The organism is Pseudomonas sp. Leaf129, from assembly GCF_001423465.1.
Taxonomy (GTDB): Bacteria; Pseudomonadota; Gammaproteobacteria; order Pseudomonadales; family Pseudomonadaceae; genus Aquipseudomonas; species Aquipseudomonas coleopterorum.
In genome coordinates, this window is sequence record NZ_LMOC01000008.1 from 456,372 (window position 1) to 514,042 (window position 57,671).

Genomic DNA, 57,671 nt, shown 5'->3' on the forward strand with positions numbered 1-57,671 from the left:
CATAGCCGGTGCGGTACATGTGCAACGCCGTGTCACGGTCGAAGCGTTGCATCAGGGTCGCAAAGCCGACCCGAAACTTGGGCGACACCACGCCGCCGTTCCGGCCGCTGGCCCCCCAGGCCAGGGTATTGGCTTCCAGAATCAACGGCTCGCGACCGCTCAGGGCAATGTGATGCGCCGCCGAGAGCCCGGTATAGCCGGCGCCGACGATCACCACGTCGCACTGCCGGTCGCCCTGCAGCGCTTGCAGTGCCGGCCCCGGTCGGGCGGTGGCCGCCCACAAACTCTTCACAGTCATAGCCGGTTTCCACGAGTGGCGGCGCTCCAGATGAGCGCCGCGGTTGTCATCCCAGTTCCTGCTCGACCGCGTCGGCCAGTTGCGCCAGCGAGGTGAAGTGGTAATGCGGCTTGGTGTGCTCGGATTCCAGGGTGCCGCCGCTGCCTTTCTGCGCGTGGCGCCGTTCGATCCAGCAGGTCTGGTAGCCCAGACGCATGGCCACGCCGATGTCGTGGTACTGGCTCTGGGCGACGTGGAGGATCTCTTCGAAGACGATGCCCTGAGTGGCCAGTACGCCACGGGTGTAGGCGAAGAACTGCGGATCGGGCTTCTCGAAGCGCACGTCGTCGACCGTCACCCGGACATCGAAGGGCTCGTCGAGGGTCTTGGCCATGTGGTTCAGGGCCCAGATCTGCGAATTAGTGGTGGCCACCAGCTTGAAGTGCTTGTGCAGACGCTTGAGCGCTTCGACCGAGTCCGGGAAGGCGGGGAAGTTTTCCACGGCCAGGGCCAGGCCGCGGGCATATTCGTCGTTGTCCGGCAGGCCGAGCTTGCCGGCGATCAGGTGGTAGCAGCGCTCCAGGTCGTCCGGCCACCAACCCGAATCAGGCATGGCACGGGCTTCGCGGTAGGCCTTGAGAATGTCGTCGTCGCTGCACGCCTTGCCCGCTTCACCGGCCACTTCGCGCACATGGTTGAGAATGCCGGCTTCGAAATCGATCAGGGTGCCGACAACATCGAACGTCAGGGCTTTGAACTGCTTGAATGACATAGGGCGCTCCGCAGGATGAACCAAGGGAAGATGCTGGGTGTGGTTCAATTATCAGCCGGGTGAATCGCCATATGTTCTGTTTTGTCCTTACCTGAGGGCATAACCTACCGTTTTTCCCGCGATCGCGGCATACCTGGGTTCAGGACGCCTCGGCGATCTTTCCGGCCAGGTCCAGCTGAGGATAAAGCAGGTCGATTCGCGCGATGTCAGCCTGCATCTCTTCGATGATCCACTGGCGCACGCTGTCGACGATCGGCCGGCTCGGACGGTTGGCCGGGGTCACCAGGCAGCAGCGCCGGGCACTGACGGTCACCGCATCGCCCACCGGCAGCAATTGCCCGTTGGCCAGGCAGTGCGACACCACGTTGAGCCAGCCCAGTGCCATGCCCTGACCCAGCAGGGCCGCCTGCACGACCACGGCATAATCGGAAAACACCAAGGCACTGTCGATGCGCCCGCCGTGGTCGAAAGGCGCGGCCCAGGCGCGGTCCTGGTTGTCCATGTGGATCAGCGCCGGGGCTGCGCTCTTGCCCTTGCCGCCCGGCACTGCAGAGCGGTACTGGGGGCTGCACACCGGCAGGGTGATTTCCGGCAGAACCAGGCTGTCTGCGGCTTTGACGCTACCAACGTCGAGGTAGCGCATGCCCAGGTCGACATCCATCAACGGCCCGCCGATGCGCCCGGACATCAGCTGGTAGCGCATGTCCACCGAAGGAAAACGCTCGCTGAAACGGCTCATGCGCGGCATCAGCCAGTGAGTGGTGAACGCGGTGGAAACGGACAGGGTAATGGTTTCCATACCCGTGGCGCGGGCGGAGATTTCGCTGATGGCCGATTCGATGGTGTCGAAGCCTTCCTGGACCCGGCGATAGAGAATGGTCCCGCTTTCAGTGAGCCGCGCGCCGCCACGAACACGCTCGAACAACTGCACCCCGAGATGATCTTCCAGCCGCGAAAGCATGCGGCTGACCGCAGGCTGGCTGACGCACAGCTCGTCGGCCGCCCGGGTAAAACTGCCGCAGCGCGCCGCCGCCTCGAAAACGAACAAGGAGCCGGAGCTGGGCAGTTTTCTGCGAAGATTGGACATGACCTGAGTTTATGCCTGGGAAAACTATTAGTAAATTGCCGTGACACTGAAACCCTTCCTATCCTGACCACCAGCCCGACGCGTCGGCAACACACGCGGTATGCCTGACACACCGCACAAACCCAACCACGTGCGCGGTCCCCATGTAGCAGCGGCGCAAGCCGCGTCGGCAGCACACGCGGTATGCCTGACACACCGCACAACCCCGGACGCGGCTCGCGCCGCTGCTACAGGGGTGGCGCAAGCCGCGTCGGCGACACACGTGGTGCGCCTGACACACCACACAACCCCAGACGCGTGCGCGGTCCCTGTAGCAGCGGCGCAAGCCGCGTCGGCGGCACACACGGTATGCCTGACACACCGTACAACCCCGGACGCGGCTCGCGCGGCTGCTACGGGTACGCAGGGGCATCGGCTTTTTTCATCACGGGTGGAGAGCGACTTTTGGACAACGCGTTGAAGTTCTATATAGACGGTCGCTGGGTCGAGCCCTCGGGCGCGCGGCGCCTGGCGGTGATCAACCCGGCCACCGAGCAGGCCTTTGCCGAAATCGCCTTGGGTGAGCAGGCTGATGTCGATGCAGCCGTTGCGGCGGCGCGGCGGGCCTTTGCCGAGTTTGCCTTTACCACTCCAGCCGAGCGCAAGGCGCTGCTCGAACGGATTCTCGAGTCCTTCATGGCCCGCTACGACGACATCGCCGCCGCCATCATGCAGGAAGTCGGCGCGCCGCAGGCCCTGGCCCATGACTGGCAGGCCGGCATCGGCAAGCGGCACCTTGAGCAGATGCTGCGCACTTTGGACAGCTTCGAGTTTCGCAAGAGCCGCGGCACCACGCTGATCAACCAGGAACCCGTGGGCGTGGTGGCCCTGATCACCCCCTGGAACTGGCCAATCAACCAGATCGCCTGCAAGGTGGCACCCGCCCTGGCCGCCGGCTGCACCCTGGTCCTCAAGCCCAGCGAAATCGCGCCGATCAACGCACTCATTTTCGCTGAAGTGATGCACGACGCCGGGGTGCCCGCGGGTGTGTTCAACCTGATCAATGGCGACGGCCCCACCGTGGGTGCCGCCATGGCGTGTCACCCTGATGTGGACATGGTCTCGTTCACCGGCTCGACCCGGGCCGGCGTGGAAGTGGCGCGCCTGGCCGCGCCGACGGTCAAGCGCGTGCATCAGGAACTGGGCGGCAAGTCAGCGAACATCCTGCTCGACGATGTGGACCTGCAGGCGGCCGTGACGGCGGGGGTCAACGGCTGTTTCGGCAACAGCGGCCAGTCCTGCAATGCACCGACACGCATGCTGGTGCCCGCTGCGCTGCACGATCAGGCCGTGGCCATCGCTCGCCAGGCGGCATCGACCCATCGAGTCGGCGCGCCCGACGATCCTTCGACAACCCTGGGCCCGGTCATCAGTGAGCGGCAATACCGGGCGATCCAGCGGATGATCGCCATCGGCATCGACGAAGGCGCGCAGTTGGTGTGTGGCGGCCTGGGCCGGCCAGCCGGTCTGGGCACTGGCTACTACGTGCAGCCGACGATCTTCGCCGGGGTTGATGCGCAGATGACCATTGCCCGCGAAGAGATCTTCGGCCCGGTGCTGGTGATCCAGCCGTATACCGATGAACAGGACGCGGTGCGCATGGCCAACGACAGCGTGTTCGGGTTGGCGGCGTACGTACAGTCAGCGAGCCTGGAGCGCGCTCGCCAGGTGGCCTTGCAGATGCGCGCCGGGAGTGTCTACATCAACTACCCCAGCTGGGACCCTGCGGCGCCGTTCGGGGGCTACAAGCAGTCCGGCAATGGCCGCGAATATGCCGAGTGGGGGCTGGAAGCGTTTCTGGAGGTGAAGGGTATCGTCGGCTGGGGGATCTGAAACACCGCGGCGTCCTTTTCGCGGCCACGGACCGCTCCTACGGTTCATTGCAAGCCAACTGTAGGAGCGGTCATCGGCCGCGAATCAGGCACCGCAAGCTATCTGAAGAAATGCAGCGTCACCCCGCCTTGATCAGATCGGCGATGCGCTCGGCGATCATGATGGTCGGCACGTTGGTGTTGGCGCACGGAATCGCCGGCATCAGCGACGCATCGCACACCCGCAATCCCGTCACGCCGATCACCCGCCCATCGTTCAAGGTCACGGCTTGGGGATCGTCCGCCCGGCCCATGCGGCAGGTGCCGGACGGGTGCCAGGTGCCACCCACGTTGGCTCGCACGAATTCGCTCAATGCTCGATCATCAGCCAACAGCTTGTCCAAGGTTACCCCTTGGGTCACCAGGCCACGCACCACCCATCCGCGCAAGGGGCCGGCAATGTCCAGCAGCAGGCTCAACACCCCGCGCTGCAAGGCATTGAAGCGCCCCGGCATGGCCACCTTGGCCACCCTTGGCGAATAGCTCGATGGAAACACCACGGAGCGCAAAGGGTCCAGGCCCGGTGCCGACAACGTCTCGGCGCCCATGCGCAGGGCCTGCTTCAAACGCTGCAGGTCGCGTGCTTCGGACAGCATCGAAAAACGAACATCCGGTTCCTGCAACGGATCCAGCGACGTCACCTGCACCCGCCCGCGCGAGTAGGATTTATTCACCCAGAAGAACATCGTGCCTAGGCGATAACCCACCGAATGCCAACCGGAACGCGAGAGGATCGCCCCGTGCATGTCACCCGGCACAGTGCCCGGCAGCCCGGATGAAAAACGCACTATCGCCTGTTCGTGATGTTCGTCGACGTGCGGCGTGCGTCCTTGTGTCGTCAACAGCGCCGACACGGCGATCGACGGATGCTCCATCAGATTGCCGCCCACGCCTGGCCGGTCGGCCACCAGCGGCACGCCAAGGTCCAGCAGTTGGTCCAGCGGTCCAACCCCGCTGCGGATCAACAGCGCCGGGCTGTGGATCGCCCCGGCACAGACGATCACCTCTGCAGCGTGCAGCTCTTCGACCGCGCCAGCCCGATCCAGCACGCGCGCGCCGACGGCCTGCGTGCCCCTGAACAACACACGGTCCACCACACACTCGGTACGCAGCGTCAGGTTGGGCCGCGCACGAACCTCGTCGGTGAGGTAGCACACCGACACCGGAATCCGTTCACCCTGCTCGCTCACCCCGATCGCGCCGACGTAGACGCCGTCCTGCCACTCTCCGTTCTGGTCCGCCCGAGTGGGCAAGCCACGGGACGCCAACACCCCCATGACCCCCTTGACGAAGGGCGACAGGAACGCCGGTGCCGTACGCTGGATGCGCACCGGCCCGGCATCACCGTGCAGGGGTCCGGTGAAATCACAGTCGCTTTCCAGTTTGCGAAAGTACGGCAGGCAGCTGTCCCAGCTCCAGCCCTCGGCGCCCAGCCGTCCCCACTCATCGTAGTCGTCCGGCGCACCGCGGTTGGTCATCAGCGCGTTGATCGCCGAGCCGCCTCCGAGCAGGCGCGCCTGCTCGTAGCGACGACTGCCCTGGGCGGCCATGCGCGCGGTCAGGCGCTGCCAGATGTTGCGTACATCCAGATAGGCACGACCGGGGTATCGGCTGGCAATGGCCGCAGGCATCTTGCCCGGTGCAATGTCACGCCCCGCTTCCACCAGGCACACGCGCTTGTTCGGGTCTTCGGACAGCCGCGCGGCCAGCACGCAGCCCGCGCTGCCACCGCCGAGAATCAGATAGTCGATCACGCTTGCGGCCGCCTTACTGGACGAATTTCAACCAACGGTCCTTGGCGGCAATGCCTTCGGCCGACGACCACCACTCTTCGGACATCAGCGCCTGCTTGGCGGCGTTTTCCGGCGAGCTGGGCAGCTCCTTGCCCCGTTCGGCACTGAGCTTGCCGGTGGCGAAGGCAGCCGGGTTGCCTGGTCCGTAGTCGATGTACTTGGGCAGGTCGGCCTGCAGCTCGGGCGACACAGCGGTGTCGACGAACTTGACCGCCTGGGCCAGGTTCGGCGCGTTCTTGAGAATGCACAGCTGGGTGTTCTGCAGGATGCCGTCGTTGTAGGTGAAGTCGACATCGGCGTTATCTTTCTTCACCGCACCCACGCGGCCGTTCCAGATCATCAGCATGTCCACTTCACCGTCATTGAGCAGTTGCGCCGACTGCCCGCCCGAACTCCACCACACAGCGATGTCCGGCTTGATCTGGGCCAGGCGCTTGTAGGCGCGGTCGACGTCCAGCGGGTAGAGCTTGTCGCGCGGCACACCGTCGGAGATCAGCGCCGCTTCCAGGGTGCCCATGGGGTCGTTGCGCAAGGCGCGGGTGCCGGGGAAGTCCTTGACGTTCCAGAAGTCGGCCCAGCTCTGCGGCACCTTCTTCAGGGTCTTGGTGTTGTAGCCCAGGACCGAGGAATAGAACTCATAGGCCACCGAATACGGCGTGCGATAGGCTTCGGGCATGCCCTTGACGTTGGGCATCCTGGCCAGGTCCAGCGGTTCGATCAGGCCTTCGCGGCCGCCGCGGAGGCAGTTCGAAGGTGGGGTGTCGATCACGTCCCACACCGGCTTGCCGGTTTCGCCCTGGGCCTTGACCATGGGCCAGGCGTCCGGAACGCTGTCCTGCTTGATGGTGATACCCAGCAGTTTGGCGGCCGGGTCGAGGATGGCCTTGGTTTGCGCTTCCTGGTAGACGCCACCTTGGGAGACGAAGGTAATCTGCTCGGCCTGAGCGGTCGTTGCGCACGCCATGGCCACGTACAACAGGGATAGAACAGCACCGAAAGACAAGGTTTTCATGGCAAATCATCCTGTGGGTAGATTAATTCGGCAGCGGCAAAAACCTCGACGGGTAACCCATGTTTGCACCGGTTCTGTATTTTTGTTCGACCGAGCGGGATCGCTGGAAGGTACAAGACGAAAACCCAGGACGACAATGCACCATTAGTCAGTATCACCATGATTTCAGGTTATGGAGTCCAACCCCAGCACACCCCCTGTAGCAGCGGCGCAAGCCGCGTCACCAACGCCGCAGTAAACCTGACCCACCGCATACAGGCCGGACGCGGCTCGCGCCGCTGCTACGGGACGCAGGTGCCAGTCAGCCGTGTTCCACCATGGCGAACGGCAATCGTTGGCCAAGCGCCTCGCGCAGGTAATGCACGAAGGCGACGATGCGCTGGGGCGTGTGACGCCGTTGCTGGTACACCGCGTACACGTCGGCCTGCGGCGCCTGATGGTCGGTCAGCAGCGCCTGCAACCGGCCACTCTCCAGATGCGCCTGCACATCCCAGCGCGAGCGCAGGATCACACCGTGACCGTCCAGCGCCCAGCCCAGCGCCACCTCGCCGTCATTGCTCGACAGCGTCCCAGTGACCTTGTGCGCATAGTCGCGGCCGTCCTTGTGAAAGCGCCAGATGGCGTAATCGCTGCCAAACTGGCGCAGCACGATGCAATTGTGCGCCGCCAGATCGGCCACCTGGGTCGGTGCAGGCATGTTCTCAAGGTATCCGGGCGCCGCGCACAGCACCCGCGGATTCTCCAGCAGACGGATGGCGATGAGCCGTGAATCGGGCGGCTCGCCCATGAACACACCCAGGTCGAACTGATCGTCGAGCAGACTCATCGGCTGGCTGCTCAGCTCCAGGGAAACCTCCAATTCAGGGTGCAGGCGCGCAAATGCCGAGACCACCCGGGCTAGGTGCCTGCGGCCAAAGCCCAGGGTGGCATTGATCCGCAACCGGCCATGCAGCGTCGGCTGACGCGTACCCAGCGCACTTTCCAGTTCATCGAGCTGGCGCAGAATCGGCCGCCCGCCCTCCAGGTACAGCTCGCCTTCGGGGGTCAGCGACAAGCGTCGCGTCGTGCGTTGCAGCAATTGCACGCCCAGGCGCTGTTCCAGCTGGCTCAGACGCTTGCTCACCGCCGGCAGTGAAAGACCCAAGTGGCGCGCGACGTCAGTCAGGCTGGCGCGAGTCGTCACCTGCTGGAAGAAGCTCAGGTCATCGATCATGCTCATGGATTGTTTACCTGAATCTAAGAATGGCTTAACCGGCAGGCCAATTATTAATCCTTGAACACTGATTACACTGAGTCCACAGGTTCATCAACCCATGCATCAATGACATGCATCAATGACTGGAGTGCAGCATGAGCAAGTCCACTTACAAGATCGCGGTGATTCCCGGTGACGGCATCGGCAAGGAAGTCATGCCCGAAGGGGTTCGCGTGCTCGACGCCGTGGCCGCCCGCCACGACCTGCACTTGCAGTGGGACTGGTTCGACTTCGCCAGTGCCGATTACTATCTGGCCCACGGCAAGATGATGCCCGATGACTGGTTCGAGACGCTCAAGGGCTACGACGCGATCTACTTCGGCGCCGTGGGCTGGCCCGATGTGGTGCCCGACCATGTTTCGCTGTGGGATTCGCTGCTGCAATTCCGCCGCGAGTTCGACCAGTACGTCAACCTGCGTCCCTGCCGCTTGATGCCTGGGGTCAAGGCACCACTGGCCAATCGCAAGCCAGGCGACATCGATTTCTGGGTGGTGCGCGAGAACACCGAAGGCGAGTACTCCAGCGTAGGCGGCAAGATGTTCCCCGGCACCGACCGCGAGATCGTTCTCCAGGAAACGGTGATGACCCGCGTTGGCGTGGATCGCATTCTCAAGTTCGCCTACGACCTGGCGCAAAGCCGACCCAAGAAACACCTGACCTCGGCGACCAAATCCAACGGCATTGCCATCACCATGCCGTACTGGGACGAACGCGTGGCCGAAATGGGCAAGCAGTACCCGGACGTCAACGTCGACAAGTACCACATCGATATTCTCACGGCCAACTTCGTGCTGCATCCGGACTGGTTCGATGTGGTGGTGGCCAGCAACCTGTTCGGTGACATCCTCTCCGACCTCGGTCCGGCCTGCACCGGCACCATCGGTATTGCGCCGTCGGCCAACATCAACCCGGAGCGCAACTTCCCCAGCCTGTTCGAACCGGTGCACGGCTCGGCGCCGGACATCGCCGGCAAGGGCGTGGCCAATCCGATCGGGCAGATCTGGTGCGGCGCCATGATGCTCGAACACCTCGGCCATCCGGAAGCAGGTGCGGCAGTTCTGGCGGCCATCGAAAAGGTCTTGGCCATGGGCCCGGAACAGGCGCCCCTTACCGCCGATATCGGCGGCACCGGTACCACCCGCGCGTTGGGCGAGGCCATCGCCGCCGCCTGCTGACGCCGCAGTACCTCTGACGCACCCCAGCGCCCCTGTGGGAGCGGGCTCTGCCCGCGAAACAAGCGCTGCGATACCTCTGACGCACCCCAGCACCCCTGTGGGAGCGGGCTCTGCCCGCGAAAAAAACACCGCAGTACCCCTGACACACCACAGCGCCCCTGTGGGAGCGGGCTCTGCCCGCGAAAAAGACACCGCAGTGTGTCAGGCTTACCGCAGTGAAGCCTTCGCGGGCAGAGCACGCTCCCACAAGGTGCCAATGCTCCAAAGGTTATCGGCAGCGCGCTGTGGGAAAGGCTATCACCGCTCCCCTGTGGGAGCGGGCTCTGCCCGCGAAACARGCACCGCAGTGTGTCGGGTGTACCGCRGTGAAGCCTTCGCGGGCAGAGCACGCTCCCACAAGGTGCCAATGCTTTAAAGCTTATCGGCAGCGCGCTGTGGGAAAGGCTATCACCGCTCCCACAGAGCCCCCCTCCAACAGAGTACTGCTCCCACACGGCACCGCTCTTACGGACGACTGTTCTGTTTGACCCGCTCGATTCGGGAGAATGTTGCGCCGCGATCTGGCATCGTCGGTGTAAACCCCGATGGTCCATGAGAGCCCGCCTTATGACGCTGCTGTTCAAAGTCCCCGACGAGCGTGCGTCGGCCTGGAAAGCCTTGTTCGCCGAGCACGCACCGGATATCCCCCTGCGCTTCTGGCCGGACATCGGCGACCCGGCGCAGGTGCGCTATTTCGCGGCCTGGCAACCGCCTGCGGACCTGTATGAGCGATTCCCTCAGCTGCAGGTGGTGTTCGCCACCTCGGCAGGGGTCGACCAGTTCGACCTTGCCCATGTGCCCGAATCGGTCAGCGTGGTGCGCATGCTCGACCCCGGCATCGCCCAAGGCATCATCGAGTACGTAGGCTTTGCCGTGCTAGGCCTGCATCGACAGATGCCAACCTACCTGCAGCAACAGCGCCAAGGCGTATGGAAGACCCATCCACTGCAGGCCGCCAGCAAGCGTCGGGTGGGTGTGATGGGCCTGGGCAACCTGGGCCAGGCGGCATTGAATGCGCTGCGTCCGTTCGGCTTCGCCTTGAGTGGCTGGTCACGCACACTCAAGACCCTGCCGGACGTGCGCTGCTACGGCGGCCGCGACCAGTTGCCGGAGTTCCTGGGCAACTGCGACATCCTGCTGTGCCTGTTGCCCCTGACCAGCGACACGGCCGGCATCCTCGATGCCCGGACCTTCGCCGCGCTGCCCGCGGGCGCGAGCCTGATCAACCTGGGCCGTGGTGGTCATCTGATGGAAGCCGACTTGTTGGCGGCGCTGGACTCGGGCCATCTGGCCCATGCAATCGTCGATGTGCTGCAAGAAGAGCCACCACCCAGCGATCACCCCTTCCTCGACCATCCGAAAATCTGGCTGACCCCGCACATCGGCGCCATGACCGATCCGCACTCGGCCTTCGAGGTGCTGCTGGAGAATATCCGCAGGCATCAACGAGGTGAGGTCATGGTCGGTCTGGTGGAACCGGGCGCCGGCTATTAGCGGCAAACCCGTGGCAGCCACATACCGGGCTGCCACAGGTCAAGCGCTTCAGTGCTTCTTCGGCGTGCTCGGATTGATCATCCGCGACAGGCCCAGATTCTTCAGGGCCAGCTGCAGCGAGCTGTGGATAACTTGCGGGTTGTCGATCTTGCTCAACTGGGCCAGCAGTTCCTTGGCCTTGCTCAGGTTGACCTGACGCAGCATCCACTTCACCTTCGGCAAGTTGGTGGCGTTCATCGACAAGCTGTCGAAACCCATCGCCATCAACAGTATCGCGGCAGCCGGGTCGCCGGCCATTTCGCCGCAGATGCTCACCGGCTTGCCTTCGGCATGGGCCTCGGTGACCACATGCTGCAGAGCCTGCAGCACGGCCGGGTGCAGGTAGTCGTAGAGGTCGGCCACGCGCGGGTTGTTGCGGTCCACAGCCAGCAGGTATTGGGTCAGGTCGTTCGAGCCCACCGAAAGGAAGTCGACCTGGCGCGCCAGCTCCTTGGTCAGATACACCGCCGCAGGGATCTCGATCATCACGCCCACCGGCGGCATCGGTACGTCGGTGCCCTCGTCGCGCACCTCGCCCCAGGCCCGGTGAATCAGGTGCAGAGCCTCTTCCAGCTCGTGGGTCCCGGAGATCATCGGCAGCAGGATGCGCAGGTTGTTCAAACCCTCGCTGGCCTTGAGCATGGCGCGGGCCTGCACGAGGAAGATTTCCGGGTGGTCGAGGGTCACGCGGATGCCGCGCCAGCCCAGGAACGGGTTCTCTTCCTTGATGGGGAAATACGACAGCGACTTGTCGCCGCCGATGTCCAGGCTGCGCATGGTCACCGGCAGCGGGTGGAAGGCGGCCAACTGTTCACGGTAGATGGCCAGCTGTTCCTTCTCGCTGGGGAAGCGCTGGTTGATCATGAACGGCACTTCGGTGCGGTACAGGCCAACGCCCTCGGCGCCGCGCTGCTGCGCACGGGCCACATCGGCCAGCAGACCGGTATTGACCCACAACGGCATGCGGTGGCCGTCGAGGGTCACGCAAGGCAATTCGCGCAGGGCATCGAGACCCAGCGCCAGCTGCCGCTCCTCTTCGACCACATCGGCGAACTGCTTGCTGAGGATGTCGCTAGGGTTGGTGTAGACCTCGCCGTGGTAGCCATCGACGATCATCTTGATGCCATCGACCTTGGAATACGGCAGGTCGACCAGGCCCATCACCGTCGGGATGCCCATGGCACGCGCGAGAATGGCAACGTGGGAGTTGCCCGAGCCCAGGACCGACACCAGGCCGACCAGCTTGCCTTCCGGCACCTCGCCGAGCATTGCCGGCGACAGTTCTTCGCTGATCAGGATGGTGTTGTCGGGGTAGACCAGGGTTTGCTGACGCGCCTCCTGCAGGTAGGCGAGCAGGCGCCGCCCCAGGTCCTTGACGTCGGAGGCGCGCTCGCGCAGGTAGGCGTCGTCCATCAATTCGAAACGGTTGACGTGCTCGGTGACGACGTGGCGCAGCGCACCCTGGGCCCACTGCCCGGTCTTGATCACGTTGGTCACTTCGCTGCCCAGCGAAGCGTCGTCGAGCATCATCAGGTAGACGTCGAACAGCGCCCGCTCTTCGGGGCGCAGCTGGGTGGCCAGTTTCGCCGACAGGGTGCGCATGTCGTTGCGCACGCCTTCCAGCGCGTTCTGGAACAACGCCAGTTCGGCATCGATGTCGCTGACACTCTTGTCGGGCACCACGTCCAGGTCGGCCGGCGGCAGCATGACCACTGCGGTCCCCACGGCCGCGCCGGGCGAACCCGGCACGCCGACAAAGCGCGCTTCCTGGATACCCTTGCCCTGACGCCCCAGGCCACGGATCGAACCGGTGGCTTCGGCATGGGCGATCACCCCCGCCAATTGCGCGCTCATGGTGACCAGAAAGGCTTCTTCGCCCTCGTCGAACTGACGCCGCTCCTTTTGCTGGATCACCAGCACCCCCACCACACGCCGGTGGTGAATGATCGGCGTGCCTAGGAACGACGCGTAGCGCTCCTCGCCGGTTTCGGCAAAGTAGCGATAACGCGGATGGCCGGCGGCGTTTTCCAGGTTGAGCGGCTCTTCGCGCGTGCCCACCAGGCCCACTAGGCCTTCGTTGGGGGCCATGCTGACCTTGCCGATGGAGCGTTTGTTGAGGCCTTCGGTGGCCATCAGCACGAAGCGATTGGTTTCCAGATCCAGCAGGTACACCGAGCAGACCTGGCTGCCCATGGCTTCCTTGACGCGTTGCACAATGATCCCCAGCGCCGACTTGAGATCCTTGGCGGAGTTGACTTCCTGGACGATCTTGCGCAGCGTATTGAGCATGGCTCGGGGTCGAACTCCGTCGTCAGTCGCGCGAAAGAAGGCGCGGGGCTAGCTCTTTGAGCGCGCGTCTGTAGACCTCGCGCTTGAATGTCACCACCTGGCCCAGCGGGTACCAATAGCTGACCCAGCGCCAGCCATCGAACTCGGGTTTGCCGGTCAGGTCCATGCGCACGCGCTGCTCGTTGGACACCAGGCGCAGCAGGAACCATTTCTGTTTCTGGCCGATGCACAACGGTTGGCTGTGCGTGCGCACCAGGCGTTGGGGTAGACGATAACGCAACCAGCCGCGGGTGCAGGCAAGTATTTCTACATCCTGGCGTTCCAGCCCGACTTCTTCATTCAGCTCGCGGTACAAGGCCTCTTCCGGCGTTTCCTGAGGGTTGATACCCCCTTGCGGAAACTGCCAGGCGTCCTGATTGATACGCCGAGCCCATAGCACCTGACCGGCGTCATTGGTGAGAATGATGCCAACGTTAGGGCGAAAACCATCGGGGTCGATCACGGCAACAACCTCGTAAACGCATGTTCTGGCATTGTTCCACAAAGCCTGTGAAGGCAGCAACGACGCCGCGTAGCTTATGTGCACGCATGTGAAAAGTCCGTATTCTGTGGGCCTTTTCCCCATTTAATGCGAGTCATTTCATGCGCCTGGCCCTATTCGACCTCGACAACACGCTGCTCGGCGGCGACAGCGACCATGCCTGGGGTGATTATCTGTGCGCCCGCGGCATTCTCGATGCCGACACCTACAAGGCACGCAACGACGAGTTCTATCAGGACTACCTGGCAGGCCGTCTGGACTTGAACGAGTACCTGAACTTCACCCTGGAAATCCTCGCGGCGACCGACGTGGCGCAACTGGATGAATGGCATCGCGATTTCATGCGCGACTGCATCGAGCCGATCATGCTGCCCAAGGCCGCCGCCTTGCTGCAACAGCATCGCGACGCGGGTGACAAGCTGGTGATCATCACCGCCACCAATCGCTTCGTGACCGGCCCGATCGCCGAGCGCCTGGGCGTGGAAACGCTGCTGGCCACGGAAGTGGAAATGGTCGACGGCCGCTACACCGGTCGCAGCTTCGATGTGCCCTGCTTCAAGGAAGGCAAGGTCACGCGCCTGAACCGCTGGCTGGAAGAAAACGGCTACGATCTGCACGACAGCTATTTCTACAGCGACTCGATGAACGACCTGCCGCTGCTGGAGCAGGTGACCCACCCGGTGGTAGTCGACCCGGACCCCCGCCTGCACGAAGAAGCCAAGCGCCGCGGCTGGAAGGAAATCTCCCTGCGCTGATAACTGCTCACTGTGGGAGCGGGGCGAGCGGCTGAGCCCTCTGCCCGCGAAGAATGCACCGCGGTCTGTCTGATCCACCGCGGCGTTCTCTTCGCGGGCAGAGCCCGCTCCCACAGGGATCGTAGCCAACCGTAGGAGCGGTCATCAGCCGGGAAGAGTACGCCGCGGTCTGCCTGACTGCGCAGCCTCAGGCAGGCTTGGTCACCATCAGCCCGATGATCGACAGCAGCACCACCACTGCCACGGTCGCAATGATCAAGACATTGCGCCGTTTGGCCGCAACGACGACCTCATCGAGCCCTATCGCCAGACGCAGGCGATTCACCCGGTTGATCAGCAGCAGCCAGACCCCACCGCCGATCACATACAACACCGCGGCGGTGAGAATCCAGGTTTGCCCCAAGGGCCAGCCGACTCGGTGCACCAGCCACCAGCCCGTCACCGGAAAACTCACCAGGCTCACGGCCATGACCACCCAGGCGTACACCCAGGGCCGTTGCAGGGTACTGGCGAAGGGCAGCCGGTCGCCGCCTTTCCAACTGCGCCAGGCACGGTAGATGACGGCCGCCACGCTGCCTAGCAGCACGACCGTGGCAGCGACGTGAAATACTTTCAGAATCGCCAGGCTTTCCATGACGCGTGATCCCTATGGGCATTGACGATGCATCATCGACAAGCGTAGCACCCGTCGAGTTCACCCTATGGGAGCGGGGCGGGCGGCTGAGCCCTCTGCCCGCGAATGGCACACCACGAACTCAAGCCAGGCACCGCATCACTACCCCAGAAACAACTGATAAGCCGGGGTCGCTCTTGTGGGAGTGGGCTCTGCCCGCGAATGGCACACCACGGACTCAAGCCAGGCCCTCCATCACTACCCCAGGAACAACTGATAAGCCGGGTTATCCGTCTCGTCCCAGAACGGGTAGCCGATTTCGGCCAGCGCGCCGGCCACCAGATGGCGCTCCTCTTCAGGCACCTGCAGCCCAGCCACCACACGCCCGTCGGCCGCACCATGGTTGCGGTAGTGGAACATCGAGATGTTCCAGCGCCCGCCCAGCTTGTCGAGGAAGTTGAACAGCGCACCCGGACGCTCCGGGAACTCGAAGCGCAGCACCATCTCGTCGCTGACCCGGACCGCATGGCCGCCGACCATATGGCGAATGTGCAGCTTGGCCAGCTCGTTGTCGGTCAGGTCCAGCACCGGGAAGCCGTGGGATTGCAGCGTCTGCACCAGCACCGCCCGCGGATCGCGCTCGGGGTGGGTCTGCACGCCGACGAAAATGTGTGCTTCGTGACCGGTGTGGTAGCGGTAGTTGAACTCGGTGATCTGCCGTTTGCCGATGGCCTCGCAGAACGCCTTGAAGCTGCCCGGACGCTCGGGAATGGTCACCGCGATGATGGCTTCGCGCCCCTCACCCAGCTCGGCACGCTCGGCCACGTGGCGCAGCCGGTCGAAGTTGACGTTGGCACCCGAATCGATCGCCACCAGGGTCTGCCCCGACACACCCCGTGCCTCGACGTACTTCTTGATCCCCGCCACCCCGAGCGCACCAGCAGGTTCGGTGATCGAGCGGGTATCGTCGTAGATATCCTTGATCGCCGCACAGATCTCGTCGGTGCTGACTGTGATCACTTCGTCCACGTGATCCTTGCAGATCTCGAAGGTGTACTGGCCGATCTGCGCCACCGCCACACCGTCGGCGAACAACCCGACCTGCGGCAGCACCACGCGCTCACCGGCACGCATGGCTTGCTGCAGGCAGTTGGAATCGTCCGGCTCGACGCCGATGACCTTGATGCCCGGACGCAGGTATTTGACGTACGCAGCGATGCCCGCGATCAGACCGCCGCCGCCCACCGGCACGAAGATCGCGTCGAGATCGCCCGGATGCTGACGCAGAATCTCCATCGCCACCGTGCCCTGGCCGGCAATGGTATACGGGTCGTCGTAGGGATGGATGTAGACCATGCCCTGCTCGTCCACCAGCTTGAGGGAATGAGCCAGGGCCTCTGGAAACGAGTCGCCGTGCAGCACCACGATGCCACCGCGCGAACGCACGCCTTCGATCTTGATCTCGGGGGTGGTGTTGGGCATCACGATGGTGGCCTTGATCCCCAGCTCGCGCGCCGCCAGCGCCAGGCCCTGGGCATGGTTGCCGGCCGAGGCGGTGACCACGCCACGGGCCAGTTCCTCTGCGCTGAGCTGAGCCAGCTTGTTGTAGGCGCCGCGAATCTTGAACGAGAACACCGGCTGCAAGTCTTCGCGCTTGAGCAGAATCTTGTTGTTCAGGCGCTCGGACAGCTGCCCGGCGGGCTGCAAAGGGGTTTCCACCGCAACGTCGTAGACGCGCGAGGTGAGGATCATCTTTACGTACTGTTCGAGCATGGCGGACATCACTGACGATAACGGGCAGGGCCGACGAGTCTAAGCCAACGACCACGGCAAAACCAAGGTTTTGCCCTTATAATGCGCGCCTTCGGGGCCACAACCACTAGAGCCCCAACTGCCGCTGCGGAGCTTGCATGACCCAGGACCAACTCAAACAGGCCGTCGCCCAGGCTGCCGTTGATTTCATTCTGCCCAAGCTGGGCGAAAAGAGCGTCGTCGGCGTGGGCACCGGGTCCACCGCCAACTGCTTCATCGACGCGCTGGCGCAGCACAAGAGCGCCTTCGACGGCGCCGTGGCCAGCTCCGAAGCGACCGCGGCACGGCTCAAGGGCCATGGCATTCCCGTGTACGAACTCAACAGCGTGGGCGACCTGGAGTTCTACGTCGACGGCGCGGACGAAAGCGACGAGCACCTGAACCTGATCAAGGGCGGCGGCGCTGCGTTGACCCGCGAGAAGATCGTCGCGGCCGTGGCCACCACGTTCATCTGCATCGCCGACGGCAGCAAGCTGGTGCCAGTGCTGGGCGACTTTCCGCTGCCGGTGGAAGTCATCCCGATGGCCCGCAGCCATGTCGCGCGCCAGCTGGTGAAACTGGGCGGCGATCCGGTCTACCGCGAGGGCGTGGTGACCGACAACGGCAACATCATCATCGACGTGTACAACATGCAGATCACCGACCCGGTGGCGTTGGAAACACAGATCAACGCCATCGTCGGCGTGGTCACCAACGGCCTGTTCGCCGCCCGCCCGGCCGATGTGCTGCTGCTGGGCACCACCGAAGGCGTCAAGACCCTCACCCGCCCCGCCTGAGCCTCGATCGTGGGAGCGGGTCTTGCCCGCGAAGGACACACTGCGCTGTACCTGACACACCGCAGCTTGTGGGAGCGGGCTCTGCCCGCGAAGGGCGCGCTGCAGCGTCCCTGACACACCTCAGATGTGGGAGCGGGGCTCCGCCCCGCTCCCACAAGGGTCACTGTACAGCCATAAAAAACACATCTATCCATATTCCCAATCGTTAGTTCATTTAAATTTAACAAACGATTAGGGTATATACACCGGACCACCGGACCTGCGTACATCCAAGCAAGGCGACATACGCCCTGCATGACGTGAGGACGGTATGGTCAACCACTCGATTTCCCTCGAACACTCCCAACCACAGACAACAACCGACAACGGTCCGGCGCTCTTGCCTGCGCAGATCCTGCGCAACGACGCCGACGCACTCGAAGCCGCGCAGGCGCTTGCCGCCAGTGCCCGCACCCACGCTGCCAGGCGAGACCAGCAACGTGAACTGCCCTGGCAACTGATAGAGCAATTCACCGCCAGCGGCCTGGGCAGCATCACCGTGCCACGCGCCTTCGGTGGCCCCGACGTCAGTTTCGTGACCCTGGCCGAGGTCTTCCGGCTCATCAGCGCCGCCGATCCAGCCCTGGGGCAGATCCCACAGAACCATTTCGGCATCTTGCAGATGCTGCGCGGCACCGCCACCGAAGCGCAGCAATACGCGCTATTCACCGCCGTGCTCGAAGGCGCGCGCATCGGCAACGGCGGCCCTGAACGCGGCGCCCGCAACACGTTGGAAATCAACACCCGCATCGTCCGCGACGGTGACGGCGGGCGAATCAGCGGGCAGAAGTTCTACTCCACCGGCGCGCTGTTCGCCCACTGGGTGGCAGTCAAGGCCGTGGACGATGAACAGCGTCTGGTCATGGCGTTCGTACGCCGCGGCACACCCGGCCTGCGCATCGTCGACGACTGGTCCGGCTTCGGCCAGCGCACCACCGCCAGCGGCACTGTCCTGCTCGAAAATGCGCACGTACCCGACACCCATGTGGTGCATATCTGGCGCCAGGCACAGCAACCGAACATTCAGGGCGCCGTGTCGCAACTGATGCAGGCCGCCATCGACGCCGGGATTGCCGAAGCGGCGATCGACGACACCATCGCCTTCGTCCGGGAAAAATCGCGCCCGTGGATCGAAGCCGGGGTCGAGCGCGCCAGCGACGATCCGTTCGTGGTCGCCGACATCGGTCGCTTGAAGCTGGAACTGCACGCCGCGCAGGCACTGCTGCGCAAGGCCGCCCGCGTGCTCGACCAGATTGGCCAGGGGCCGGTGGACGCCGCCCTCGCCGGCCGGGCCTCGATCGCCGTGGCCGAGGCCAAGGTGATCACCACCGAAATCGCCTTGCAGGCCAGTGAAAAGCTTTTCGAGCTGGCCGGCAGCCGCGCCACCCTCGCCGAGTTCAACCTCGACCGCCACTGGCGCAACGCCCGCGTGCACACCCTGCACGATCCCGTGCGCTGGAAATATCACGCCGTCGGCGCCTATCACCTGAACGGCAGCCTGCCCGCACGCCATTCCTGGATTTGACCAGACCGCTGGAGATCAGCATGAGCTCATTGCCCCACCCCCTCGACGGCGTCGCACGCATCGCCAACGATCAGCAGGCGCTGGAGGTTGCCCGGCAGCTGGCCCCCCAGTTGCAGCGCGACAGCGCCCTGCGCGACCGCGAGCGGCAGCTCCCCCACGCCGAACTGACGCTGTTCTCCCGCTCTGGCCTGGGCGGCATCAGCGTGCCCAGGGCGTTCGGCGGAGCCGGTGTGTCCAACGTGACCCTGGCCCAGGTCATTGCCCTGCTGGCGGCTGCCGACGGCTCGCTGGGACAGATCCCGCAGAATCATTTCTATGCCCTGGAAGTGCTGCGCATCAACGGCAGCCCCACGCAGCAGCAGCGCCTGTACACCGACGTGCTGGCAGGCCAGCGGCTGGGCAACGCCCTGGCCGAACTCGGCACCCGCACCGCCCACGACCGCACCACGCGCCTGACCCGCGACGGCGACGGTTTCCGCATCAATGGCCGCAAGTTCTACGCCACCGGTGCGCTGTATGCCCAATGCATTCCCACTTCGGTGATCGATGAACAAGGCGTGCAGCAACTGGCCTTCGTGCCCGCCGACAGTGCCGGGGTCCAGGTCATCGACGACTGGAGCGGCTTCGGCCAGCGCACCACGGGCAGCGGCTCGGTGGTGTTCGACAACGTCTGGGTCGGCGCCGACGCCATCGTGCCGTTTCAAAGCGCGTTCGAACGGCCCACTACGGTCGGCCCGTTCGCACAGATCCTCCACGCGGCGATCGACACCGGCATCGCGCGCGGGGCGTTCGAGGACGCCTTGCAGTTCGTCCGCACCCGTACCCGGCCGTGGATCGACGCCACCAGCGACAAGGCCGTCGAAGATCCGCTGTCGCTGAAGAGCTTCGGCCATCTGGCCATCCGCCTGCACGCCGCCGAAGCGCTGTTGGAGCGGGCCGGCGAGATCCTCGACAAGGCCCAGGCCGAGCCCACCGCCGAACACGTCGGCGCCGCCTCGATTGCCGTGGCCGAAGCCCGCGCCCTCAGCACCGAGATTTCCCTGGCCGCCGGCAGCACCCTGTTCGAACTGGCCGGCAGCCAGGCCACCCTGGCCGAGCATGGCCTGGACCGGCACTGGCGCAACGCCCGCGTGCACACCCTGCACGACCCAGTGCGCTGGAAGTACCACGCCATCGGCAACTACTACCTCAACGACCAGTTGCCACCACGCCGGGGGACCATCTGATGAGCAAGAAGCAGATCCTGCTCAACGCCTTCAACATGAACTGCGTGGGCCACATCAACCACGGCCTGTGGACCCATCCGCGCGACACTTCGAGCCAGTACAAGACCCTGGAATACTGGACCGAGCTGGCTCGGTTGCTGGAGCGCGGCCTGTTCGATGGCCTGTTCATCGCCGACATCGTCGGGGTCTACGACATCTATCAGGATTCGGTCGATGTGACCTTGAAGGAGTCGATCCAGCTTCCGGTCAACGACCCGTTGCTGCTGGTATCGGCCATGGCCGCGGTCACCCGCCACTTGGGTTTCGGCCTGACCGCCAACCTCACCTACGAAGCGCCCTATCTGTTCGCCCGACGCCTGTCCACGCTCGATCACCTGACCCGCGGTCGGGTGGGCTGGAACATTGTCACCGGCTACCTGGACAGCGCGGCCAAGGCCATGGGCCTGACCCAGCAGGTGGAGCACGACCGCCGTTATGATCAGGCCGACGAGTACCTGGAGGTGCTCTACAAACTCTGGGAAGGCAGCTGGGAAGACGACGCCGTCGTCGAAGACCGCGAGCGGCGCATCTACGCCCAGCCGGAAAAGGTCCACAAGGTGCAGCATGAAGGCGAGTTCTACCGGGTCGAGGGTTACCACCTCTGTGAACCCTCGCCACAGCGCACACCGCTGCTGTTCCAGGCCGGCAGCTCGGCACGGGGCCTGCAGTTCGCCGGTCAGCATGCCGAATGTGTGTTCATCAGCGGACAAAACAAGCAGGCCACCCGCGTCCAGGTGGACAAGGTGCGCGATGCGGCCCGCGCGGCCGGCCGCGATCCGCAGGCCTTGAAGGTGTTCATGGGCATCACTGTCATTGTCGCTGCCACCGAGGCCCAGGCCTGGGCCAAGCATGATGAATACCTGAGCTACGCCAGCGCCGAGGCCGGGGTCGCCCACTTCGCCGCCTCCACCGCGATCGACTTTGCCCGCTACGAACTCGACGAGCCCATTCAGTACGTGAAGGGCAATGCCATCGAGTCGGCCACCAAGACCCTGCAAAACAACGACTGGACCCGCCGCAAATTGCTCGACCAGCACGCCTTGGGCGGACGCTACATCACCTTGGTCGGCGACCCGGAACAGGTTGCCGACGAACTCGAAGCCTGGATCGCCGAGACCGGCCTGGACGGGTTCAACCTGACCCGCACGGTCACCCCGGAAAGCTACGTCGACTTCATCGATCTGGTGATTCCCGTGCTTCAGGGGCGCGGTTCGTACAAGACCGCCTATGCCCAGGGCACGTTGCGCGAAAAGGTCTTCGGCCAAGGCCCGGGGTTGCCCGAAGGGCACGCCGGTTTCAGTTACAAGCGCGGTGCCTGACCGGGCCTCTTCGCGGGCAGAGGGCTCAGCCGCCCGCCCCGCTCCCACACGAGCGCTCGCCCGTTAATTGTGGGAGCGGGCTCTGCCCGCGAAGTGGCCCTCCCCAACCCCACAAAAACCAATGGACCAACACCATGCTCAAACCCACCCTGCTACTCGCCCTCACCCTCCTCACCGGCCTGGCCCACGCCGCCGATGACAAGCCCCTGATCGTCGGCACCACCGCCGCCTTCGCCATTCCCCTGGAAACCGCCGTGGAGGAAGCCAAGAAACAAGGCCTGACCGTCAAGCTGGTGGAATTCACCGACTGGATCGCACCCAACGTCAGCCTGGCCGCCGGCGACATCGACGTGAACTACTTCCAACACATCCCCTTTCTGGAAAACGCCAATACCCAGGCCGGCACCGACCTGGTGCCCTATGCACCGGGCATCATCAACAACGTGGGGCTGTACTCCAAACGCTACAAGAGCTTCGACGAGCTGCCCAAGGGCGCCAGCGTGGCCATCGCCAACGACCCGATCAACAGCGGTCGCGGCCTGCAGCTGCTGGCCAAGGCCGGCTTGATCACCCTCAAACCGGGGGTTGGCTATAAGGCCACCGAAGACGACATCCTCACCAACCCCAAGGGCATCAAGATTCTTCAGGTCGAAGCCGTGCAACTGGTGCGCGCCTACGACGACGCCGACCTGGTGCAGGGCTACCCGGCCTACATCCGCCTGGCCAAGACCTTCGATGCCGGCTCGGCGCTGCTGTTCGACGGCCTCGACCATCCCGAATACGTGATCCAGTTCGTGATCAAGCCCGAGCGCAAGGATGATCCGCGCCTGGCCAAGTTCGTGGATATCTACCAACACTCGCCGGTCGTGCGCGCCTCGCTCGACAAGATCAACGGCAAGCTCTACCAAGTCGGCTGGAAGGAGTGAGTATGCCCACCACCAATGTCCAACGCCGGCTGGCCGACACCGCCGGCCTTGCCCGGCAGCCTGCCGAACCCCTGGAGCTGCACCCGCAACTGGCCAACAGCCTGGTGCGCTTCATCGGCGTCGGCAAGACCTATGAGGGCGCGCAGGGTCCGGTGCAGGCCCTGCAAGGTATCGACCTGACCATCGAGCGCGGCGAAGTGTTCGGCATCATCGGCCGCAGCGGCGCCGGCAAGTCGTCGCTGATCCGTACCATCAACCGGCTGGAACAGCCCAGCAGCGGGCGCGTGCTGATCGATCAGGTGGATATCGGTGATTTCGACGAGGATCGTCTGGTGGCGCTGCGGCGGCGCATCGGCATGATCTTCCAGCACTTCAATCTGATGTCGGCGAAAACCGTGTGGCAGAACGTCGAGTTGCCGCTCAAGGTCGCCGGCGTGCCCCAGGCCGAGCGCTGGCGCAAGGTCGGTGAACTGCTCGAACTGGTTGGCCTGCAGGGCAAGCGCGACGCGTACCCGGCGCAGCTGTCCGGCGGGCAGAAGCAGCGCGTCGGCATTGCCCGCGCGCTGGTCCACGATCCGCAGATCCTGCTGTGCGACGAAGCCACTTCAGCGCTGGATCCGGAGACCACCGAATCGATCCTGGCGCTGCTGCGCGACATCAATCGGCGCCTGGGGCTGACGATCATTTTGATCACCCACGAAATGGCCGTGATCCGTGCCATCTGCGACCGCGTGGTGGTGCTCGAGGGCGGCCAGGTGGTCGAGCAGGGGCCGGTGTGGCAGGTCTTCGGCGACCCTCGGCACGAGGTCAGCCGCACCCTCCTGGCACCGTTGCAACACGGCCTGTCCGATGAGCTGCGAGCACGTCTGCGCAGTACGGCGCCGACACCCGAGGCCGCGCTGGTGTTGCGCCTAGGCGTAACCGGGGCACAGACGGGTGAAGCGGATCTGTCCTCGCTGTTCAACCTGCTGGGCGGGCAGGTCAGCCTACTGCAAGGCGGGATCGAACGCATTCAAGGGCGGGCGCTGGGCAGCCTCGTCGTGGCGGTGAGTAATTCGCCCCATGACCGTGAGCATCTGCTGCAACGCGCCCGGCAATGGGCACAACAGGTAGAGGAGCTGGGCTATGTGGTTTGACCGTCTGCTGCAGGGCGCCCTCGACACCTTGTTGATGGTGGGCGTTTCGTCGTTGATCGCGTTGCCGGTGGGGGTCGTGATGGCGGTGGTGCTGGTCACCAGCGACCGAGGCGGCATCTACCAAGCGCCAGCGCTGAACCGCGTGCTGGGCGCGTTCGTCAATCTGTTCCGATCGGTACCGTTCCTGATCCTGATGGTGGCGCTGATCCCGTTCACTCGGTTGATCGTGGGTACCACCTATGGGGTGTGGGCGGCGGTGGTGCCGTTGACCATCGCTGCGACGCCGTTCTTTGCGCGCATCGCCGAGGTCAGCCTGCGTGAGGTCGACCATGGCCTGATCGAGGCTGCGCAGGCCATGGGCTGCCGACGCTGGCATATCGTCTGGCATGTGCTGCTGCCCGAGGCACGGCCCGGCATCGTCGCCGGTTTCACCATCACCGTGGTGACCATGATCAACTCATCGGCCATGGCCGGCGCCATCGGTGCCGGTGGGCTGGGCGACATCGCCTACCGCTACGGCTACCAGCGTTTCGACAGCCAGATCATGCTCACGGTGATCGTGTTGCTGGTGGCCCTGGTGACCTTGATCCAGTTCAGCGGCGACCGTCTGGCGCGGGTGCTCAACAAGCGCTAGTCGCAAGACCGCAGAGCCCCCTTCGCGGGCAGAGGGCTCGGCCGCCCGCCCCGCTCCCACAGATGAGACGGTGATCATGTGGGAGCGGGCTCTGCCCGCGAAGAGGCCCTCAGCTCATCAAGCCTCCTTCCCCTCGCCCTCACCTTCCTTGATCCGGTACCAGGCCACATACAGCGCCGGCAGGAACAACAGGGTCAGCAAGGTCGCCACCACGATCCCGCCGATCATCGCGTAGGCCATCGGCCCCCAGAACACCTCACGAGCGATCGGGATCATGCCCAAACTGGCCGCCGCTGCGGTGAGCAGGATCGGGCGACGACGATGCTCGGTCGCCTCCAGCACCGCATCCCACGGCTTGTAACCATCGCGCTCGTAGGCATCGATCTGGGTCACCAGAATTACCGAGTTGCGGATGATGATGCCGATCAGGGCCAATATCCCCAAGATCGCCACGAAGCCCATGGGCGTCCCGGTCGGCACCAACGCCAGCACCACGCCGATGATGCCCAGCGGCGCCACGCTGGCCACCAGGAACATCTTCTGCACACTGTGCAGCTGAATCATCAGGAAGGTCGCCATCAGGAACAGCATCAACGGCACCACCTTGGCGATCGGGCCCTGCGCCTTGCCGCTTTCCTCGACCGTACCGCCGGTGGCCACCTTGTAGCCCACCGGCAGGCCTGCAGCGAATTTCTCGATCTCGGGCTTGAGCTGGGCCACCAGGTCGGTCGGCTGGATATCGTCGCTGACCGCCGCCTTCAAGGTGATGGTCGGCAGGCGATCACGCCGCCACACCAGCGGCTGCTCCAGCTCGTAGCGCACGGTGGCGAACGCCAAGAGCGGAATCGACGTCCCGCTGGGCGTGACGATCTGCAGGTTCTGCAGGGTTTCCGGCGAGCCGCGCTCGGCATCGTTGGCCCGGCCCACCACGTTGACCAGGTAGATATCGTCGTTGACCTGAGTCACTGCCGAACCACTGACGATGGTGTTCATCAGCTTCGCCACGTCCTCGGACGACAACCCCAACTGCCGGGCCTTGTCCTGGGCGATGTCGATGCGCAGCACTTTGCCTGGCTCGTTCCAGTCGTAGATCATTTCGCCGATGTGCGCGTTGTGGTCCAGCAGGGTGGCCAGCTCGATGGCGTGCTTGCGCACCTGATCGATGTCCTTGCCGCTGACCCGGTACTGGATCGGCCTCCCCACGGGTGGGCCCATTTCCAGCGCCTGAACATAGGTGCCGATGCCCACGAAGTCGTCACGCAGACGCTTTTTCAGACGCTCGGTCAAGGCCCCGCGCTCTTCTAGACCCTTGCTGACGATCACCAACTGGGCGTAGTACGGGTTCTCCAGTTGCTGGTCCAGGGGCAGATAGAAACGAATCGCGCCCTGACCGATGTAGGTGCTCCAGCGGACGATGTCCGGATCATCCTTAAGCGTCGCTTCCAGGCGATCGACCGCCTGGCGCGTCTCGTTGATCGAGGCGTTCTGCGGCAGGTTCAGGTCCACCAGAATTTCCGGCCGGTCGGACGAGGGGAAGAACTGGTTCTGCACGAAGCGCATGCAGAACAGTGCGGCGGCGAACAGCAGCAACGTGCCGATGATCGTCAGCCAACGGTGGCGCATGCAGCCCAGCAGTCCGCTGTGGAACCAGCGCGCGACGCGCCCAGGCTGCTCCGGCTTGGGTTTGACGTTCTTGCTCAGGATATGCACGCCGATGACCGGCGCGAACAGCACCGCCACCACCCACGACACCAGCATGGCCACCGCAATCACGGCAAACAGGGTGAAGGTGTACTCCCCTGCCGAGCTGGCGTTCAAACCGATCGGCACGAAGCCCGCCACGGTGACCAGGGTGCCGGTGAGCATCGGGAATGCGGTGGAGGTATAGGCGAAGATAGCCGCTTCCTCCTTGCTGTCACCTGCCTCCAGGCGGGTGACCATCATCTCCACGGTGATCATCGCATCGTCGACCAGCAGGCCCAAGGCGATGATCAACGCCCCCAGGGAAATACGCTGCATGGTGATGCCGCTGTACTCCATGAACACGAAGACCATGGCCAGCACCAGCGGAATCGAGCAGGCCACGACCAGACCGGCGCGCACGCCGAGGCTGACGAAGCTGACGATCAGCACGATCACCACGGCCTCGAACAGCGCACTGGTGAACCCACCGACCGCCTTCTCGACCACCTCGGCCTGGTCCGACACCTTGTGCACGCCCACGCCCACGGGCAGCTGCGCGGTCAACTCGTCCATGCGCTTGTGCAGCGCGGTACCGAATTCCTGAATGTTGCCGCCGTCCTTCATGGCGATGGCCAGGCCGATGGCAGGCTGGCCGTTGTAGCGGAACATCGGCGCGGCCGGGTCCTTGTAGCCACGTTCGATGTCGGCGATGTCGGTCAGCCGATAGAAACGGTCGTTGAGCCTGAGATTGACCGTTTCCAGGTCCTTCTCCGACTTGAACTGCCCCGAGGTTCGCACCGAAATGCGCTCGGGCCCTGCCTCGATCACACCGGCCGGCGTCACCGCGTTCTGCGCCTGAAGCGCACCCACCACCTGTTGCTGATCCAGGCCCAGCGCTGCGAGTTTGCGCGTGGAGAAATTCAGGTAGATGACTTCGTCCTGCTGACCTACCAGCTGCACCTTGCCCAGGTTGTCGACCTGGCGAATCTCGGCGCGCACCTGTTCCACGTAGTCGCGCAGCTGCCGCATGCTCAGGCCGTCGGCGGTGAAGGCATAGATGGAGCCGAACACGTCACCGAATTCGTCGTTGAACGATGGCCCCTGCAAGCCTTGGGGAAAGGTCCCGCGAATGTCGTCGACCTTCTTGCGCACCTGGTACCAGATCTGCGGGATCGCCTTGGCACTGGTGGTATCGCGCAGGTACACGAACACGGTGGACTCGCCGGGGCGCGTGTAGCTCTTCACGTAGTCCAGCGAGTCCAGCTCTTCGAGCTTCTTCTCGATGCGGTCGGTGACCTGCTTGAGCGTCTCTTCTTGCGTCGCCCCGGGCCAGCGGCTCTGGATGACCATGGTCTTGATGGCGAACGCCGGATCTTCTTCACGGCCCAGGTTGAAATAGGAAAACACGCCCATCAGCAGGCCGACGAACATCAGGTACCAGACGAAGGACTGGTGCTTGAGCGCCCAGTCGGACAGGTTGAAACTTCCCTTCATTGCCGGCTCGCCTCGTCCAGTTTGATTTTCTGCCCAGGTTTCAGGCTGTTGACGCCCGCGCTGACCACGCGCTCGCCCGCCTGCACACCGCTGCCCACCACCACGACGCCACGGTCGCGGCTGAGCACGGTGACCTGTTGCGGGTTCACGGTCTTGTTCTGGACGTCCACCCGCCACACCTGGGTCTTGCCGTCGATCTCCTGCACGGCGGTTTCCGGCAGCTCCAGGCGCTGCGCGATGCTTGAACTCAAGGTGACGCTGATCGCCGTACCCAGGCGCAGGCCCGCAGGGCTCTCACGCAGGGTCAGGCGTGCGCGACGGGTACGCGTGGAGCTGTCGGGGCGTGGCTCCAGCTCGCGCAAGGTGCCCATGGTCGCAACGCTGGGGTCAAGCTGGGACTGCACGTGGAATTCCACGCCCTCAGGCAGGGTCTCGGCGAGCCCGGCGGGCAGGTCGATGACCGCCTCCTTGACGTCGGGACGAGCGAGGACCACCACTTCTTCACCGGCGCTGACCACCTGCCCGACTTCCACCTTCCACTGGTTGACCACCGCGGCATCGTCGGCACGCAGTTCGCTGTAGCTCAGCTGGTCCTTGGCCTGGCTGACGGCGGCCTTGGCCTGATCGAGCGAAGACTGCGCGGTTTTCAGGTCGGTCTGGGCGATGTCCAGCCCGGCCTGCGCACCGACGCCACGGTCGAACAGCTCCTGCTGACGCCGAGCGTTGGCCTGGGCATTGATGAACTGCGCCTGGACGCGGGCCAGATCACCCTGGTTGGCGCGCAACTGATTCTGCTGGTCAGTCGGGTCGAGAGTGGCCAGCAACTGGTTTTTCTCCACCTGGCTGCCGACATCCACCGCGCGGCGGGCAATGCGTCCAGACACGCGGAAACCCAAGGTGCTTTCATAGCGCGCCTGGATATTACCGGCGAAGCGACCCAGGCTTTGCTGGTCCAGGCCCTTGACCTCCACCGACAACACCGGACGGATCGGCTCGGGGGCCGGCTCTTCCTTCGAACAGCCTGCCAGCAACAGCACGGCCGCAGACAACGCGATCACCGCTTTCATGGCTGACGCTCCTGGGCAATTTCCACCTGCATGTCGGGGTGCAACAACTGCCCCCCGGCCACCACCACGCGGTCGCCATTGTTCAAGCCATTGGCGATCACCACCTTGGCGGTCAGGTAACGGCCCACCTCGACCTTGCGCAGGCTGACCTTGTCACCTTCCCCAACCACCCACACGGCAGGCTCTTCGATGTCCTTGGTCAGCGCCGACCACGGCAGTTCGACGCTGGTCTTGCCCGGACCATCGAGCGAGGCGTTGACCACCGAGCCCAGGTCCATGCCCTTGGGCACGCCCTGCAGGGCGATCTTGACGCGCACCGTGCCGGTCTGCGCGGACACCGCCGGAGTGACTTCGCGCACGGTGCCGGTGGTCTTGATCGCCGGGTCGTCGAGCAGGCTGACGGTGATCGGCTGCTGTCCACCCGGCTGGGCGAACAGCGATTCATACACATCGAAGACCGCATCGCGGTCGCCATCGCGGGCCAGACCGAAGATCGGCGCGGTGGCCTGCACCACCTGGCCCGCCTCGGCCTGGCGTGCGGTGATCACGCCCGGGGCATCGGCCACCAGGTCGGTGTAGCTCAACTGCTCACGAGCGTTGGCCAACTGAGCATTGGCTGCCGCCAGCGAGCTCTGCGCACCGCGCAGCGCCGCCTGGGCGGAGTCGTATTCACTCTGGCTGGTATAGCCCTTGGGCAGCAGCTTCTGCTGACGCACGAAGGCCGCCGAGGTCTGCTTCACGCGGGCCTGTTCGGCGGCCACCGCAGCCTTGGCCGAGTCGACGTTGGTCTGCAGGTCCTTGGGATCGAGGCGGGCCAGGACTTGCCGTGCGCTGACGTGGTCGCCCACATCCACCATGCGCTGGATGATCTTGCCGCCAACGCGGAACGACAACTGGGTCTGGATGCGGGCCTGCACATCGCCAGTGAGATTGACGGCAGCGGCGAATTCGCCGCTCTGCACATTCTCCACGCGCACGCGTGGGTGCGTCGGCTCGATAGGCTTGTCTTCACCACAGCCGGTCAGCGCGATGAACAAGAGACCAACCCCTACAACCTTCCAACGAGGACCAGCCATGCAGGCTCCTTTGCGTGCGCTGTGATGCTAGGTGTGTATGCGACTGTGAGCCGAGTTCTAGGTTCATTTGCCGGGGAGGGCCCCGTCCGGACACAGCAAAACGCCGACACTGTACAAGCTGTCGGCGCTCAGGTGAACTGTCGTGACGCTCGGAATCAGAACGCTGGCAATACTGCGCCGCTGTACTTCTTCTCGATGAATGCCTTCACTTCCGGGCTGGTCAGCGCTTTGGCCAGCTTCTGCATGGCCGGGCTGTCCTTGTTGTCCGGACGGGCCACCAGGAAGTTCACGTAAGGCGAATCCGAACCTTCGATGACCAAGGCGTCCTTGGCCGGGTTCAGGCCCGCTTCCAGTGCGTAGTTGGTGTTGATCATGTCCAGGTCGACCTGATCCAGCACGCGCGGCAGCATGGCCGATTCCAGTTCCTTGAACTTGAGGTTCTTGGGGTTGCTGGCGATGTCCTTCGGAGTGGCCAGAGCGTTGCTCGGGTCCTTCAGGGTGATCAGGCCGGCTTTCTGCAGCAGGATCAACGCACGGCCGCTGTTGCTGCCCTCGTTGGGGATGGCCACGGTCGCGCCGTCCTTGAGTTCGCTCAGCGATTTGACCTTCTTGGAGTAACCGCCGAAGGGCTCGACGTGCACGCCGATCACGGTGACCAGGTTGGTGCCCTTGCCCTTGTTGAAGCTTTCCAGGTACGGCAGGGTCTGGAAGTAGTTGGCGTCCAGACGCTTCTCGTTGACCTGCACGTTGGGTTGCACGTAGTCGGTGAAGACCTTGATGTCCAGGTCAACGCCTTCCTTGGCCAGGGTCGGCTTGATCAGCTCGAGGATCTCGGCGTGGGGAACCGGTGTGGCCGCGACCACGAGTTTGTCTGCCGCGTTGGCCAGGCCGAAAGACAGGGAGGCCGCCAAAGCGGTGAACAGCAAAGCCTTCTTCATGCTAAGTCCTTGAAATTGGGTGCCGGCGGCAGCAAATGGCCAGCCTTGCGCGGACAATACCCGGAATTAATATTCCTACAAATACCTTTTAGTTCGCCCCTTATGCCTTTTTGTGCAATCGCTCCAGGTGGCGGGTCAGCACTGCAGCCAAGGCGGTCGGATCGACGTGCTCGAGCGCCTGGGTCAGTTGCCGTTCGATATACCCCAAGGTGCCCGCTGCCGAAGGCAGATTAAGATGCTCGGGAAGGATCTCATCACCGCTGCTTACCAGCAGGGCAAAATGGATGACGTTTTCCAGCTCGCGGGTGTTGCCGGGCCAGTCGTGTCGCTCCAGCACCTGCTGCGCCTGGGTGCTGATCAGCGGCACCGCCAGGTTCAGGCGGTGGCTGTAGATGCCCAGAAAATACTCGGCCAGGGCCAGAATATCGCCGATCCGCTCACGCAACGGCGGCAGCGTCAGGCGGCCTTCGCCCAGATAGGCATACAGGCGCTCGTTGAATTTGCCAGCCGCCACGGCCTGGGCCAGATCGATGCTCGACGCGGCCACCAGGCGTACGTCCACCGGATTGGGCTGGGCCGCGCCGACGCGCGTGACTTCGTGGGTTTCCAGTGCCGCGAGCAGCTTGGTCTGGATGGCCAGCGGCAGGTCGGCGATCTCGTCCAGGTACAGCGTGCCTCCGTTGGCCGAGCCGAACCAGCCGGCCCGGCTGCTGGCCGTACCGCTGTGGGCGCCTGCGCTGTAGCCGAACAGTTCGGCATCGGCGTAGGTCGGGCTGATCGCACCGCAGTTGACCGACACGAACAGCCCACCGCGATCACTGGCCCGGTGAATGTGCCGGGCGAGCAGCTCCTTGCCGGTCCCGCTCTCGCCATGGATCAGCACCGGCAACGCCTTGGGCGCCAGCCGTTCGAGCTCCTCGCGCAAGCGCCGCGAGCGCGGGTCGACGAACACCAGTGCCTTGGCACGAATGCTCAGCGGGCTCTTGTCGGCGTCGGGAAAGGTCAGCAGCGGCTGGCCAAAGGTGTCGTGGTATGCAGTCATGGGCAAAGCTCCCACCGGCCTGAACGCAGGCGGCGTACTCGGTTTTCAGGCAATCAGGCGCGCAGCTGGATGTGCTGGTCCATGCGACTCTGCAGGCGGTACAGGTAGGCGAAACCCTGTTCCCAGCGCTGATGCCCGGACTTGACGTTGATATGTCCAGCACCCGCCAGGATGCCCGCTTCGGCCCCCCAGTCGCGGGCCAGTTGCAAGGCCCGTGGGGCGCTGGCGGCTGGGTCGTTGTCCGAGCCCACCACTTGGCTGGGGAACGGCAACAGGTGCTTGGGGATCGGTGCAAAGTTGCGCAGTGCTGGTGAGCAGGCTGGCCGTTCGACATCCGCTGGCGCCACCAGCAAAGCGCCACGGACCTTGCGCAGCGAAACCAGCGACGCGTTGGCCGACCAGTGTGCAACCGTCACGCATCCCAGGCTGTGGGCAATGAGAATCACCGGATCGGCGCTGGCATTCACAGCCCGGTCCAGCGCCGCCACCCAGTCTTCACACCGAGGCGTGAGCCAATCGTCCTGCTCGACCCGCGCGCTGTTGGGCAGGCTTCGTTGCCAGTGGCTTTGCCAATGGTCATCGGGCGAGCCCTGCCAGCCTGGCACGATCAGATAGCGGATCGACTCATTGCGCATGGGATGCGCCTCCTGCAAACGTTGCGTTGGAGGCCAGTATAGGGAAAGGATTTATACGCGTTAAGGAATAAGAAGCTATTTGGTAATAACCAAACATTCCATTAATGCGCCACATCAAACCCGGACGCGGCTCGCGCCGCTGCTACAGGTGTGCGCGATCTCCTGTAGCAGCGGCGCGAGCCGCGTCGGCGGCACATGCGGTACGTCTGACGCGCCGCGGCTACAGGCCTGACGCCTTCTGCCACACCTTGGGCTTGAAGAACAACGTCTCGCCGCGCGCCAGACCACTCAGGCTGTCATGGTCCTTGACCACTTCCGCCTCAATCAGATCGCTCTGCCCTTCGACCTTCAACGTCACCCGCGTGGTCGCGCCCAAGGGGCGGATGTCACGCACCTCGGCAGCATGATGGTCCTCCAACTCATGGCGCGACAGCGACACCTCGTGCGGACGAAACAGCACATGCTCCTCACCGCCCAATTGCAGACGGTTGGAATCACCCAGAAAGTGATACACGAAATCGCTGGCCGGATTCTCGTACACATCGCCCGGCGAGCCGATCTGTTCGATGACACCCTTGTTCATCACCACGATGCGATCGGCCACTTCCATGGCCTCCTCCTGGTCATGGGTAACGAAGACCGACGTCAGGTTGATGTCCTCGTGCAGACGAGCCAACCAGCGGCGCAGCTCCTTGCGCACCTTGGCGTCGAGAGCACCGAAAGGTTCGTCCAGCAGCAACACCTTGGGCTCGACCGCCAGCGCCCGGGCCAGGGCGATGCGCTGGCGCTGGCCACCGGACAACTGCTCGGGATAGCGATCGTGCAACCAGTCCAGCTGCACCATGTTCAACAGCTCATGCACCTTCTGCGCAATCACCGTTTCCGTCGGCCGCTCGCGCTTGGGCTTCATGCGCAAGCCGAAGGCCACGTTGTCGAACACCGTCATGTGTCGGAACAACGCGTAGTGCTGGAACACGAAACCGACGTTGCGATCCCGCACATCATGGCCGGACACGTCCTCGCCATGGAACACGATGTTGCCCTGATCGGGGGTTTCCAGCCCGGCGATAATGCGCAGCAAGGTGGTCTTGCCGCACCCGGACGGGCCCAGCAAGGCCACCAGCTCGCCACTCTGGATGTCCAGATTGATGGAGTCCAGAGCCTGGAAGGCATTGAAACGCTTGCTGACGTTACGAACTTCGATCGACATTAATCATTCCTCCGCGGCGCTGTTGCGCAGGCGGTCAATACGGGACTCGCTCCACTGCTTGAGCAGCAGGATGAAGAGCGCCAGGATCAGCAACAGGCTCGCAACGGCAAAGGCGGCGACGTGGTTGTATTCGTTGTAGAGGATCTCCACGTGCAGCGGCAGAGTGTTGGTCACGCCACGGATGTGGCCGGACACCACCGACACGGCACCGAACTCACCCATCGCCCGCGCGGTACACAGCACCACGCCGTAGATCAGCCCCCACTTGATGTTCGGCACAGTGACGTGCCAGAACATCTGCCAACCGTTCGCGCCCAGCAGGCGCGCCGCCTCCTCTTCCTGCGTGCCCTGCTCCTGCATCAGCGGGATCAGCTCACGGGCCACGAACGGCACGGTGACGAAGATCGTCGCCAGCACGATGCCGGGCAAGGCGAACACGATCTGGATGTCATGGTCCTGCAGCCACGGCCCCAACAGACCCTGGGCGCCGAACATCAGCACGTAGACCAGACCGGCGATGACCGGCGATACCGAGAACGGCAGATCGATCAGGGTGACCAGGATGCTCTTGCCGCGGAACGAATACTTGCTCACGCACCACGCGGCGCTGACGCCGAAGACCAGATTCAGCGGCACCGAGATGAGCACGGCGAACACGGTCAGCTTGAGCGCCGACAATGCATCGGGCTCGAAGATGGCGGCAAAGAATGTCCCCAGGCCTTGCTTCAGGCCCTGGGATACGACGATGAGCAACGGCAACAACAGAAACACGGCGAAGATCAGCCAACCCAGGGCGATCAACACCCGCCGCGAAGTGGCGCTGCCACGTCGGGCCGCATTGGTGGAGGCAGCAATGGAAGATGCAGACATGTGCGGAGCCTCCTTCAAGGGGTTTCGATGCGCCGCTGCAACAGATTGATCAGCAGCAGCAGAATGAAGGAAACCACCAGCATCATCACGCCGATGGCCGTGGCGCCGGTGTAGTCGTATTGGTCCAGCTTGACCATGATCAGCAGCGGCAGGATCTCGGTCTTCATCGGCATGTTGCCGGCAATGAAGATGACCGAGCCGTACTCACCCACGCCTCGGGCGAAGGCCAGGGCGAAACCGGTCAGCCAAGCGGGCAACAGCGCCGGTGCCAGGATGAAGCGGAACACCTGCAAGGGCTTGGCACCCAGGCAGGCCGCAGCTTCCTCGACCTCACGCGGAATGTCGGCCAGCACCGGTTGCACCGTGCGCACCACGAACGGCAAGGTGACGAAGGTCAATGCGAGGGTGATCCCCAGCGGTGTGTAGGCGATCTTGAAGCCCAGATCGGCAGCGAACTGCCCGACCAGACCATTGGGCGCGTACAACGCTGTCAGGGCAATGCCTGCCACGGCCGTGGGCAGGGCGAACGGCAGGTCGATCATCGCATCGATGATCTTGCGTCCGGGGAAGGTGTAGCGCACCAGCACCCAGGCCAGCAGCGTGCCGATCACACCGTTGATGATGGCCGCGCACAACGCCGTGCCGAAACTGAGTTTCAACGCAGCAAGAACGCGGGGTGCCGTGACGATGGTCCAGAACTGTTCCCAGGTCAGCTGCGCGGCATGCACGAACATGGCGGCCAGGGGGATCAGCACAATCAGGCTGAGGTACACGACGGTGTAGCCCAGCGTCAGCCCGAAGCCGGGTATGACGGGGGAGATACGACGCGACATAGAAGTCCTTGATGAATACGGTTTACGCAATCGGGCCTCTTCGCGGGCAGAACCCCGCTCCCACAAGGTCAACGGTGACCTGTGGGAGCGGGGGCTCTGCCCGCGAAGAGGCCAGCCGCCTCAACACATGTCTATAACTTATTGAGCCTGATAAATCTGGTCGAATACCCCACCGTCATTGAAGAATTTGGGCTGCGCCGTTTTCCACCCGCCAAAATCCTTATCGATAGTGACCAGATTCAACGCCGGAAATTGCTTCGCGTACTTGGCCGCCACGTCCTTGTCGCGCGGACGATAGAAGTTCTTCGCCGCGATTTCCTGACCAGCCGGGCTGTACAGGTGCTTGAGGTAAGCCTCGGCGATTTCCTCCTTGCCTTTCTTCTTCGCGTTCTTGTCGACCACCGCCACCGGCGGCTCGGCGAGGATGGACAGCGAAGGCACGACGATGTCGAACTTGTCCGCGCCGCCATCTTCCTTCAGTGCCAGGAACGCTTCGTTTTCCCAGGCCAGCAGCACATCGCCCTGGCCGTTATTGACGAAGGTAATGGTCGAACCGCGCGCACCGGTGTCGAGGATCGGTACATGCTTGAACAGCGTCTGCACGTATTCCTTGGCCTTGGCCTCATCGCCACCACCGGCTTTCAGGCCATAGGCCCAGGCGGCCAGGAAATTCCAGCGGGCACCACCAGAGGTTTTCGGATTGGGGGTGATCACCGAGACATCGTTCTTGATCAAATCGCCCCAGTCCTTAATGCCCTTGGGGTTGCCCTTGCGCACCAGGAACACGATGGTCGAGGTGTACGGCGTGCTCGCATCCGGCAGGCGGGTCTGCCAGTTCTCCGGAAGCGATTTACCCAGCTTGCTGATCTCGTCGATGTCGCCCGCCAGCGCCAGGGTCACCACATCGGCGGGCAGACCATCGATCACCGCCCGGCCCTGCTTGCCCGAACCGCCATGGGACTGCTTGATCGACACGTTGTCGCCGGCGTGTTCTTTCTTCCAGAAATTGACGAACTCAGCGTTGTATTCCTGATACAGCTCACGTGTCGGATCGTAGGACACGTTGAGCAGCTCGTAGTCCTTGGCGACTGCGGAACCGGCAAATACGGCGCTGGCGAGGGCTGCCAAGGCATAACGGCGGATAGACATGGACGAAGCTCCTGGAATGGCGGGTGTTTTTCTTATGACTGATACGCAGGGCGCGTATTCAGCTGGGCTTGTTGCCCGGGTTCTGCAAACGAAATTTTTCCTTGCGCTCGATCTGCACGACCTGAGCGTTGTGAACGGTGATCTCCACCGCACCGAAACGCAGGTCGCGCAGCGCGCTCTGAATTTCCCGCAGAATGGTGGCTTCGTCCTGTCCTTCTACGCTGCGTAGCGATGCGCTCATGATCATGCTCCTGGGTAAGGGGGTGCCAAGGTGGCGTGAGCGCGATATTAGAGAGGTCCTATTATTCTTAAAAATACTGTTTAAGAATTTTCATATAACCAAACGTGTTTTTGGCCATTCACCGCGGTTGCCATGTCAGCGCACTGGCCTCCACAGGGCGACCGAACCAGTAGCCCTGGGCAAGTCCGCACCCATGTTCCAGCAGAAACCAGGCCTGGTCAGCCTGCTCGATACCCTCGGCATGCACCTGCATGCCCATGCTGCGGGCCAAGGCGATGATCGCCGTGGTGATTGCCACATCGTCCTCGTCACCCGGCAGGCCGGCAACGAAACCCTGGTCGATCTTGAGCTTGTGCACCGGCAGGCGCTTGAGCCTGAGCAGGGATGAATAACCGGTGCCAAAATCGTCGATCGCCAACTGCAGGCCCAGGTCGCGCAGGTGATGCAACTGCTCGAGGGCACGGTCCGGATCATCCATCACCGCACTTTCGGTGACTTCCAGCTCCAGGTGCGCAGGCGCCAGTTGCGTCTCGGCCAGAACCTTCTCGACCTGCCGGCAGAGATCATGGTGGCTGAACAGACGGCTGGAGATGTTCACCGCCACGAAATCCAGTGCCTTGCCCTCGGTCTGCCACTGGCGCATCTGCCGACAGGCGGTGGCCAGCACCCAGGTGTCGATCTCGGCGATCAGACCACTGCGCTCGGCGATGGGTATGAACTGTCCCGGCGGCACCAGCCCGCGCTCCGGATGCTGCCAGCGCACCAGCGCTTCAACCCCGACCATGGCGGTGTCGCGCAGTGCATGCACCGGCTGGTAATGCACGCACAGCTGACCATCCGCCAAAGCCTGCCGCAGTTCAGCGGTCACTTCGATGTGCTGCTGGGCCCGCGCGGTCAGCTCTTCGGTGTACAAGGCATAGCTCGAACGACCCCGCGCCTTGGCCTGGAACAGCGCCGAATCGGCATTGCGTAACAGTTGTTCGGCGCCTTGGGCATCGTCGGGAAACACGCTGATGCCCATGCTGGCGCTGATGAACAAGGTGTGGCCATCGATGACGAAAGGTGCTCGCATGCCTTCAAGCAGTGCCTGCCCCAGCGCCGTCGCCTGACCGCTGCGCAACTCGCCTTCCACCAGCACGGCGAACTCATCCCCTCCCAGGCGGGCCAGGGTTACTTCTTCGCCCAGCCCCGACTGCAGCCGCTCGACCACCGCCATCAACAACCGGTCACCCACGCCATGGCCGAAGCTGTCGTTGACGTTCTGGAAGTGATCGAGGTCGATCAACAGCAAGGCGCAGTTGCGGTGCGCAAGCCTGGCCGTGTTCAACGCGTGCTCGGCGCGGCGGCTGAACAGCAGGCGGTTGGGCAGCCCGGTCAATGGGTCGTGCTGTGCCAGATGGGCCAGCTCGCGCTGTGAATGCCTGATCGCGCTGATGTCGGAGAACACCGCCACGTAGTGGCTCAGCATTCCCCGATCATCGCGGACGGCGCGGATGGTCTGCCACTGAGGATAGATGTCACCACTCTTGCGACGGTTCCAGATCTCGCCGCTCCACTGACCGTGCTCGGCCAGCGTGCCGAACATCTGTTCATAGAAGGCCGGCGGGTGCTGCCCGGACTTGAACCTGCTCGGGTTCTGCCCCAGCACTTCGTGCTCCTCGTACCCGGTGATCGCCATGAAGGCACGATTGACCTGCTGGATGCGCCCTGCGGTATCGGTCACCAGTACGCCATCGGCGGTGCAGTCGAAGACCGCTGCCGCCAGGCGTCGGCTTTCGCGATTGGCCTGGCGCGCACGCTGCCAGGCGAAGGCAAAGGCACTGCCCAGCAGCCACACAGCGCAAGTGGCCAGATGAAGCTCCCATCCGGCCAGCGAGGCGCCGAAAAGGCCGTTGGACAATCGATCGCACAATAGAAGCCACAACACGCAGGCAATCAGGTAAATCACAACGGCGCGCGTTGTAACCCGAGATAAAACGGACATAGGGTCAATCGGCCCACATAAAATGTGTATCAATTATAGAATAGAAACATTCAGCGACTCTTCTTCAAAAGAGCGACTGGCTTTCTCTGATAGCTTGTCGATAATGCGCTGCACGCATTACCCACCCAACCGAGGGCCCTCCCGCCTATGTGGTACAACGGTTTTCTCGATCTGTCCGCCTGGCAAGTGGTGGCAGTCACGTTGTTGCTGACCCATGTCACCATTGTCGGTGTCACTGTCTATCTGCACCGCTATTCTGCCCACCGCTCCCTGGAACTCAACGCCGGGCTCAAGCACTTCTTCCGTTTCTGGCTCTGGCTCACCACTGCCCAGAACACCCGCGAGTGGACCGCTATCCACCGCAAGCACCACGCCAAATGCGAAACCGTCGACGACCCGCACAGCCCCGTCATCAAGGGCCTGGGCACCGTCATGCGCACCGGCGCCGAGCTCTATCGTAAAGAAGCTGAAAACCCCGACACCTTGCGCATCTATGGCAAGAACTGTCCCGAAGACTGGATCGAGCGCAACCTGTACTCACGCTTTCGCCTGAGCGGCGTGGTGCTGATGCTGGTCATCGATCTGCTGCTGTTCGGCGCCCTGGGCCTGACGGTCTGGGCCGTGCAGATGATGTGGATTCCGTTCTGGGCCGCCGGCGTCATCAACGGCCTGGGTCATGCCGTGGGCTACCGCAACTTCGAATGCCGCGACGCGGCCACCAACCTGGTGCCCTGGGGCATCATCGTCGGCGGCGAAGAGCTGCACAACAACCACCACACCTACCCCAACTCGGCCAAGCTGTCGGTCAAGAAATGGGAATTCGACATGGGTTGGGCCTGGATCAAGCTGTTCACCTGGCTGCGCCTGGCCAAGGTGCAGCGTGTGGCCCCGATCGCCCACCGCGTGGAAGGCAAGGGCCAGCTCGACATGGACACCGCCATGGCGATTCTGAACAACCGCTTCCAGATCATGGCGCAGTACCGCAAGCTGGTCATCGCCCCCCTCGTGCAACAGGAACTGAGCAAGGTCGACGAATCGGTACGCCACCAATTTCGCCGCGCCAAGCGCCTGCTGTCCCGTGAAACCAGCCTGCTGGACGAGGGTCATCATCTGCATATCCAGACGATGCTCGAACACAGCCACCCCTTGAAAGTCATCTACGAAAAGCGCCTGGCCCTGCAACAGATCTGGGCGCGCACCAGTTCCAACGGGCATGATATGCTGGCCGCCATCAAGGATTGGATCCAAGAAGCGGAAGCCAGTGGTATCCACTCGTTGCGCGACTTTGCGACCCAGCTCAAGACCTATTCGTTGAGGCCTGCGGTAGCCTGAGCCGTTTATCGGTACGCCCCGGCCCCGGGGCGTACCGTCGGAACTTCATCACAGTTTTCCGCTCTCAGACTCATAGCGCTACCGCCTGGGGTCATGCCTGGGCCGCGCCTTTGTCGCGCATCCGTTCGCAGTAATCCCAACGCCTCTGAGATGCCGTGATGATGGTCAATAAAAAATTACCTTCTACACCCGTCAAGCCCTTACCCGAAGCTGCCGAAACCTTACTCGCCTTGATGCATGCCCAAGGTGAAGTCGCGCGGTTGAAAGAGCGCGAACAGCTATTCAGCTCGCTGTTGGTCAGCGTCAACGCGGTACTCTGGGCGTTCGATTGGGAAACGCAGCAGATGATCTACGTCAGCCCTGCCTACGAGCGGATCTTCGGTCGCTCGGTGGGGTTGTTGCTGGCCGACTACAACGAATGGCGCGACAGCATCTACCCCGACGATCTCGACTACGCCGACCGTAGCCTCGCCGAGGTTCTCGACAAGGGCGCCGTCGAAGATCGCGAATACCGCATCATCAGCGCCGACGGTCAGATCCGCTGGCTCAGCGACAAATGCTTCGTCAGCCACCAGGCAGATCCCGGTCAGCGCGTCATTGTGGTGGGCATCGCCGAGGACATCACCGAAAAGAAGCACCTGGAAGGCGAGCTCCAGCGCCTCGCCACCACTGACGTGCTGACCCAGAGCAGCAACCGCCGACACTTCTTCGAGTGCGCCCACCGCGAGTTCGAACAGTCCCGCCTCAACGACACACCGATGGCCTTCCTGCTGCTGGATATCGATGACTTCAAGATGATCAACGATACCTACGGTCACCAGGAGGGCGACCATGTGCTGCAACGCATTGCCGAAACCGGCCGCGCGGTGTTGCGCCGTGGTGACCTGTTCGGGCGCATCGGCGGCGAAGAGTTTGCCGCGGTGTTCCCAGGCTGCGCCCCGGACATGGCCATGCAGATCGCCGAGCGCCTGCAACGCGAGATCCAACGGATGAGCTTCAACCATAACGGCAAGAGCTACGGCGTCACCGTGAGCCAAGGCCTGACCAGCATCCAGCCCCAGGACGAAATGCTCGACTCACTCTTCTCGCGCTCCGACGCCGCCATGTACCAGGCCAAGCGCCAGGGCAAGAATCAGATCGTGCCCGCCTAGGTCACCGCATCAGCGAATCATCGGCGCCCCTCGCCACCAGTTCAGTTGCGATACCCCTATCCTGAGTAGCCTCGGTTTTGCTTTGAGCGATTTGGGTGAAATTTTCATCTGATGAAAGTATTGAAGCATTGGTCGGCATTCTTATTATTGATAATCTCCCGCCAGTAAAGTCTCCGCCCAACGACACCGGGACCCGGGTACATTTTCGTATGCTCTATCGGAGACCTGGAATAAGAGGAAGCGATGGCGTGCACTACCATCGCTTCGCGTGTTACTTAACTATATGATCGATTTCAAGTTCAGTCCTGACCCAAAAATCCCTTAGAATCAATGCTAGATCCTGAATCGGAGATACTTCCATAGGATGGTGCGCAGGGTTTACAGATCCAATATTGGCTTTTCGCATCTTTTCTGCTAGGGCGGTTACCGATGCCGCATTGATCGAGAAATTGTTGACAACGATCGAGGACAACTGAGCAGAGGGTTGCAAAAACCAATTCTTAACTGTAATACTGTCTTCATTCTGAGAAAACTTGATAACGAGATCATTTAGGCTTTGTATAAAAATGATATCAAGGTAGCTGAAGCCTGTGATGCTTAAAGTATCGCGATTTGGCGATTGCTCGCTTGAGTTATCAATTACATCACTTCCATCGCCTTTGGTGTATAAATAGGTATCGTTACCACCGCCGCCAAAGAGAAAATCATTCCCTCTTCTACCTTTTATAGTATCATCACCCCCACCTGCCTCGATATGGTCTGCATACGAAGAACCTTGGATGTTCTCCCCGTGCATTGCCATGGACTGGTAATAGTTCCCTGAAAGCGTACTATTTTCGTCCAATAAGTTGATGATTTCAGACCTCGTTACTTCCTCGCCCGAAGAACCGCTAAAAATCTCCACTGTATCTGACCTAAGGAAAAAGTCTTTTACAGTAGCGGTATCAATGCCATCATGATCGACATCTAGAACCAGATCACTTCCTTCGCGCACTGCAGCAGCCATCAAATCTTGCCGTGAATGAGTGTTCCTCATGACCAGCGTATCCAGCTCGCCACTTGTATCATCAACCGTGATATTACCCCCGCCCGAGTATCCGTACATATCACTGCCACGACCACCCTTCATTATGTCGTCACCCGAAACCCCATATAGTTGATCATTACCCATTCCGCCCAGCAATACGTCGTTCTGGGGAGTACCAAACAAGACATCATTTATAGGATCCACAACAGCTTGCCCAGCGATTGCTTCGATAGCATGGGTAGTCCCTCCAAGTGTTAGCCATCTGAACGCGGGAGTGCGATCAAAAAAATGATTCAGAAGTCTAATGCTTTTCTCAGGATATGATCTAATACGAATAAGCAGATCAAAATCGGATCTATGAAATGTGATTCGTTCGGACGCGATTTCGGGATCTATAACCAGTTTGTCTTGGCGAGTGTCATCGGCGGAAATCACTATATTGCCAGCATCTTCGCGATAGAAATATACATTCTGTTGCTCTTCAACATTGGCGTAGCCGCCTTCAGCTTCTATAACAGTGGCAACTGCATCCTCTTTGCTGAAAAAAGAATTTAGTCCAGACTCATCTATTGAAAGCTCTTCTTCTGGTAGGCTAATAAATGAGTCAAGCTCTCCAAGCGTGACAGCATCTTCCTCCAAGTGAATGATCGGAGCCACACTCGGCTCAATAGATGCCATAGCAATAATTTCGTATATTTGCTCGGTTTTCCATTCAGTGCCATCTTCAAAAGTAACGCAAGCTAGACCCCTACCATTATCGTAGAAATAATTCGCAATAAGTACAGAGCCACCCGATCTACTCACATTCAATAAAAGATCATCATACCGACGCACAAGCGTTATATCAGTGGGGACGATACCCTTTCCAAACCGGAGAATGTCAGCCGTTTTCCCAGGTCGATCTTTAGTTGCAATAGATATTACATCATCTCCATCACCCCGATTGAATAGATAGACATCAGACCCTTTACCGCCAGCAAGATAGTCGTCACCGCCACCTCCAGCAAGAAAATCGTCTCCGCCATAACCGTAGATTTTTTCCGAGCCGGAGCCTCCACTCAATACATCATCTTCAGGCCCACCGTTCAGGACCGCATTCGGATTTAGACCATACGTATGGGAAATTTCAATAGCATGTAATGCGATAGTGATTTCTGGTTCGTCACATGGGTACTCCCTTAAACTCTGGATTATCTGAGTTCCCAGTTGCCCTATGCTCATCAATGTCTTGGTGAAGTCGACAATGCTTTCTCTAGATCGAACAGGATCAAGATCGTATTCGGCTTTCAGCAGATCAAATACAGCTTTTGTATCTACAATACGGTCGCCTTCCTCACTCGCAAAACTGACGGCGGTAAGCTTGCTACCATATTCGGTCTGTAGCATCAGTCTGGAATATACAAGGTTGGATAGGTCATCGAATGCGCTTGCCAGAATTGCAGCGGAAGGGCCATGAGGATTCGCATCCAACTGACCCCAACACCAGATGCCGAGATAATCTCGGCCAAGCATCACTTCCAGTGATTCCAGTATCCGCGCGTCTCCTATTGCGTTGCCAGCACCCCGTGTGGAGGAGCGTTTAGTGGGATTCTCATCATAAACCCCTGCCCATGCATAGATGATACTCGGCAATAGCGCTAGCCGCTCGGAACGAGTTCCGCTGATGAAGTCTTCGATAAATTTCTTCAGTCGCCCGCTGCTATCGACTGCCATAGTTTGATGGAGTGAAAGTGCATTGCCAATACCGTCGATGTTTGGAAGGTTTCTAATCTCCACGGGTATATGCACATCAACAGCACTTAGGCTCTTAGAAGCATCCACTCTAAACCACACATCGTTCATCTGGTGTGACGCGCCCTCAGTATTTACGTAACTTCCGCTTACATGCTTATTTAAGTGAATATCAACGAACCTTCCACCGCTCGCGGTTTTCAGCGATTTTACGCCCACCTCGTTTAAACAGGTCAACTCGCGATCATCTACCGCCGCATTGCTATTAGCGTCGATCCACACAGCCAAGTCCGCAAAAGCTGGATCCTCTACATCAATTTGGCCGTCATTGTTGACGTCTAGCTCTCGCAACGCGTCAAACCCGTCGAAGGCGCGACTACCATCAGCTTTGATCGTATAGTTTCCGAATAGCTCAGCACCGGTCTTGATCATCCCGTCACTGTCCAAGTCATGGACCAATATTCCGTCTTCGGGGCCAACCCAGCCCGTATGTTCAGCAAAGCCATTTCCATCGTGATCAAAGTAGACTTTCGAATCCAGCCCAATGGTACTGACGCCGTTGCCATCCAGGTCTAACACCAGAGGACTTCTCGTGGCCTGGGCCTCATCAAACTCTTCGTTGAAATATTTCAATGTATCTTCAGGAAGACACATCAAAGGCCATGGATCGAAAACCTTCATCAAGTCGCTAAGATCACCAAAGTTAATTTTCGTAATGTCAGTAGCAACGATCAACGGCATGAGTTGACCGGCGAGCACGGCAATTTCACCTTTGATTACTCCATTCTCAACTTTGGTGGTCCACTTTTCAAAGCTTTCACCTCTAGTTGTGAATTGTAGTTGCTGCGAGAGATATTGGTCGCGCCAAGCTTCTCGAGTGATACTTTCCATTTTTGGCAAGAACAGATTTGACTTATCGAGGCCGTTAGTACGGTTGCCCCACATTGCCATTTCTGCAACCAGCGTCAGATTCAATGCTGAAGGATCTAGGTCGCCTGGCCCAGCCGGGTGCAGCGCTGCTGTTTCAAGGGCAGAGTCAACATACTGCATGACCAAGTTCAGTCTTTCTCCATCAGCCCTATCTATGATCAACTGCTGGTTTTGTAAGGCCTCGTCGATCAGCCTGCGGTCTATGGAAGAGATCTTTGCAGAGTTTGTAGAGTTAACCGTCCTAGTATACAGAGAGTCTGCTCGCTTCTGAGTCAACATCCCCTGTGCCACTTGAGCATCGAGAATTTCTTTTAAAACAATTTTTGCATTGCGATTGGTCTTTGTATCATGTTGAAACGCACCGTAGGTCAATCCACTTTTACCTGTAGAGTAGCTAGACACGTATGGGCTGCCTGTGGAGATCTCGCCAAAACGTACCGCCGCCTCGACAAATGCTGTTAATTGTTCTCTCTGAAAAGACATGTTCACCTCCTTGATTCATACCTTAGATCATGGTTTACTTTTCCATGGAACGACGGAGAATAACCACTCAAGGAGTTACACATGAAACAATTATTTATACTTATCCAGCTCATACTGCTTTCCACTGCAGCTATTGGAGGCAGTGAGTCAGAGCTCGAATTTCCGCCAGCGAACTCGGTTTTGATGACAGTAGATCCGGAAGACTGGAAATCTGTAACGCAAGAATTCAGAGATATTGCACTATGGAACAAAAGTACTACCAAAATACAATCATGTGACAGCCTTTATACTTTGCCTGTATCAGTATCGCGCGAAGGCAATGTTAGCCTTGGCGGTATATGCACCATTGCCGGGTCTGGCCAAAAAGTATTCATATGTGTAGACCGCATGCTCGGCCGCTTCGAGGTATTCCCAGAATTTCAGCGTGACCTGCCCTGGATCGCTCAGAAAATATTCGACCATTGCTGGGGTGGTTGATCCCCCATCTCTCTCGATCGCCGCCAAGGCCCCGGGTCGATAGAGGTCTTTATCCATGTCCCGGCGTAGTTCAGCAGATCAGCGAATCATCGGCGCCCCTCGCCACCAGTTCAGCTGCGACACCCCTATCTTGAGTAACCGTGCGGGTTTGCCTTGAGCGATTTGGGTGACATCTTCATCTGCCCCCAGCGACGCCATTTGCGCCGCAACATTCACAATCAACTTTTCCCTCGAGTAGACGCCTCCGCCCAATTGATAGGCTGCGGCGATCAACTCTCGCAGTTCAAGCGGCAACCGCCAGCGTCGGCGCAGTTCCGATCCATAAGGCGCGCTGAAAGTACGCAGCACCTGGGTGATCCGGACTTCGTCGAGCTCGCCGCCCGCCAGTTGCCATTCCTGCAACACCCGCAGCAACGCCAGGTCACCCAGGCAGTGCAACAAACCTGCGCAGTGGCAAAACCACTCATCCAGCTGCTGCTGACGCGCAATGCTGCGGGCGAATTCCGCGGTATGGGCCGAGCGATTCCAGCAGACCTCGGCCCGCTCCAGCAACAGTGGGTCGGTCAGGTAAACGCCAGGTTTGGAGGCCAGGGCCAGCAACAGATTTCTGCTCTGTGTGACACCCAAGGCGTACAGTGCCTGCTGCAGCGTCAATACCGGCGACGCACCTGGTTTCGCGGCGCTGTTGGCCGCGCTGATCAGCACTGCCGTGACCTGCGGATCACTGCGCAGGTTGGCTTCCAATACCTTCATATCTCCCGATGCGCGAATCACGGCCGCCTGCACATCACACAACAAAGGGCCGCCGTCGCACTCCAGGCGCCGACGCTCGACATAGTGGTCCAACGTAGTACCTGCAGCGATCTGTGGAGCCCGCTGCGCTCCAGCATCTCCCGAGTTTGGCAGCAAGGTCAGCAGACGCGCTTTCAAACCTGCCATATCCACAGGCTTGGTCAGGTACGCCGTCGGCGCCAACGGCAGCACTTCACGCACACTGGCACTGTCGCCGCGCTCGCTCAGCAGAATAAAGGGCAAGGTCGCCAGGCGAGGGCTTTTGCGTACGCCGCGCAACAGATCGAGACCGCTGATACCCGGCAGCTCGCGTGTGGCGATCACCAGATCCGGTAGCTCACGCAGATGCTCCAACGCGTCAGGCCCCGTCGCGCACATCTGCAGGCGCGCATCGCCCCGTACGGCCAGCAGCATTTGGGACAGCAGATCACGCATCCAGGGGTCGGAATCGGCGATCAACACACGAGGGGGCATGCTGGCAACAGCATTCATAGGCGCACTCCATGAGCCAGAGGTGAAGGCCGGGTCAGGGCCGTGATGCGTGAGTACCGACAGTATGACGTGTCGGTAGTGCAGAACGATGGATCCAGCAAAGGGTTTTTAGCGCATGCCGCGCCTTGCTGCAAACGGCCTGTTGAAGAATCACGGGCTTGGTAAAGCACCGGCTCAGCTTGATATTCGTAGCGCGACCTTCAGCGTGCTGCGCCCTCGGAAAAACTCGGAAACCGTTGTTTACGTGCAGACATGATGGCGTCGTTGATTACCTTATTTCAAAGACAATCCCGACTGGATCGCTCGTGCCATCCTCGATCAGTGCATAGCCAGCCAAAATAAAACCACCCCATAAAAAAACCCGCCGAAGCGGGTTTTCTATCAAACGATCACATCACTCAAGCCAGTTCAGCGAAACACTCTTCGATGATGGCCAAGCCTTTGTTCAACTGCTCGTCTGGCGCGGTCAGCGGGACCAGGATGCGCAGGACGTTTCCGTAAGTACCGCACGACAGCAGGATCAGGCCCTTGTCGCGCGCCTTGGCCACGACCTGGGCCACTGCTGCGGCGTTCGGCTTGTGGGTGTCGCCGCCTTCGAACAGCTCGACGGCAATCATCGCGCCAAGCGCACGCACATCGCCGATGACCGGGTACTTGGACTGGATGGCACGCAGGCCTGCTACCAGGTGCTCGCCAACGGCCTTGCTGCGATCGAGCAGGTTTTCTTCCTCGAACACTTCCATCACGGCCAGTGCCGCGGCGCAGGCGATCGGGCTGCCGGCGTAGGTGCCGCCCAGGCCACCTGGTGCGATGGCATCCATGTACTCGGCCTTGCCGCACACACCGGCGAGCGGGAAGCCGCCAGCGATGGATTTGGCGAAGGTGGTCAGGTCGGGCGCAACGCCCATCTGCTCCATGGCGAAGAACGTGCCGGTACGGCCTGCGCCGGTCTGCACTTCGTCAGCGATCAAGAGGATGCCGTGCTGATCGCACAGGGCGCGCAGACGCTGCATGAAAGCCTTGGGCGCGACATAGAAGCCGCCCTCGCCCTGCACCGGCTCCAGAATGATCGCGGCAATGTCGCGGGCTTCGGCGTCGTTCTTGAAGATGCGCTCGATGCTGGCGATGGAGTCGTCGACGCTCACGCCATGCAATTCGCAGGGGTACAGCGCACGGAACACACCGCCGGGCATCAGGCCCATGCCGGCCGAGTACGGCACGACCTTGCCGGTCAGGCCCAGGGTCATCATGGTGCGACCGTGGTAGGCGCCGGTGAAGGCGATGACACCAGCGCGGCCGGTGGCGGCACGCGCGATCTTGATCGCGTTTTCCACGGCTTCGGAGCCTGTGGTCACCAGCAGGGTCTTCTTGTCGAAGTCGCCCGGTACCTTGGCGTTGATCTTCTCGCAGACCTCAACGTACGGCTCGTACGCCAGCACCTGGAAGCAGGTGTGGGTCAGCTTGTGCAATTGCGCCTGTACGGCGGCGATCACCTTGGGGTGAACGTGGCCGGTATTGAGCACCGCGATACCGCCGGCAAAGTCGATGAACTCGCGGCCTTCGACGTCGGTGACCGTGGCATTCTGCGCCGACTCAGCGAAGATCGGGTGAATCTGGCCCACGCCGCGCGGGACGGCTGCCTGGCGGCGTTGCATCAGGGATTCGTTGGTCTTGCTCATGAAATTCCTCATTCGCCGCTCATCGGTCGGCGTGATTCAAGGATTGAGCGGCCGGTGAGTACCGCAGCAGCATACGATGATCGACTGCTGCGGACGCCGGCCGCCAAGGGTATCTGCGCGGTGGGTTACACCGAAATGCAGAGGTATTTGATTTCCAGATAGTCTTCGATGCCGTACTTGGAGCCTTCACGGCCCAGGCCCGAAGCCTTGATGCCGCCGAACGGCGCCACTTCGTTGCTGATCAGACCGGTGTTGATACCGACCATGCCGTATTCCAGCGCTTCGGCGACACGGAACACCCGGCTCATGTCGCGGGCATAGAAGTACGACGCCAGGCCGAACTCGGTGTCGTTGGACATGGCGATCACTTCGGCCTCGTCCTGGAAGCGGAACAGCGGCGCCAGCGGGCCGAAGGTTTCTTCCTTGGCCACGGCGGCGTCCTTGGAGACGTTGACCAATACGGTCGGCTCGAAGAAGTTGCCCTGCAGTGCGTTGCCGCCGGTCAGCACGGTTGCGCCCTTGCCCACGGCATCGGCAATGTGTTCCTTGACCTTGGCCACGGCCTTGTCGTCGATCAGCGGGCCCGTGGTGGTGCCCTCTTCCAGACCGTTGCCGATCTTGAGCTTGCCCACCGCCACCTTCAGCTTCTCGGCGAACGCGTCATACACGCCGTCCTGCACATAGATGCGGTTGGCGCACACGCAGGTCTGGCCGTTGTTGCGGTACTTGGAAATGATCGCGCCCTCGACCGCCTTGTCCAGGTCAGCATCGTCGAACACGATGAAAGGCGCGTTGCCGCCCAGTTCCAGCGAGACCTTCTTGATGTCCTTGGCGCATTCGGCCATCAACTGGCGACCGATCTCGGTCGAGCCGGTGAAGCTCAGCTTGCGCACGATCGGGTTGCTGGTCAGCTCACTGCCGATGTCGCCGGCGCTGCCGGTCACAACGCTGAACACACCCTTGGGAATGCCTGCGCGTTCGGCCAGCTCAGCCAGCGCCAGTGCCGAGAACGGCGTCTGCGAGGCAGGCTTGAGCACCATGGTGCAGCCCGCAGCCAGCGCCGGGCCCGCTTTGCGGGTGATCATCGCGGCCGGGAAATTCCACGGGGTGATGGCGGCGGTCACGCCGATTGGCTGCTTGATCACGATCAGACGCTTGTCTGGCTGGTGGCCGGGAATGGTGTCGCCGTAGACGCGCTTGGCTTCTTCGGCAAACCACTCGATGAAAGACGCGGCGTAGGTGATCTCACCCTTGGCCTCGGCCAATGGCTTGCCCTGCTCCAGGGTCATGAGACGCGCGAGGTCATCCTGGTTCTCGATCATCAGTTCGAACCAGCGGCGCAGCTTGTTCGAGCGCTCCTTGGCGGTTAACGCACGCCAGGCCGGCAGCGCCTTATCGGCAGCCTCGATGGCGCGACGCGTTTCAGCGGCGCCCATTTTCGGCACGGTGCCGAGGATTTCGTTGGTAGCAGGGTTGCTGACCTTGATGGCCTGCCCACTGTCGGCGCCCAGCCACGCACCATCTATATAGGCTTGCTGGCGGAACAACGAGGTGTCTTTGAGCTGCATGTCGGCTTCCTTAACGGCGCCGTACGTGACGGCACGAATGGAGGGATGAGAAGGCGCCCGGGCTGAGGTGGAAATAGCGCATGGATGGACTCATGCGTTTCAGCGACCAGACAAGAGCGTTTGAAATCTCAAACGAATCCTAGGATCTATGGGGTGAAAGGACAATAGCCGTTCGAAAAAAAGAACGACAGGCCCCGTAAACAAGGGCTTGCCCAGCCTGTGCACCTGTCACCGTAGCAGATTACAAACGATGGGCCGGTTATCGCAATGGACGACCACCCCCGACATGGGTATCATGGCGCCCGCGTTGCACCAGTAGCTCAGCTGGATAGAGTACTGCCCTCCGAAGGCAGGGGTCGTGGGTTCGAATCCCGCCTGGTGCACCATCTTTTCCCTTCTGTAGTCCCGCACTGCGCTTCGTCGTCCGAAGCCCGTCTCCCCACTGACCTTCGCCCCATCGATCATCCATCATGATCGCTGCAGCAGCATGCCTCCTGGCACCAGCTCGCTTTGCCAACTCAACCTTTCGCTGCCCGCTGTGCATGAGCTTGGGGATACCTGTATGGGATTTAGGGGTGCGCATCATTCGAAAGAATTACCTTGAAATACTTACTTGAATAAATATCCTGAAAGCCAGTGAACTTTTTCTAAACTTCACAACATCAAAACTAGACACCTCTTTTAAAAATAGCTGTTAAAGATTTCCCGCTCCCAGCCGATGGCATTGACGCATCAATGGCATGGAGGAGCCGACTGGAAAACTAAAACATCTATTCGAGAGGCTTACATGTTTAACAATGCGTTGACCAACTTATCAGTCAGATCAAAGTTGGCACTCGGGTTCACGCTCGTGATCGTACTGACGGTCCTGATCGCCCTGACGGGCTGGCGAGGCATCGCCTCCATGAGTGAGCGCAGCGAGCGCATCACGGACATTGCCAAGCTCAGCACCCTGACCCGAGACATGCGCATAGCCCGACTGGTCTATGGCCAGAACTCTGACGACGCCAACGCCGCGACCTGGCTGAAAGCCTACGAAAATCTCGATAACCACCTTGCCTACCTCAACAGCGTATTGAACTCCGAGCTTAATATTCCTCATGTGAAAGCGGCCATGGCAGCCATGAAGGAATACAAGGATCATTACAACAGCATCATCGCTGCCACCCGCGCGCGGGAAGCCAGCAGGGATGTCTTCGGCGCTGCAGCCGATACCGCAGACGCCAAGTTGCGGCAGTTGAATGGGCGCGCCAACTCAATGGACGGTGACGCCGCGCAACGCGAAGCGGTGCAACGGGCCCTCATGCTGTTTCAAAAGATGCGTTTCGATGTGCGTGGGTACACCTACACCCTCAAACCCGAGGCTCAACAGCTGGCCGCCGCCTCGATTGCCGCAGCCTCCGATTACATGAAAAGCCTGACAAGTTCCGGCATCGACGCCTCCGCTGTCGCCAGCCTGGTGGACTCGATGAACGCCTATGGATCCGCCATCAACGGATTCTCGTCTTCGCAAGCCACTATCAATCAAGGGCAGGCGGGGATCTCGAAGAACATCGAAGTGCTGCTCGGTTCGGCCAATCAACTGGCACAGAACCAGGTAACCTTGCGCCTTGCAGACGTCGATCAAGCCAACCGCATGTTGATTCTCTGGCTCGTCGCCGCGCTTATCGCCAGCGTCCTGGCGGCCTGGATCATCACCCGAATGATCGTCATTCCACTGCGTGAAACACTGCAGCTGGCTGACCGCGTCGCCAATGGCGACCTGACCCACAATGAAGCCCCGACGCGCAAGGATGAACTTGGCCTGCTGCAAACCAGCATGCACCGCATGACCTTGAACCTGCGCCAGTTGATCGGCGGCCTGCGCGATGGCGTTACCCAGATCGCGAGCGCTGCCGAGCAGCTTTCCGCCGTGACCGAGCAGACCAGCGCCGGAGTGAACAGCCAGCGCACTGAAACCGACCAGGTCGCCACCGCCATGAACCAGATGGCTGCCACCGTGCAGGAAGTTGCCCGCAATGCCGAGCAAGCTTCGAATGCCGCCGTCAGTGCCTCCCGAGAAGTGCGCGAAGGCGATGCCGTCGTTTCCAAGGCCGTCATTCAGATCGAAACACTTGCCACCGAGGTCGGGCGCTCCAAAGTTGCAATGGACGAGCTGAAACAGGAAAGCAACAAGATCGGTGGCGTGCTCGACGTGATCAAGGCAGTGGCCGAACAGACCAACTTGCTGGCCCTCAATGCCGCCATCGAAGCCGCACGCGCCGGTGAGGCCGGACGCGGCTTCGCCGTGGTCGCCGATGAAGTCCGCAGTCTTGCCCAGCGCACTCAGACTTCGACCGAAGAAATTGCGACCCTGATCGACGGCTTGCACAGCCGAACCGCACAAGTAGCGACCACCCTGGAAAACAGCCGCCTGCTGACCGATGACAGCGTTGCCTTGACCCGTGATGCAGGTACCTCCATAGGTAACATCAGCAGATCCATCACGACCATTGAGTCGATGAACCAGCAAATAGCCGCCTCTGCCGAAGAGCAGAGCGCGGTGGCCGAGGAAATCAACCGCAGTGTGATCAACGTTCGGGACATCTCCGAGCAGACGGCTTCGGCGAGTGAGGAAACGGCATCATCCAGCGTTGAGTTGGCACGATTGGGTGTGCATCTGCAGGGGCTGATGAGTAGGTTTGTGCTGTGATGTAGGGTTTGGAAGAGCTGCGATTTTGTGAAGCCCCAAGTGGGCGCTTGGGGCTTGTTTGTGGTGGTTACTGGATTTGGGAGGGTTTGGTGCAGGCTGAGTGATTAGGCTCAGGGGTCACTTTGGCTCTAAGCGCCTGAGCCGTGCTTCCCTAACCGGTTTAGCAGCTTCTGCACGATCGAATCGAGCTTAGCGCCCACTGTGAAATGTGCCAGGGTGTTTTGAACTTCATGGTTCTCAGCCACCAAGAGAGCAAAGACGTGCTGGCCATTAGGCGCGACAGCCGTAGCTGCGAGGTCTTTGAGCTGCTCTGGCCTGCGCATTTGCCACCATCAACGAGGTGGCGGCGCAACAGTCAGGATGAGTGGCTGCTAACCAGCTCCGGGACTTGAAATGGCTTGTTCCACAGCGATGTTTTTTTCACTCTCATTAGCATCCCAGATTTGCGGATCAAACCTAAGTGCAATGTCTTGTTGGTTGAGGACGTGAGTCGAGTTCCTTTTATATTTAAATCACTAGCACTGGAGACACACCAGACTTTGTCGTCAGAACATAAAATTCCAAACCATTTAAATCCGGAAAAATCGCTAAAGACCCCTGACCTCCAAAATCAAGCACCAATACTTTTCCCTCCTCCATGAAAGCATGCCCAACTTTATGATTCACATAATTGAACAACAGCGGGGCAGTAGCAACATCCTCGCCGTGCCCCCATCGCTGTCCGCTTTTACTATTGATTTTGAAAGGGCACTAAATTAATAAGGTTACGCCATTCCCGGAAACCGGAATATGTGAACCTACCTCGATAGTAACACCTTTCAGCACTGCGAACCTTAACTCTACCAAATCTGATTCACTAATCATATTTTACTCTTAACGCTTAGGCGGCACGGTATTGGGTGGCAGTAAAACATGCGTATCTCCCCTAGCACCAGTTTCACCCGTTGCCGGGTTTATGGGCTGCCGCTATCAAGCATTCTACGTATGAGTAAATACTTTTATCACAGCGGTAGGGACGCCTCCATCTTTCGGAGTATTAGTTGCGATGATTCTGCCCACATCAATACCCCTTAAAAAACCATTTACTAGAGGAACTACCGCTGAATTAAATAGCAGGCTGTTTCGTACTTACTAAACTATTCAATCCACCTCAAAATCAGCTAGCTGAGCCTGAATCTCTGCCTCATGCTCGAACCAGTAGTCAAACCCTTCAACATCACTTTTCTTCAAGTAAAGATAATACCCGCCAGTGTTGTCATCACGGTCATCCGCAACAACAATTTCCCAGCCAGAATATTCGCCGGTGACAAAAATACCCTTCCGTGCGATAAACGTACCCATATCCTTGTCCACATAGAGAACATTTTCCGCACTGTAATGAACAGGTTCATTCCAACGCGCATATAACTATGAAATCTTGAATCGGCACATCAATAAAATCATCTTCCCCTGGGCAAAGAATATCTTGTACTCTGACGATTCCTTTTTCAAAATCTAACGCGACGTCAAAGCAATTAAACTCAAACTCCCTGCACAAAACGATTCTTGAGAGCTTCCGCTCATCCAAGGCACCTCTCAAAATAGAGCGAATACTGTCGTCCAGCTCATGGATGATAAACCGCTCCATGATTGTGCCGCCACTAATCATAACTACTCCTAACTAGTATGGGAATGCAGTTTGGATTACGCCGTTCCGTACATTTACCTTGATCTTGGATGTTGGAATCCCAGAGATGCTGACTCCAATTACCTTACCTGCGTCATACTCAATAACATGCCCACCTGGGCCGTTTGGAGTTATCTTCCCATATCTCAAAGCATTATCAACGAAAGTAGAAACATCGTTAGAGATGTCCCCTTAGAAAACTTACTTACATTTGCAAACCCCGAGCCTGGGCCATGGCGATAGAATACATGCTCAATGCCTGTCATAACGCCGCCTTTTTTATAACTGCTCGCGCTCCACGATGCATCTATTTGTCTAGGCGCTGGTAGTGCCTTAATTGCATTTTCGCCGACAGTGCCTTTCGTGCCACTCGCAATACCCCCACCCGGCACCCCCTCCGCCCGCACCGAACTTCCTGGCCCTGCCGCCAGCTTACCCGCTTCATTGATCAACGCAACCTGCAACGCATACTTCGCCGCTGTGGTTCCGTAGTCCTTTATCGGGTTTACATCGCCTGGATAGGTTTGCGATGAAAACGAGTCCGCGACCTTTTGCCCTTGGGTGTATTCATAAGGTGCGAAGTAGTCCCGCGTAGCCTCTACGCCATCCAGGAATGAGGCAGCACCACCCACACCCGCCAATACCGGCAACGCACAGCCGACCCCTGTTATGCATGCAGGCGTCGAGACGACAGCTAGGCCAGATCCGCTTGCCGCTCCTGCTGCGCCGGCCACTGCGCGGCCCACCGAGTTGCCCTTGCTGAGTATCGGGTCTTCGCGCAGCAGGGTGTCGTTCGCGGCGTCCCACCTCGAGTATTCCTCGAAGGCGCCGGACGCTCGCAGCGTTGCCAGTTCGACACTGTACTGTGCACCGGTTTTTTCCAGCTCCACAAAACGCTGGCGATTGGGATCGTCATCCGGCACCGAGGCGCTGCAATGGGTCATGGCACAGGCAGCGGCTGCAAGCCGGGCGGCGTTTTGAGGATCTGCTTTCTGCAACTCCTCTAACTTGAGGGTTTCCTTATAGTGCAGTTGGCGGTTGTAGTTGTCCGCCATTTGCGCAACGTAGGCCGCTTTCCCGATATCGCCTTCACGGAGGCCTGCTGCCGTTATTCCGACGATCTATAGGAGTGCAGCGCCCGGCTTAGGGCAAAACCACGATCCATGTTACCGTGGACAAAAAACACCTCTAAAGGGCGGCTCTTCTAGATGGAGCATCATCTCAATGATTATTTTCTAGATTTTTTTGCTTCGCTCTCACAATTGTCCCAAGGTATTACCAGTAAAATATCTGGTATCGGTATCTCCTGCAGGCTCAAGCCCGCCATAAAATATTTTCATGTTAAATTTTGTTGAAAGTCTTTCAGCATATCTTTGTGCGGCAAGCATCACGTGGTCGATAGCAATCGGCGGGACATCACTGAAAGATAGTTCAACGTCAACTTTTCCTTCATACTTTACTACTCTTAACCAAACCAAACGCAGACTTATTACTCCCAAAAAATTTAATTCATGCAACTGCTCCACCATACATACATTCCCTACATAGGAAATAGCTTTATCAATTAATCTCTTGCTGATCCTTGCTGAACTTATCTCTCCAAGATCCTCAGAAACAACTAAGCCTGAGACAGTTCGAGATTCCCTCTCGATAAACCTAACCAACTTATACAAGTCATCAAACGCAACTTGCTCAAAGATAATCTCATAACACTCAGACATATATCATTAATCAATAAAACCCTTGAAAGTATTGTCCATGTTCAACCTAACACCGCGACCATCGGGCAGCCGTTTCTCCATAAAATTAAGCCCTTTATCAGTTGTAACCGGTTTAAACTCCCCTGGCGCTCGTGCAATTTCGCGTAAGTGCTTCATTGCCTGATCGTTCCACGCGCTCATCGACCCTGTGGTTTTACCCCAAATGTCTGGATTTCTGCCAGCATGCTTAGACAGTGCGTGACAGATTACTGTGCTGTCCTTGTAGGGGCTGGGGTAGAATCAAGAACCGTTTTAATCTCACCAAAAAACGCAGCTCTTTTCGCCCCGACTAATCATTGGCTATGGGCAGTACTCTACCATATAATTATTTTCTAGCTCTTGTTGTATCGATTTTGCTAGTTGCATACCTTCAGCTATGTGCCGAAGCTCTGCCTCAGACGTAGTGAAGCCGGAATCTGGCGGGTAGTCACTGTTGAACGTCGCCTGATACTCACCGTCCCACTTACTAATTTTGGCCCTCAGTTCCTGAGAAATAGGCAGATCTTCAATATCAATGTGCCCCATGCTATCCGGATCTGGGCAGAAAATCGGCCCAGCCAAATACTCACTCGTCAATCTTAACCTGATCATTTCAATGGCTTCCAAGAGCTGACCGGATTGGCTCGAACCACGAATCCGTTTGAGCTAACACCAACAGCGATATTTTTTCAACACCATTGTAAGTGATGCGATACACGTTGGCCGAACCATTGGTCCCGACAACTCCTCCGCGCTCAAGAGCATTCATCACACACTTGGAATGTTATCCCGGGATATTCCTTTATTAATAAATTCGACTTCGTGTCGCTTGTAGATGTCTTGCAAACCGGCGGCATCAGTACCATTTTCCAGCCAGACGGTTCTGCGGTCTGGCAGTCTACGGATATCAACCACATTTTCTGGTGTGATCTTAGTGCCGACAGGCAAGCCCGAGATCAATTCGTCTCTTGTCAGAGTCGAACCTGAAACTCCTATCGCCCCACCCGCACTCCGCACTCCCCCCTACCCGCCTTCCCCCCAACCGCCAACATAGCGTCGCGAATCACCTCCTTCCGGGCGGCGCTGAACCCTAGCCGGTTTTGCAGCTCCTGCAAAAACTAAATCGACCTTAGCGCCCGCAGTGACCTGTGCCAAAGCTTTTTGAAATTCATTGTTCTTGGCCAGCAGAAGCGCAGAGACGTGCTGA

General features: G+C 60.6%; 46 protein-coding genes, 1 tRNA gene and 1 pseudogene (1 of these 48 only partly in view). 17 read left to right on the plus strand and 31 right to left on the minus strand.

Annotated elements, in window-relative coordinates:
• The 3 genes from ASF66_RS16125 to ASF66_RS16135 all read right to left on the minus strand — a co-directional run.
• Nucleotides 1–298 carry the start of an NAD(P)/FAD-dependent oxidoreductase gene (locus ASF66_RS16125; RefSeq protein ID WP_056844548.1) on the minus strand. The gene continues 986 nt to the left of window position 1, outside the view, so only the first 298 of its 1,284 coding nucleotides appear in the window; the start codon lies at nucleotides 296–298; its stop codon lies off the left edge, out of view.
• Nucleotides 299–344: 46 nt separating this feature from the next.
• Nucleotides 345–1,049, minus strand: a complete 705-nt coding sequence (locus ASF66_RS16130) for an HAD-IA family hydrolase (protein WP_049861587.1) — start codon at nucleotides 1,047–1,049, stop codon at nucleotides 345–347.
• A 139-nt stretch (nucleotides 1,050–1,188) separates the two neighbouring features.
• Complete coding sequence (locus ASF66_RS16135; RefSeq protein WP_056844549.1) at nucleotides 1,189–2,136, minus strand: LysR family transcriptional regulator; 948 nt, start codon at nucleotides 2,134–2,136, stop codon at nucleotides 1,189–1,191.
• 444 nt (nucleotides 2,137–2,580) lie between these two features.
• On the opposite strand from ASF66_RS16135, the gene ASF66_RS16140 reads away from it, so the two are divergent.
• The gene (locus ASF66_RS16140; protein WP_056844550.1) at nucleotides 2,581–4,008 is read left to right on the plus strand and encodes an aldehyde dehydrogenase family protein; all 1,428 of its coding nucleotides are present in this window, start codon (nucleotides 2,581–2,583) and stop codon (nucleotides 4,006–4,008) included.
• A gap of 118 nt (nucleotides 4,009–4,126) precedes the next feature.
• On the opposite strand, the gene ASF66_RS16145 is transcribed toward ASF66_RS16140, so the two are convergent.
• The 3 genes from ASF66_RS16145 to ASF66_RS16155 all read right to left on the minus strand — a co-directional run bounded on the left by ASF66_RS16145 (nucleotide 4,127) and on the right by ASF66_RS16155 (nucleotide 8,070).
• The gene (locus tag ASF66_RS16145) at nucleotides 4,127–5,800 is read right to left on the minus strand and encodes a GMC family oxidoreductase (RefSeq protein WP_056844551.1); all 1,674 of its coding nucleotides are present in this window, start codon (nucleotides 5,798–5,800) and stop codon (nucleotides 4,127–4,129) included.
• Nucleotides 5,801–5,813: 13 nt separating this feature from the next.
• Nucleotides 5,814–6,851: an ABC transporter substrate-binding protein gene (locus ASF66_RS16150; protein WP_056844552.1), complete on the minus strand. Its 1,038-nt coding sequence runs from the start codon at nucleotides 6,849–6,851 to the stop codon at nucleotides 5,814–5,816.
• A 301-nt stretch (nucleotides 6,852–7,152) separates the two neighbouring features.
• Nucleotides 7,153–8,070, minus strand: coding sequence for a LysR substrate-binding domain-containing protein (locus tag ASF66_RS16155; protein WP_056844553.1), 918 nt, complete (start codon nucleotides 8,068–8,070; stop codon nucleotides 7,153–7,155).
• Between the two features lie 131 nt (nucleotides 8,071–8,201).
• Between ASF66_RS16155 and ASF66_RS16160 the strand changes: the two genes are divergently transcribed.
• Both ASF66_RS16160 and ASF66_RS16165 read left to right on the plus strand, forming a co-directional pair.
• Complete coding sequence (locus ASF66_RS16160; protein ID WP_056844554.1) at nucleotides 8,202–9,281, plus strand: tartrate dehydrogenase; 1,080 nt, start codon at nucleotides 8,202–8,204, stop codon at nucleotides 9,279–9,281.
• Between the two features lie 606 nt (nucleotides 9,282–9,887).
• Nucleotides 9,888–10,814 carry a 2-hydroxyacid dehydrogenase gene (locus ASF66_RS16165; protein ID WP_056844555.1) on the plus strand — a complete coding sequence of 309 codons (927 nt, stop codon included), beginning with the start codon at nucleotides 9,888–9,890 and terminating at the stop codon, nucleotides 10,812–10,814.
• A gap of 48 nt (nucleotides 10,815–10,862) precedes the next feature.
• Here ASF66_RS16165 and ptsP read toward each other — a convergent pair whose 3' ends face one another.
• Together ptsP and ASF66_RS16175 are read right to left on the minus strand one after the other, a co-directional pair.
• Complete coding sequence (ptsP, locus tag ASF66_RS16170; protein ID WP_049861579.1) at nucleotides 10,863–13,142, minus strand: phosphoenolpyruvate--protein phosphotransferase; 2,280 nt, start codon at nucleotides 13,140–13,142, stop codon at nucleotides 10,863–10,865.
• 22 nt (nucleotides 13,143–13,164) lie between these two features.
• Nucleotides 13,165–13,644: an RNA pyrophosphohydrolase gene (locus tag ASF66_RS16175; RefSeq protein WP_043191776.1), complete on the minus strand. Its 480-nt coding sequence runs from the start codon at nucleotides 13,642–13,644 to the stop codon at nucleotides 13,165–13,167.
• Nucleotides 13,645–13,784: 140 nt separating this feature from the next.
• Between ASF66_RS16175 and ASF66_RS16180 the strand changes: the two genes are divergently transcribed.
• On the plus strand, nucleotides 13,785–14,438 hold the full coding sequence (locus ASF66_RS16180; protein ID WP_056844556.1) for an HAD family hydrolase: 654 nt from the start codon (nucleotides 13,785–13,787) through the stop codon (nucleotides 14,436–14,438).
• A gap of 187 nt (nucleotides 14,439–14,625) precedes the next feature.
• Here ASF66_RS16180 and ASF66_RS16185 read toward each other — a convergent pair whose 3' ends face one another.
• Nucleotides 14,626–15,072, minus strand: a complete 447-nt coding sequence (locus ASF66_RS16185) for a DUF2269 family protein (protein ID WP_056844557.1) — start codon at nucleotides 15,070–15,072, stop codon at nucleotides 14,626–14,628.
• Nucleotides 15,073–15,309: 237 nt separating this feature from the next.
• The gene (gene ilvA / locus ASF66_RS16190) at nucleotides 15,310–16,824 is read right to left on the minus strand and encodes a threonine ammonia-lyase, biosynthetic (protein ID WP_049861576.1); all 1,515 of its coding nucleotides are present in this window, start codon (nucleotides 16,822–16,824) and stop codon (nucleotides 15,310–15,312) included.
• A 137-nt stretch (nucleotides 16,825–16,961) separates the two neighbouring features.
• On the opposite strand from ilvA, the gene rpiA reads away from it, so the two are divergent.
• From rpiA to ASF66_RS16225, 7 genes are all read left to right on the plus strand, one after another.
• Nucleotides 16,962–17,639, plus strand: coding sequence for a ribose-5-phosphate isomerase RpiA (gene rpiA / locus ASF66_RS16195; RefSeq protein WP_056844558.1), 678 nt, complete (start codon nucleotides 16,962–16,964; stop codon nucleotides 17,637–17,639).
• Nucleotides 17,640–17,949: 310 nt separating this feature from the next.
• The gene (locus tag ASF66_RS16200; protein ID WP_056844559.1) at nucleotides 17,950–19,203 is read left to right on the plus strand and encodes an SfnB family sulfur acquisition oxidoreductase; all 1,254 of its coding nucleotides are present in this window, start codon (nucleotides 17,950–17,952) and stop codon (nucleotides 19,201–19,203) included.
• A gap of 20 nt (nucleotides 19,204–19,223) precedes the next feature.
• On the plus strand, nucleotides 19,224–20,429 hold the full coding sequence (locus ASF66_RS16205; RefSeq protein ID WP_056844560.1) for an SfnB family sulfur acquisition oxidoreductase: 1,206 nt from the start codon (nucleotides 19,224–19,226) through the stop codon (nucleotides 20,427–20,429).
• Entirely contained in the window at nucleotides 20,429–21,787 is a 1,359-nt protein-coding gene (locus ASF66_RS16210) for an LLM class flavin-dependent oxidoreductase (RefSeq protein WP_056844561.1), read from the plus strand. Before ASF66_RS16205 ends, ASF66_RS16210 begins: the two co-directional genes overlap by 1 nt.
• A gap of 134 nt (nucleotides 21,788–21,921) precedes the next feature.
• A complete protein-coding gene (locus ASF66_RS16215; RefSeq protein WP_056844562.1) occupies nucleotides 21,922–22,713 on the plus strand; it encodes a MetQ/NlpA family ABC transporter substrate-binding protein in 792 nt (263 codons plus the stop codon).
• A gap of 2 nt (nucleotides 22,714–22,715) precedes the next feature.
• Nucleotides 22,716–23,849 (plus strand): methionine ABC transporter ATP-binding protein, encoded by a 1,134-nt coding sequence (locus ASF66_RS16220; RefSeq protein WP_056844563.1) that lies wholly within the window; start codon nucleotides 22,716–22,718, stop codon nucleotides 23,847–23,849.
• Nucleotides 23,839–24,483 (plus strand): methionine ABC transporter permease, encoded by a 645-nt coding sequence (locus ASF66_RS16225; RefSeq protein WP_049861569.1) that lies wholly within the window; start codon nucleotides 23,839–23,841, stop codon nucleotides 24,481–24,483. Before ASF66_RS16220 ends, ASF66_RS16225 begins: the two co-directional genes overlap by 11 nt.
• A 117-nt stretch (nucleotides 24,484–24,600) precedes the next feature.
• Here ASF66_RS16225 and ASF66_RS16230 read toward each other — a convergent pair whose 3' ends face one another.
• From ASF66_RS16230 to dibA, 12 genes are all read right to left on the minus strand, one after another.
• On the minus strand, nucleotides 24,601–27,660 hold the full coding sequence (locus ASF66_RS16230) for an efflux RND transporter permease subunit (RefSeq protein WP_056844564.1): 3,060 nt from the start codon (nucleotides 27,658–27,660) through the stop codon (nucleotides 24,601–24,603).
• On the minus strand, nucleotides 27,657–28,727 hold the full coding sequence (locus tag ASF66_RS16235) for an efflux RND transporter periplasmic adaptor subunit (RefSeq protein ID WP_056844565.1): 1,071 nt from the start codon (nucleotides 28,725–28,727) through the stop codon (nucleotides 27,657–27,659). Before ASF66_RS16235 ends, ASF66_RS16230 begins: the two co-directional genes overlap by 4 nt.
• Nucleotides 28,724–29,803: an efflux RND transporter periplasmic adaptor subunit gene (locus ASF66_RS16240; RefSeq protein WP_056844566.1), complete on the minus strand. Its 1,080-nt coding sequence runs from the start codon at nucleotides 29,801–29,803 to the stop codon at nucleotides 28,724–28,726. Before ASF66_RS16240 ends, ASF66_RS16235 begins: the two co-directional genes overlap by 4 nt.
• A gap of 155 nt (nucleotides 29,804–29,958) precedes the next feature.
• Complete coding sequence (locus ASF66_RS16245; RefSeq protein ID WP_049861565.1) at nucleotides 29,959–30,741, minus strand: MetQ/NlpA family ABC transporter substrate-binding protein; 783 nt, start codon at nucleotides 30,739–30,741, stop codon at nucleotides 29,959–29,961.
• A 100-nt stretch (nucleotides 30,742–30,841) separates the two neighbouring features.
• The gene (locus ASF66_RS16250) at nucleotides 30,842–31,783 is read right to left on the minus strand and encodes a sigma 54-interacting transcriptional regulator (RefSeq protein ID WP_056844567.1); all 942 of its coding nucleotides are present in this window, start codon (nucleotides 31,781–31,783) and stop codon (nucleotides 30,842–30,844) included.
• 53 nt (nucleotides 31,784–31,836) lie between these two features.
• Complete coding sequence (locus ASF66_RS16255; RefSeq protein ID WP_056844568.1) at nucleotides 31,837–32,418, minus strand: alpha/beta hydrolase; 582 nt, start codon at nucleotides 32,416–32,418, stop codon at nucleotides 31,837–31,839.
• A 220-nt stretch (nucleotides 32,419–32,638) separates the two neighbouring features.
• Nucleotides 32,639–33,628: a sulfate/molybdate ABC transporter ATP-binding protein gene (locus ASF66_RS16260; protein WP_049859008.1), complete on the minus strand. Its 990-nt coding sequence runs from the start codon at nucleotides 33,626–33,628 to the stop codon at nucleotides 32,639–32,641.
• 3 nt (nucleotides 33,629–33,631) lie between these two features.
• A complete protein-coding gene (gene cysW, locus ASF66_RS16265; protein WP_056844569.1) occupies nucleotides 33,632–34,498 on the minus strand; it encodes a sulfate ABC transporter permease subunit CysW in 867 nt (288 codons plus the stop codon).
• Between the two features lie 14 nt (nucleotides 34,499–34,512).
• Nucleotides 34,513–35,331 carry a sulfate ABC transporter permease subunit CysT gene (gene cysT, locus ASF66_RS16270; protein WP_056844570.1) on the minus strand — a complete coding sequence of 273 codons (819 nt, stop codon included), beginning with the start codon at nucleotides 35,329–35,331 and terminating at the stop codon, nucleotides 34,513–34,515.
• Between the two features lie 138 nt (nucleotides 35,332–35,469).
• Nucleotides 35,470–36,480 (minus strand): sulfate ABC transporter substrate-binding protein, encoded by a 1,011-nt coding sequence (locus tag ASF66_RS16275; protein WP_056844571.1) that lies wholly within the window; start codon nucleotides 36,478–36,480, stop codon nucleotides 35,470–35,472.
• 58 nt (nucleotides 36,481–36,538) lie between these two features.
• Nucleotides 36,539–36,721, minus strand: a complete 183-nt coding sequence (gene oscA / locus ASF66_RS16280; protein ID WP_043191814.1) for a sulfur starvation response protein OscA — start codon at nucleotides 36,719–36,721, stop codon at nucleotides 36,539–36,541.
• Between the two features lie 118 nt (nucleotides 36,722–36,839).
• A complete protein-coding gene (gene dibA, locus ASF66_RS16285) occupies nucleotides 36,840–38,705 on the minus strand; it encodes a phosphodiesterase DibA (protein WP_056844572.1) in 1,866 nt (621 codons plus the stop codon).
• A gap of 147 nt (nucleotides 38,706–38,852) precedes the next feature.
• On the opposite strand from dibA, the gene desA reads away from it, so the two are divergent.
• Together desA and ASF66_RS16295 are read left to right on the plus strand one after the other, a co-directional pair.
• Nucleotides 38,853–40,037, plus strand: a complete 1,185-nt coding sequence (gene desA / locus ASF66_RS16290; protein WP_049859003.1) for a delta-9 fatty acid desaturase DesA — start codon at nucleotides 38,853–38,855, stop codon at nucleotides 40,035–40,037.
• A gap of 161 nt (nucleotides 40,038–40,198) precedes the next feature.
• Nucleotides 40,199–41,188: a GGDEF domain-containing protein gene (locus ASF66_RS16295; protein ID WP_049859012.1), complete on the plus strand. Its 990-nt coding sequence runs from the start codon at nucleotides 40,199–40,201 to the stop codon at nucleotides 41,186–41,188.
• A gap of 271 nt (nucleotides 41,189–41,459) precedes the next feature.
• On the opposite strand, the gene ASF66_RS16300 is transcribed toward ASF66_RS16295, so the two are convergent.
• The gene (locus tag ASF66_RS16300) at nucleotides 41,460–45,359 is read right to left on the minus strand and encodes a calcium-binding protein (protein ID WP_056844573.1); all 3,900 of its coding nucleotides are present in this window, start codon (nucleotides 45,357–45,359) and stop codon (nucleotides 41,460–41,462) included.
• 81 nt (nucleotides 45,360–45,440) lie between these two features.
• Here ASF66_RS16300 and ASF66_RS22515 point away from each other — a divergent pair, with 81 nt between their 5' ends.
• A complete protein-coding gene (locus tag ASF66_RS22515; RefSeq protein WP_156463205.1) occupies nucleotides 45,441–45,836 on the plus strand; it encodes a hypothetical protein in 396 nt (131 codons plus the stop codon).
• Nucleotides 45,837–45,914: 78 nt separating this feature from the next.
• Here the strand turns inward: ASF66_RS22515 and ASF66_RS16305 are convergent, their stop codons facing one another.
• The 3 genes from ASF66_RS16305 to gabD form a co-directional block, all read right to left on the minus strand.
• Nucleotides 45,915–47,120, minus strand: a complete 1,206-nt coding sequence (locus ASF66_RS16305) for an HDOD domain-containing protein (protein WP_056844574.1) — start codon at nucleotides 47,118–47,120, stop codon at nucleotides 45,915–45,917.
• 398 nt (nucleotides 47,121–47,518) lie between these two features.
• The gene (gabT, locus tag ASF66_RS16310) at nucleotides 47,519–48,799 is read right to left on the minus strand and encodes a 4-aminobutyrate--2-oxoglutarate transaminase (protein ID WP_043191825.1); all 1,281 of its coding nucleotides are present in this window, start codon (nucleotides 48,797–48,799) and stop codon (nucleotides 47,519–47,521) included.
• A gap of 125 nt (nucleotides 48,800–48,924) precedes the next feature.
• The gene (gene gabD / locus ASF66_RS16315) at nucleotides 48,925–50,367 is read right to left on the minus strand and encodes an NADP-dependent succinate-semialdehyde dehydrogenase (RefSeq protein ID WP_056844575.1); all 1,443 of its coding nucleotides are present in this window, start codon (nucleotides 50,365–50,367) and stop codon (nucleotides 48,925–48,927) included.
• Nucleotides 50,368–50,676: 309 nt separating this feature from the next.
• On the opposite strand from gabD, the gene ASF66_RS16320 reads away from it, so the two are divergent.
• The 3 genes and pseudogenes from ASF66_RS16320 to ASF66_RS23305 all read left to right on the plus strand — a co-directional run bounded on the left by ASF66_RS16320 (nucleotide 50,677) and on the right by ASF66_RS23305 (nucleotide 53,059).
• Nucleotides 50,677–50,753, plus strand: a tRNA-Arg gene (locus ASF66_RS16320).
• 401 nt (nucleotides 50,754–51,154) lie between these two features.
• Nucleotides 51,155–52,204 (plus strand): annotated as a pseudogene (locus ASF66_RS23300) (methyl-accepting chemotaxis protein); the annotation flags it as partial.
• A 141-nt stretch (nucleotides 52,205–52,345) separates the two neighbouring features.
• Nucleotides 52,346–53,059: a methyl-accepting chemotaxis protein gene (locus tag ASF66_RS23305; protein WP_442962784.1), complete on the plus strand. Its 714-nt coding sequence runs from the start codon at nucleotides 52,346–52,348 to the stop codon at nucleotides 53,057–53,059.
• Between the two features lie 1,140 nt (nucleotides 53,060–54,199).
• On the opposite strand, the gene ASF66_RS16335 is transcribed toward ASF66_RS23305, so the two are convergent.
• From ASF66_RS16335 to ASF66_RS16350, 5 genes are all read right to left on the minus strand, one after another.
• Nucleotides 54,200–54,400 carry a hypothetical protein gene (locus ASF66_RS16335; RefSeq protein WP_056844614.1) on the minus strand — a complete coding sequence of 67 codons (201 nt, stop codon included), beginning with the start codon at nucleotides 54,398–54,400 and terminating at the stop codon, nucleotides 54,200–54,202.
• Nucleotides 54,401–54,446: 46 nt separating this feature from the next.
• Entirely contained in the window at nucleotides 54,447–54,707 is a 261-nt protein-coding gene (locus tag ASF66_RS16340; protein ID WP_056844578.1) for a hypothetical protein, read from the minus strand.
• A 164-nt stretch (nucleotides 54,708–54,871) separates the two neighbouring features.
• Nucleotides 54,872–55,780, minus strand: coding sequence for a hypothetical protein (locus ASF66_RS22965; protein ID WP_056844579.1), 909 nt, complete (start codon nucleotides 55,778–55,780; stop codon nucleotides 54,872–54,874).
• A gap of 201 nt (nucleotides 55,781–55,981) precedes the next feature.
• Nucleotides 55,982–56,446, minus strand: coding sequence for a hypothetical protein (locus ASF66_RS22520; protein WP_156463206.1), 465 nt, complete (start codon nucleotides 56,444–56,446; stop codon nucleotides 55,982–55,984).
• Nucleotides 56,447–56,785: 339 nt separating this feature from the next.
• Nucleotides 56,786–57,091, minus strand: coding sequence for a hypothetical protein (locus ASF66_RS16350; RefSeq protein WP_156463207.1), 306 nt, complete (start codon nucleotides 57,089–57,091; stop codon nucleotides 56,786–56,788).
• Nucleotides 57,092–57,671: the final 580 nt, after the last annotated feature.

Excerpts from the sequence above, each read along its gene's own strand:
- ASF66_RS16130 (WP_049861587.1), bottom strand. The coding sequence starts at position 1,049 with ATGTCATTCAAGCAGTTCAAAGCCCTGACGTTCGATGTTGTCGGCACC.
- ASF66_RS16135 (WP_056844549.1), bottom strand. The coding sequence starts at position 2,136 with ATGTCCAATCTTCGCAGAAAACTGCCCAGCTCCGGCTCCTTGTTCGTT.
- ASF66_RS16150 (WP_056844552.1), bottom strand. The coding sequence starts at position 6,851 with ATGAAAACCTTGTCTTTCGGTGCTGTTCTATCCCTGTTGTACGTGGCC.
- ASF66_RS16155 (WP_056844553.1), bottom strand. The coding sequence starts at position 8,070 with ATGAGCATGATCGATGACCTGAGCTTCTTCCAGCAGGTGACGACTCGC.
- ASF66_RS16160 (WP_056844554.1), top strand. The coding sequence starts at position 8,202 with ATGAGCAAGTCCACTTACAAGATCGCGGTGATTCCCGGTGACGGCATC.
- ASF66_RS16165 (WP_056844555.1), top strand. The coding sequence starts at position 9,888 with ATGACGCTGCTGTTCAAAGTCCCCGACGAGCGTGCGTCGGCCTGGAAA.
- ptsP (WP_049861579.1), bottom strand. The coding sequence starts at position 13,142 with ATGCTCAATACGCTGCGCAAGATCGTCCAGGAAGTCAACTCCGCCAAG.
- ASF66_RS16180 (WP_056844556.1), top strand. The coding sequence starts at position 13,785 with ATGCGCCTGGCCCTATTCGACCTCGACAACACGCTGCTCGGCGGCGAC.
- ASF66_RS16185 (WP_056844557.1), bottom strand. The coding sequence starts at position 15,072 with ATGGAAAGCCTGGCGATTCTGAAAGTATTTCACGTCGCTGCCACGGTC.
- ilvA (WP_049861576.1), bottom strand. The coding sequence starts at position 16,824 with ATGCTCGAACAGTACGTAAAGATGATCCTCACCTCGCGCGTCTACGAC.
- rpiA (WP_056844558.1), top strand. The coding sequence starts at position 16,962 with ATGACCCAGGACCAACTCAAACAGGCCGTCGCCCAGGCTGCCGTTGAT.
- ASF66_RS16200 (WP_056844559.1), top strand. The coding sequence starts at position 17,950 with ATGGTCAACCACTCGATTTCCCTCGAACACTCCCAACCACAGACAACA.
- ASF66_RS16205 (WP_056844560.1), top strand. The coding sequence starts at position 19,224 with ATGAGCTCATTGCCCCACCCCCTCGACGGCGTCGCACGCATCGCCAAC.
- ASF66_RS16210 (WP_056844561.1), top strand. The coding sequence starts at position 20,429 with ATGAGCAAGAAGCAGATCCTGCTCAACGCCTTCAACATGAACTGCGTG.
- ASF66_RS16215 (WP_056844562.1), top strand. The coding sequence starts at position 21,922 with ATGCTCAAACCCACCCTGCTACTCGCCCTCACCCTCCTCACCGGCCTG.
- ASF66_RS16220 (WP_056844563.1), top strand. The coding sequence starts at position 22,716 with ATGCCCACCACCAATGTCCAACGCCGGCTGGCCGACACCGCCGGCCTT.
- ASF66_RS16225 (WP_049861569.1), top strand. The coding sequence starts at position 23,839 with ATGTGGTTTGACCGTCTGCTGCAGGGCGCCCTCGACACCTTGTTGATG.
- ASF66_RS16230 (WP_056844564.1), bottom strand. The coding sequence starts at position 27,660 with ATGAAGGGAAGTTTCAACCTGTCCGACTGGGCGCTCAAGCACCAGTCC.
- ASF66_RS16235 (WP_056844565.1), bottom strand. The coding sequence starts at position 28,727 with ATGAAAGCGGTGATCGCGTTGTCTGCGGCCGTGCTGTTGCTGGCAGGC.
- ASF66_RS16240 (WP_056844566.1), bottom strand. The coding sequence starts at position 29,803 with ATGGCTGGTCCTCGTTGGAAGGTTGTAGGGGTTGGTCTCTTGTTCATC.
- ASF66_RS16245 (WP_049861565.1), bottom strand. The coding sequence starts at position 30,741 with ATGAAGAAGGCTTTGCTGTTCACCGCTTTGGCGGCCTCCCTGTCTTTC.
- ASF66_RS16250 (WP_056844567.1), bottom strand. The coding sequence starts at position 31,783 with ATGACTGCATACCACGACACCTTTGGCCAGCCGCTGCTGACCTTTCCC.
- ASF66_RS16255 (WP_056844568.1), bottom strand. The coding sequence starts at position 32,418 with ATGCGCAATGAGTCGATCCGCTATCTGATCGTGCCAGGCTGGCAGGGC.
- ASF66_RS16260 (WP_049859008.1), bottom strand. The coding sequence starts at position 33,628 with ATGTCGATCGAAGTTCGTAACGTCAGCAAGCGTTTCAATGCCTTCCAG.
- cysW (WP_056844569.1), bottom strand. The coding sequence starts at position 34,498 with ATGTCTGCATCTTCCATTGCTGCCTCCACCAATGCGGCCCGACGTGGC.
- cysT (WP_056844570.1), bottom strand. The coding sequence starts at position 35,331 with ATGTCGCGTCGTATCTCCCCCGTCATACCCGGCTTCGGGCTGACGCTG.
- ASF66_RS16275 (WP_056844571.1), bottom strand. The coding sequence starts at position 36,480 with ATGTCTATCCGCCGTTATGCCTTGGCAGCCCTCGCCAGCGCCGTATTT.
- oscA (WP_043191814.1), bottom strand. The coding sequence starts at position 36,721 with ATGAGCGCATCGCTACGCAGCGTAGAAGGACAGGACGAAGCCACCATT.
- dibA (WP_056844572.1), bottom strand. The coding sequence starts at position 38,705 with ATGTCCGTTTTATCTCGGGTTACAACGCGCGCCGTTGTGATTTACCTG.
- desA (WP_049859003.1), top strand. The coding sequence starts at position 38,853 with ATGTGGTACAACGGTTTTCTCGATCTGTCCGCCTGGCAAGTGGTGGCA.
- ASF66_RS16295 (WP_049859012.1), top strand. The coding sequence starts at position 40,199 with ATGGTCAATAAAAAATTACCTTCTACACCCGTCAAGCCCTTACCCGAA.
- ASF66_RS16300 (WP_056844573.1), bottom strand. The coding sequence starts at position 45,359 with ATGTCTTTTCAGAGAGAACAATTAACAGCATTTGTCGAGGCGGCGGTA.
- ASF66_RS22515 (WP_156463205.1), top strand. The coding sequence starts at position 45,441 with ATGAAACAATTATTTATACTTATCCAGCTCATACTGCTTTCCACTGCA.
- ASF66_RS16305 (WP_056844574.1), bottom strand. The coding sequence starts at position 47,120 with ATGAATGCTGTTGCCAGCATGCCCCCTCGTGTGTTGATCGCCGATTCC.
- gabT (WP_043191825.1), bottom strand. The coding sequence starts at position 48,799 with ATGAGCAAGACCAACGAATCCCTGATGCAACGCCGCCAGGCAGCCGTC.
- gabD (WP_056844575.1), bottom strand. The coding sequence starts at position 50,367 with ATGCAGCTCAAAGACACCTCGTTGTTCCGCCAGCAAGCCTATATAGAT.
- ASF66_RS23305 (WP_442962784.1), top strand. The coding sequence starts at position 52,346 with ATGAACCAGATGGCTGCCACCGTGCAGGAAGTTGCCCGCAATGCCGAG.
- ASF66_RS16335 (WP_056844614.1), bottom strand. The coding sequence starts at position 54,400 with ATGGGTACGTTTATCGCACGGAAGGGTATTTTTGTCACCGGCGAATAT.
- ASF66_RS16340 (WP_056844578.1), bottom strand. The coding sequence starts at position 54,707 with ATGATTAGTGGCGGCACAATCATGGAGCGGTTTATCATCCATGAGCTG.
- ASF66_RS22965 (WP_056844579.1), bottom strand. The coding sequence starts at position 55,780 with ATGGCGGACAACTACAACCGCCAACTGCACTATAAGGAAACCCTCAAG.
- ASF66_RS22520 (WP_156463206.1), bottom strand. The coding sequence starts at position 56,446 with ATGTCTGAGTGTTATGAGATTATCTTTGAGCAAGTTGCGTTTGATGAC.